Origin of the sequence: Burkholderia anthina, from assembly GCF_902498995.1 — a bacterium.
GTDB classification, from domain to species: Bacteria; Pseudomonadota; Gammaproteobacteria; order Burkholderiales; family Burkholderiaceae; genus Burkholderia; species Burkholderia anthina.
Window position 1 is genome coordinate 1 of sequence record NZ_CABVLY010000037.1, and the last position, 57,671, is coordinate 57,671.

Below are 57,671 nucleotides of genomic sequence, written 5' to 3' on the forward strand. Positions count from 1 at the left end.
GGCCGCGCCGCCAAGCGCTGCCGCATCGGCCGACGTGCGCGGGGCAGCCGCGCCGCGATGCGATGCCGCGCCGCTCCAGAGCGCCGCGCCGGCAATCGCCGCGAGCCCCACCGCCCCGTAGAGCGCAACGCGCCGCGCGAGCGGCGCGCGTCCTTCACGTGCCGTCATCGATCACACGCCCGCGAGCTTCAGCCGGTTCGCATGCGTGCGGATCACCGCGACCGGATCCTCCGCGTACGCGCCGCGCACGCCGAGCAACTGGTTGATCTCGTCGAGGTGGTTCCACTTGTAGTTCGTGCTGAGCACCTTCCCGTACAGCGCGCTGCACTTCGACACCAGCCCGTCGTTCTGGCCCGAGCCGCGATTGATCATCACCGTGCCGGTGCCGAGCAGTGCGAGCGTCGACAAGTCGAGCGCGTTGGCCGGGTCGATCAACGGAATCGTGCTCGTATCCGTCGCACCCGTGACGCCGAACGCGGAGATCGTCGGCTGGACCGCCGTGCCGGCCCACGAATACAGCAGATGCGTGTTGCCGCCGACCGTCTCCGTCGGCGCGCCCGTCTGGCAACTGCCCGGCGCGCCGAGGCCGGCGCTCGGATAATTCTGGTTGTACGTTGCGGCCTGGGCGGTCGTCAGCGTCTTCAACGCGGCGAGCGCATCCTGGTCGGTGTTGTGGCTGCTGCTCGTCAGGACCCCGAACACATTGACGAACGCGGCGATCACCGACGACGACAGGCCGGTCGGATCGTTCGCGAGCACGCCCTGCACGAAGTCGGCGAACTCGGAGCCGCGATGCGGCGTGCCGATCGTCGTCACCGACGCGACGAGATCGGGCGCGACCGCGGCGACATAGCGCGACGTCAGGCCGCCCTGGCTGTGGCCGATCAGGTTCACCTTGGTCGCGCCCGTCGCGGCGAGCACCGTCTTCACGTACGCGAGCAGCTGTTCGCCGCGCCCGTTCGGGCCGTCGTCGCTCTGGAAGCCCGACAGGTTCGCGACATAGACGTTCGCGCCGTGCTGCTGCAGGTCCTCCTGGATACCGTACCAGTACTCGAGCACGCCTGCGTACTTGTCGGTGCCGGTGAGCCCGTGCACGAGGATGATCGGATAGCGCGTCGCCGCGTAGTTGTCCACCGGCGCGATTGCCGCCATCGCCGAGTGCGTCGTCGCGAGCGTCACCGCCGCGGTCGTCCCGACGAACGGCGCGACGCTCATCGCGCATGCCACTGCCCCTGCCACCACCCTGGAACGCATCGATCTGGCCATGCATGTTCTCCTGATTATTGTGCTGCCGGTACGAATGAGATCGGATCGACGTGCACGATGCGTCGCCGGCACCGTGTGCGTCGAATGCGGGAGTGAATCACGAGTCGCGAACGTTTGCGCCCCGACTAGATACGGTTCTCTAATCGGTTGACGCGCCCCGCCCGTTCAGGCGGGGCCGCGTTCGTACGCGCGCATGCTGCATCGCACATGCGCGATGGGCGTTACAGCTTCGCGCTCACGCGCACCCATGCGGTACGCCCCGGCTCCATCACCGGCGCGTTCGCCGGATAGCCGAAGCCCGCGTTGCCGGCCAGGTTCAGATGCTCGGCATAGGCTTTGTTCAGCACGTTGTCGACGCCGATCGAGACCTGCACCTTCTTGCTGACGTTGTACTGCGCGTGCAGCGACAGCACGCCGAACCCGGCGCCCGGGCCGAAGTCCTTGCCGACCACGTTGCCCTCATTCAGTGCATAGCGATGCTGCGGCGCAACGACTCGCCACAGGCCGCCGGCCGACCATGCGCCGCGCGTGTATTCAAGCCCGACGCGCGCCTCGAGCGGCGGCATCTGCGGCAAGGGCTCGCCGCTCGTCGCGTTGCGCCCCCACGCGTAGGCGAGCGACGTCTCGACGCGCAGCGGCGCGACCGGCCGCCACGACACGCCGGCTTCGCCGCCCATGATCTGCGCGTTGACGTTGGTTGCCTGCGTGGTCGAGCCCATCATCCCGGCTGCGTAGTTGAACAGGATGAAGTCCTGCACATAGCCGGCATAGGCCGACACCCATGCGTCGAAGCGGTCGCTCTTGACCTGCGCACCGATGTCGAGCTGCGTGGTCTTCTCCGGCCGCACCGCGGAGAACGCGTTGATCGAGCCGGCCGGCCCGCGCTGCGCGGAGAACAGCTCCCAGTAGTCGGGATAGCGTTCCGCGTGACCGATCCCCGCGTACCAGGTAACAGGCAGCGACGCGAGATCGCGCTCGTAGCGCACGAAGCCGCTCGGCAGCACGCGCGCGCGATCGTCGTCGAAGGTCGGATTCGGCTTGCTCGTCATCATCCCGCTCGTCGTCGCGCGCTTGTCGCGCGCGCTCGCGTAGTCGACCCGCGCGCCGCCGATCACGCGCGACGCGTCGCTCGCGTACCACGTCAGCTCGCCGAAGGCACCCGCGTTCCACATCGTCGCCTGCGCATTCCACGGCTGGTCGCCGTAGTTCTGCCACCCCATCGCCGAGCGCGCGTCGAGCCGGTTCGATTGCGCATCGACGCCGGTCACGAGCTTGAAGTCGTCGCCGAAGCGGAACGTCGCCGCTGCGCGCGCGCCGAGCGTGCGGCGCCGCACTTCGGACGCCATGCGCATCGGCATGCTGCTGGTCGGATCGGGCTGCCGCAGCGTGGTGTTGTCCATCACGTGGTCGGCTTCGTTGTAGTACACGCGCGCCTCGATCCGGTCGAGCACGTCGCCGAGATGGCGCTTGTCGAACGACAGGCCGAACGTCTCGCGACGGAAATGCGCGCCGTCCATCCCGCGTCCCGCATAACGCGCGTAGCCGTCGCCGGTGCCGGCCGTCAGTTCGACGCGCGTGTGATCGTCGGGCGTCCAGCCGAGCGCCGCGTCCGCGTTCCACTTGTCCCACTGCGACGGCACGGTATTGCCGTTGCCGTCCTTGTAGTCCTGCGCGTGCGCATGGTTCGCGCTCACGCGGCCATATCCATCCGGCGTGCCGGCCGTCACGTCGACGTTCTGGTCGTTGCGGCCGAACGAGCCGCCGACCACGCTGCCCTCGAAGCGCATGCCGGGCCGCTCGAAGCGCGGCGTCACGCGCTCGAACAGCACGGTGCCGGCCGATGCGCCGGGACCGTACAGCACGGTCTGCGGCCCCTTCACGACCGTGACCTTGTCATAGCTTTCGGGCGCGATATACGAAGTTGGCGCGTCCATCCGGTTCGGGCACGCGCCGAGCGTCGGCAGCCCGTTCGCGAGAATGTTCAGCCGCGAACCGAACATCCCGCGCAGCACCGGGTCGCCGTTGGTTCCGCCGCTGCGGATCGACGTGAAGCCGGGGATCGTCTTCAGATAATCCGCTCCGTCGCTCGCCGGCAGCGGCTGGCGCGGCGTCTTCGGATCGGTGACGACGACGAGCGGCGTCGTCAGCGGCGACGCGACGACCTCGACGGGCGGCAGCAGCGCGGTCGCGTCGTCGGTCGGCGTACCGGCCGCGCTCGCGGGTTCGGCGGCAGCCGCCGCGGTCATGGCGCTGACGGCCAGCGCGGGAACGGTGAGTTGCAGCATCCGCGGCACGCGCCGCGTACGGGAATGGCGCGACGCCGTCGGCGCGCGCAAGAAGAAAGTGTTCATGGATCGAATGCCCGAGTGACGCCCTCCACGCGGTCTCGGCGGACCGCACGGATATCGGCGATGAAAAAACGGAAGACAGCGCGTCAGGCGCGCTCGGGCGGTGCGCGTGGATACGCGCGCGGATAGCGATCGTCGCGCGCCGCGACGGCATGCGGTGCGGCGGCGGAAACGGTCGTGGCGGGGACGAACGCGAATGGTGCGGCAGCCGGGCCGCCGATCGCGGGACTATGCGCGAAGAATGCGCAGTATCCGCATGCATCGAGATGCGACGCATGATCGTGCGCGCTGGCCGCACCGGCCGACCGGTGCGCGCCATGCTCTGCACTGCAGACGATTGCATCGGGCGTCGCCGCCTGTGCGATGCGCCACTGCGACACCAGCGGCGCCGCGATCGCGATCCAGATCGCGAACACGCCGAGCCAGGCGGTCAAGTGACGATGTCGATGCAACATGCGCGGCGGTGCGTAAGCGGAATGTAAAAACAGCCGAGATGTTACAGAATGTTCGGCGCGATAGCCAGCCGTGCAGACCGGTAAACGGCCCGGGAGCGCATGGTTGTCAATACAACCATGCGCCCCCGGGGCTGCTGCGCGGCGTCAGCGCGCGGCGATCACACCATGCGTCGCAGCACGTCGTCGCGTCGAATGAAATGGTGATAGAGCGCGGCCAGCGCATGCAGGCCGATCACGAAGTAGAACGCATTGCCGATCAGTTCGTGCGCCTCCTTGATCGTCGGCCGCAGCGCCTTGTCCGGGCCGAACAGCGTAAACGACACGCCGATCCAGTCGAGCGACACGGGCTTGCCGCCCATGTTGACCATCATGATGCCGAGCAGCGGCTGCGCGATGATGAACACGTACAGCGCGAAATGCGCGAGCTTCGACAGCCACTTCAGCAGCGTCGCCTGCGGGATCGCTTCCGGCACGCGGCTGACCGCCCGCCACAGCACGCGCAACACCGACAGCACCAGCACGAACGTACCGGCCAGAAGGTGCACGTTCATCCAGAACACGCGACTGTCGCTGCCTTTCGGCCCGCGAATCTCGATGGCCAGGTAGGCCAGCGCCACCAGCAGAAAGATGGCCCAGTGAAAGAAGATCGCAGGCGAGCTGTAGCGCGTCTGTTTCGCAAGGATGTTTCTCATGCTCGGTCTCGTGTTTCTCGTGTTGTATTCGGGGAAAGCGCGCCGCGGCTGGCCTGGGCCGGGCGGCTGCCCCGATTGTAGCCGTCCGCGCGTCCGCTGTTGCGCGACCGGATCAAATAACCGAGGAATCGATGCTGTCCCGCCGCGTGCCGGCATATGGAAAATCCGCATCGCGTGCGCAAACGGCTGTGGCACGATGGAGCTTTGGTGCGACGTTACGCGGCCATCATGAGCAAGGCGTTCTTCGTTGCGGCCTATCGGCTGATCGCCGCGTTGCTCGCGGTGTCCACTACGCTGCACAGCATCGCGAACGACTGGGCCATGCCGAGCTTTCATCTCGGCAACTATCTCAGCTACTTCACGCAACTCAGCAGCCTCTACGCGGCCGCCATGCTGGCCGCGGGGCTGCGGCGCATCGCGCGCCCGGGCTCGGCCCGCTACGAATCGATGCGCGGCGCCGCCGTGCTGTACGTGCTGATCACCGCGATCGTCTACGAACTGCTGCTCGCGCGGCTCGATGCGCTGCGCCACATCACGCCGGCCCTCAACAACTGGGTACTGCACCGGATCGTGCCGCTCGTGATGCTGTGCGACTGGCTGTACGTGGAGCCGCGCTCGCCGATCGCGCGGCGCAGCGCGTTCGCGTGGCTCGGCTTTCCGGTCGTCTATCTCGGCTATACGCTGGTGCGCGGCGCGCTGGAGAACTGGTATCCGTACCCGTTCGTCGATCCGCGGCCGCACGGCTACCTGCCGGTGGCGATCCAGTGCTCGTTGATCGCGCTCGGCGCGGCGGGACTTGCGCTCGGCATCCGCTGGATCGGCAATCACGCAAGACCGTCCGGCGCCGCGACGCTCAAGGAAGGATGAAGGCGGGAGCGTGTGCACCGCACGGCGCACACGTCGTGACGCGGCCGGTCAGCCGCCGTTGCGCGGCAGGAAGTTCATCGGATCGACGACCTTGCCGTTCTGCCGGACTTCGAACTCGAACGTCGCGCGGCCGCTCGCGTCGGTGTCCATCTCGGCGACCGGCTGGCCGGCACGTACTGCGTCGCCTTCGCTGACGAGCAGCTTGCCGTTGTGCCCGTAGGCCGTGATGAGCCCGTTATCGTGTTTCAGGATCACGAGCGGCCCGTAAGCCTTCACACCCGACCCGGCATACACCACGCGCCCGTTCGCCGCCGCGCGCACCGAATGATCGGGCCCCGATGCGGCAATCACGACGCCGCGCGTCTTGCCGGCCGTAAACGGCGTCACGACGCTGCCCGTGGCCGGCCATGCGAGCGAGCCGGGTTGTGCAACGGCTGCGGACGGCTGCCCGAGCGACGTCGCGGCAGGCGGCGGCGCGACGCGCAGCACCTGGCCCGGCGACACGGCGTCGGTGGGCGCCATGTGGTTCCAGCTGGCGACGTCCTGCACGCGCTGCCCGTAGGCGGCCGCGATGCCCGCGAGCGTGTCGCCCGGATTCACGCGGTAATAGCCGGCGATCACGCCCGGCGTGGCGGCCGACGTCGGCGTCGACGGGCGCACCGGCTGCCAGTTGTCGGTCCACGGCGTCATCGTACAGCCCGTCAGCGCGGCGGCCGCGGCGACGAGTGCCGCCTGCGGCAGCCAGCGCGCCAGGGAATCGTGGATCGGAATATTTTTTTTCAAGGGTCCTCCCGGAGTTGCGTCGTCGCGCCGCCCACCGCCCCCCGGCGCGCGACGCACGATGTCCGGCCAAAAAGCCGGACCGACCAGTATCCGACCGCTCTCGCGGCCGTCAGTTTCCACAGCGGAACGTCGACGCGAACGGACTCACCGGCCCCTTTTTCGCGTCGCTCCGATCGGCAAAGATACCATTTGTCGCGGTCAGGGCCGCGACAAGCACGCGTTCCGGCAACATTCTTGCGGCGCCGCACACGGGTGCCGGCGGCCCGCAAGCCGCGCCCGGCGGGCCATCCGGCGGGCTTGCGCCGCGCCGCGAGGCCGCGGCAGTCGGCGTCGAACTACCCGCCGTCACCCGGCCGGACGCCTCCTATACTGCGGAATGCAGCACGATCCAGCGACAACGAGGAGATCACAATGAACAACGCGACGTTTCTATCCGTGCAGCTCAACGCCGAGGATTTCACTGGTTCCAGCGGCCTCGTCGAATTGCTCAACCGGCACCTGCTGTTCGCCACCGACGTCGCCGAAGCGGCCGACGCGCTCGTCCAGCTCGCAAGCGTCACGCACCTGACGGGCGCCACCCGCCACAGCGTCGAGCTGCCGGTACTCGCGATCGAGCGACTGCGCGAAGCACTCGACTCGCTCAGCGGCTACGACGAAACGTGGCTGCAGGCGCTGGAGCCGGCCGGCGGCCCCTTTGCGGCAATCGGACGCGGTCCGCGGCCGCTGCACTGATCCGCGCGGCATGCCAATGAAAACAGCCCGCCGTTCCGTGATACGGAACGGCGGGCTGCTTGTACTTCGGGGTTCGATCAGGCCGCCAGGGCGGCCGTTCGATTAACGACCCTTGTAGACCGGTGCGCCATCCGACACGCGCTTGACTTGCCAGCCGGCCTTCGCAACGGCCGGAGCGCCCGACTCTTGCTGGGCGACCGGTTGTGCACCGTAGCCGGTCGTATCGGCGGCGGCGACGTTCTGTTGCGGGTTCAGACGGGCTTCAGCGGCCTGGATGCCTGCCGGGTAGTCCGTGCGGTCGCTGCCCAGCTTGTAGCCGGCTTGTTGCAGGGCCGACAGTTCGGCCTTCACCTGCGCACGGGTGACGGGCGCGTTTTGTTGGGCGAACGACACGGCGGGAACGGCGAGGACGGCAGCTGCAGCGAACGTTGCGATCAGCGATTTCATGATTACCTCCGGAATTTTTTTGCTCCGCCGCACACACCATGTCTGCAGCGATGGAACAGAGTTTAGTCCTGGCGTCCCTTAGGGAAAACCATGAAAGAACGAAAACACTGTTTCCTTGGAACCAACAATTCCGGGATCCGGGAATCAAAAACCCTACTCAAAGAATAGAATTTCGCAACAATGCCGCCCTCGCGGGCCGGTTACGACCAGTTCGCGTGGAAGCTGCCCGGCTTGTCGGTACGCTCGAACGTGTGCGCGCCGAAGAAATCTCGCTGCGCCTGCACAAGGTTCGCCGGCAGCCGTTCGGAACGGTAGCTGTCGAAGTACGCGACCGCCGACGCGAACGCCGGCACCGGCACGCCGGCCTTCACCGCGGCGACCACGACGTCGCGCAGCGACGCCTGGTAGTGCGCGGCGATGTCCTTGAAGTATGGATCGAGCAGCAGGTTCGCGAGCGCCGGATCCTTCGCGTACGCGTCCGTGATCTTCTGCAGGAAGCGCGCGCGGATGATGCAGCCCGCGCGGAAGATCTTCGCGATCGTCCCGAGATCGAGGCTCCAGCCGTACTCTTCGGATGCCGTGCGCAGTTGCGCGAAGCCCTGCGCGTACGAGATCACCTTGCTCAGGTACAGCGCGCGGCGCACCGCTTCGATGAACGCGGCACGATCGCCGTCGAACGGCGCGGCGGCCGGGCCCGACAGGATCTTGCTGGCCGCGACGCGCTCCGTCTTCAGCGACGACAGCACGCGTGCGAACACCGATTCGGTGATGAGCGGCAGCGGCACGCCCAGATCCAGCGCGTTCTGGCTCGTCCACTTGCCGGTGCCCTTCTGCGCGGCGCGATCGAGGATCACGTCGACGAGGTGCTTGCCGGTTTCGTCGTCCTTCTTGCCGAAGATCTTCGACGTGATCTCGATCAGGTAGCTGTCGAGCTCGCCCTGGTTCCACTCGGTGTACACCGCGCCGAGTTCTTCGTTGGTCAGGCCCGCGACGTCCTTCAGCACCGCGTAGCTCTCGGCGATCAGCTGCATGTCGCCGTATTCGATCCCGTTGTGGACCATCTTCACATAGTGGCCCGCACCGTCCGGCCCCATGTACGCGACGCACGGCTCGCCGTCCGACGGCGCCTTCGCGGCAATCTGCTTGAGGATCGGCTCGACCAGATCGTACGCGTCGCGCTGGCCGCCGGGCATGATCGACGGGCCGCGCAGCGCGCCCTCTTCGCCGCCCGACACGCCGGTGCCGATGAAATGCAGGCCCGATTGCGCGAGTTCCTGGTTGCGGCGGATCGTGTCGGTGAAATGCGTGTTGCCGCCGTCGATCAGCACGTCGCCCTTCTCGAGCAGCGGCTTGAGCGACGCGATCGTCGCGTCGGTCGCTTCGCCGGCCTTCACCATCATCAGGATTCGGCGCGGCGTTTCGAGCGACGCGACGAATTCTTCGAGCGTATAGGTCGGCACGAGATTGCGGCCGGGGAATTCGGCGATCAGTTCGTCGGTTTTCTCGCGGCTGCGGTTGTACACCGACACCGCGTAACCGCGGCTCTCGATATTGAGTGCGAGATTGCGGCCCATCACCGCGAGCCCGATCACACCGATTGCTTGTTTGCCCATTATTCGATTCTCCGGAAAAAACAGGGCGCGACCCGACCCGGGCCGCGCGCACAGGCGAAAGGATAGTGGAAACCCGGCCGCGATGCGCGCATGCTCGTCACTGCTCGGCGTGCGGCAGGCGCCGGAATACGACGCTCAGGTTGTTGGCCGGCATCTCGACGACCTCGATGCAATCGAGCCCGCGGTCGAGGCCGAGCGCAACGACGGTCTCGAGATCGCGCACGCCCCACGACGGGTCGCGGCTGCGCAACTGCAGGTCGAATGCTTCGTTCGACGGCGCCGTGTGCCGGCCCTCGCGGCGATACGGGCCGTACAGGAACAGCACGCCGCCCGGGCGCAGCACGCGCGATGCGCCGGCGAACAGCGCGTCGGTGCACGCCCACGGCGAGATGTGGATCATGTTGATGCAGACGATCGCATCGAGCGCCGCGGCCGGCCACGCTGCGTCGCGCACGTCGAACGCGAGCGGCTCGGCCAGGTTCGCGAGGCCGGCATGCGCGACCCACGCGGCGATCGAGAGGCGCGCGTGCGCGTCGGGGTCGCTCGGCTGCCAGCGCAGCGCCGGCAATGCCTGCGCGAAATGGACCGCATGCTGCCCCGTGCCGCTCGCGATCTCGAGCACGCTGCCGCTCGCCGGCAGCACGCGGCGCAGCACGTCGAGGATCGGTTCGCGGTTGCGCTCGGCCGCCGGCGCCGACAACCTCACGGACGGATCGGGTGCATCCGGCGGCAACGTCGGCCCGCTCACGATGCACGCTCCGGTGCGGTATCGCCGACGCCCATCCGCGCCGTCAGCGCATCGAGCGCGGGCGCGCAGCGCGCCTCGACCTTCAGCGTCAGCATCGGATCGGCGCGCGTGTGGCCGAGATTCAGCGCGGCGACGGGCTTGTCCTGCGCCTGCGCCCACACGCAGAAGCGGTAGCCCGAATACACCATCAGCGACGAACCGACGACGAGCAGCGCATCGGCCGCGTCGAGCGCCTGCGACGCCAGCGCCACGCGTTCGCGCGGCACGTTCTCGCCGAAGAACACGACCGCCGGCTTCAGCAGCCCGCCGCATGTGGGACAGGCCGGAATGCGGAACGTGTCGAGCGCGCCCCATTCGAGGTGCGCGTCGCCGTCGGCGGCCGGCTCCGCCTGCGCGCCCAGCAATTCGGGGTTATCCGTTTCGAGTACGGTCTGGATCATCGCGCGCGCATGATGCGCGCCGCAATCGAGGCATGTCACGCCGTTGATCCCGCCGTGCAGTTCGATCACGCCACCGCTGCCCGCGCGCTGATGCAACCCGTCGACGTTCTGCGTCACGAGCCGCTCGATCCGGCCGGCACCGCCGAGCCGCGCGAGCGCGACGTGCGAGCGGTTCGGCTGCGCGCGGCCGACCACCGGCCAGCCGATCATGCTGCGCGCCCAGTAGCGTCGGCGCGCCGCATCGGAGCCGAGGAATTCGTGGAGCTGAATCGGCGGCGAGCGCATCCATTGACCGTTGCGGTCGCGATAGCCGGGAATGCCGGAATCCGTGCTGATGCCGGCGCCGGTCAACACGAGCAGCCGCGGATGGCGCTCGACGAACGTGTGCAGTGCATCGAGCGCAGCCGGCTCGATGCCGGCGGATGAAGGGTCGTGCAAGGCGGTATCGTTCATGTCGACGGTGCGTGATCGGGGTGCCGGCAGGCCGTGCGCCCGCACGGGCGGCCAGCGCGCCAGCACATGATACAGAACGCCGTGCGATCCGGCCGGCGGCCGGCACATCAAAAAAGACGCCCATCGACCTCATGGCGATGGGCGCTTCAACAATTGATCCATCGGGGTAGTGGATCAACTGACAGCACAATGTCGTCGCATCCGCCGCGATGCGGCCGGCGGACCTTTCCCCTGAATGACGTGTTCGGTTCTATGTTTTCGGTTGCCCGATGTCGCGCGGATCGCCGCCATGCGGCGCGTGCGACGCATGGATGCATGCGGCGCGCTCGCGTCTTGCGCGTCGAAGTATCGATCGGAGGTCATGCTCGCCCATCAGCGTGCACCAGCGGTTCATCCCCGACGGCCGACTGGCACCTGTCGGCCTCGTGCCTCACGCCTGCACGTCGTCGTCCAGAACGAACCTGATTCGATCAGATGGAACGGAAAGCCGTGTGCTCATGTCGCCACAATCAGCGGCGAAGCGAATCCACGGGCAGGTCGGCGATTCATGTTTGCAACACGATGCGTTGCGATTCGGTGTGTTTTCATTCTCTTGTCCCCGTCTTCTATGCGTCCGACCCACTGAAGCGATTGCCGGACCGACTCCGCCGGCGATCGCGCTCACGGCTCATACGGATATGCAAGGAGCGCACCATGCTTCGCGGCACAAGGCCGCGCGGGCAGGTGAAATGGCCCCACCGGCAATCGGGCCGCGATGAATACACGCGAACGTTTCGAAAGTGAAACGATGGGGAAAAGGCCCGCACGATCGACCTTGGCACGCAACGTTTGCCGCGGCGGCGGTGTTACAGGAATGGGACGGGATGCGGCGTCGAGAGGATCCGTGCAACGCTGACGATCTTCTTACAGTCGATCGTGTAACGGCAGTCGATCGCGTGACCAGGACGCCCGATCACCGATAGGCTTCGAGCGCCTTCACGCGGCGTTCGGTTTCGTCGACGACGCAACTGTCGTGCTCGACGAGCCCGAGCGTGCCGCCTGCATCGGGCTGCCGCGACTCCGCGCAGCGGGCATCGCGTGCCTTGAGCCAGCGGCGCTCGTCGTTGCGCAACCTCAGCTTGCCCGCCTCGTCGAGACTCGCCATCTTCGTCTTGTAGACGGCGTTCAGCCGCTTGTCGGCCGCGTCGTATTTCAGTCCGAGGCAATTGCGGATGTCGGCCGTGACGCCCGACTCTTCGGCGGTCTTGCAGATATCGGCGCGCGGCGCTTCGTCCGCGACAGCGCCGCATGCCGCCACGGACAGCACCGCGCTCGCCGCGAGGCCGGCCATCGTCTGCTGAAGTGCGTTCATTCTGATCATTGCCTGATGACGGAACGCGCCGATTATGCCGGAACCGCCGATGCGTTCGATTGCCGGCCGGCGCGCGCCGCAAGCCGCGCGCAAACACGTTAGCATGCGGGCACGGCACGACTCGCGTGGCGAGCCTACCTCCCCGACTTCAAGGATTGGACATGCCCTTGCCCGCCCCCGACCGCGCCGGCGTCGCGCACCGCGTCTTCTCGGCCGAGCGGCTGTCGATCGGCCTGACGCTGCCGCTGCTTCGCGGCGGCAACACCATCGCGGATTTCAACGAGCAGCTCGAACTCGCCGCGCTTGCCGATACGCTCGGCTTTCGCGCACTGTGGATTCGCGACGTGCCGCTGAACAGCGCCGACTATCCCGATCCGGTCGGACATCTCGATCCATGGGTGCTGCTCGGTGCGCTCGCGTCGCGCACGCGCCGGATCGTGCTCGCCAGCGGCGCGATCGTGCTGCCGCTGCGTCATCCGCTGCATGTCGCGAAAGGCGCGCTGTCGGTCGCGACGCTGTCCGGTTCGCGCTTCATCCTCGGGCTCGGCTCCGGCGACCGGCCGCCTGAATACGCGGCGTTCGGCGTGGATGCGCAAACGCGACGCGACCGGTATCGCCGGCACTGGGACATCATCGCGGCCGCGCTCGGCGTGCCGTCGCGCGTGCTGCCCGACGACGCGCCGCCCGACGCACCGGAATTCACGCTGCTGCCGCGCGGCGACGACGCGGTGCCGATGCTCGCGGTCGGCTCCGGCGGACAGAGCGTCGACTGGATCGCGCGCAACTCGATCGGCTGGATGACGTATCACCGCGATCCGGACACGCAGCGCGCCCGCCATTCGATGTGGCGCGCGGCCGTCGACCGGCTCCCGCAACCGGCATTTCGCGCATTCGGCGTATCGATGCGGCTCGACCTCGCGGCGCACCGCGATACGCCGGCCACCGCGCTGCCGCTCGGTTATGCGACCGGACGGCATGCGTTGATCGACATCCTGCGCGACATGCGCGCGGCCGGCACGCATCACGTCACGCTGAACCCCGGTTCGGACCGGCCCGTCCGCGAGATCATCGAGGAAGTCGCCGAGCACGTGTTGCCGATCTTCCATGACGATCGCGGATAATTCATCAGGAATTCGAATCAGTTTCATGCTGACGAAGCTACCGGCGGCACGCCAGCCATCGACGGCGAGCACATTTCGTTCCCGTCTCAAGCGCCATCGAGACCATCGTGTCATGTGCCGCGATCGCGCACGAACGCGATTTCCGAATCGCGGGCCGCAAGCATTCGCGGCCAGACAATTTCCCGCACGATGCACATCTTCCGGCAAGCCACACACGCCCACCGTGCCTGTCGCATGCCCGATTCAAGTATTCATCGACGGAACTATTCGGTTCCGATCGCGATCATGTTAACTTCCGCCCATCGTCCAGACCGGCGGGCCGCGTGTCAAAGCGCGCCCGCATGCCTACTCATGCGACATTTCCTGCTCGGCTGGCTGCTCGCCGCCGTCGTATCGGCCGCTCATGCGGCCGCCCCCGCTCCGGCCGCCGCATCGGCCGCCTCCGGCGCCACGCCCGCGCTGACGCCGCAACAGGCGCAGCAAGCGCTTTCCGTGCTGCAAAACCCGCGCGAACGCGAACAGGTCGAGACGACCTTGCGTGCGATCGCGGCCGTCGGCGTGTTGAGCGCGCCGGCGGTTCCCGCGAGCAGCGCGGCCGCGGCCAGCGCCGCGTCGACGGCGGCAGCGCCCACCACGCTCACGACGAACGGGCTCGCGTCGATGGTCGTCCGGCAGGGATCGCACTGGGCAGCGGAAATCGGCGGCGCGCTGAACGAATCGCTGCACTCGCTGCTCGATGTCGGCTCGGTCGGAAGCTGGTGGCACGAACGGCTGGTCCGCGCCGACGAGCGTGCGGACCTCACGCACGCGATCTTGATCATCCTCGCCGTGCTCATGCCCGCGCTCGTCGTCGAATGGTTCGCGAAGCGGCTGCTGCGGCGCGCGCTGGCCGCACTGAGCGCGCGTCGCGCGGAAGCGTCGCGACGGACCGAGGCCGGGCCATCCGGGGCCGAGCCGCCCGGGCCCGACGACGACACGGTGTCGGCGGCGGCCTCGGCCGACTCCGCCGCGAAGACCGACGACACCGATACACCCGATGCGTCGTCGCAAGGCCGCGGCCACGCGCGCCGCCACACGACCCTGCTGCGCCGGATGCCGCGCGCGCTGGTCAGCCTCGCGTTGCGGGTCGTGCCGCTGCTGGTGTTCGTCGGCGCTGCGAGCCTGACGATGTCGGCCCTCGACGCCGCCGGCACGCCGATCGAAAGCGCACTCGAATCGCTGATCGACATCTACGTGATCTGCCGCCTCGTGACGATCGTCAGCCGGCTGTTCTTCCAGCCCGATGCGCGGCAGCTGCGACTGCTGCACATCAGCGACGCGTGGGCCGCGTTCGCGCAACGCTCGATCGCGCGGATCGCGATCGTCGTCGGCGCCTGCACGGCCGCGGTCGAGATCGCCGCGAACTTCGGCCTCAGCGATGCCGGCCACGTCGCGCTGCTGAAGGCCATCGCACTCGTCGGCCACCTGATGGTCTCGGCGCTGATCCTGCAGTGCCGCCAGCCGGTCGCCGCGCGCATTCGCGCGGCCTGCGAGGACCGCCCGACCTTCGCGATGATCGGCAATGCGCTCGCCGACGCCTGGGCGCCCGCCTCGGTATTCGTCGTGATGGCGCTGTGGTTCGTGTGGGCGCTCGACGTCCACAACGGCTATCGCGTGCTGATCACGCTCGGCGGCCGCTCGATCGCCGTGATGATCGGCATGCGGATCGTGTCGATCGTCGTGTTCGGCGCGCTCGCGCGGCTGTTCCAGCACCGCGACGACGATCGCACGCTCGTCCATCTTCACGCCTATCGCTACTACCCGCTGCTGCGCCAGATCGTGTCGGCGGTGATCGCGGTCGTGACCGTCGTGCTGCTACTGCAGATCTGGGGCGTGCCGATCTTCCACGCATTCGAAAGCGGCACGATCGGCCATCGGCTCGCGTCGGCGCTGATAACGATCGCGATCGCGGCCGTCGTCGCGCTGATCGTGTGGGAAGCCGCGAACATCGCGATCGAGCGGCGCCTGCAGCAGTGGACCCGCGAAGGCAATCTCGTGCGGGCCGCGCGGCTGCGCACGCTGCTGCCGATGCTGCGTTCGCTGCTGTTCATCATGATCGCGCTCGTCGTCGTGCTGACGGGCCTCAGCGAAATCGGCGTGAACATCGGTCCGCTGCTCGCCGGCGCGAGCATCTTCGGCGTCGCGCTCGGCTTCGGCTCGCAGAAGCTCGTGCAGGATTTCATCACCGGAATCTTCCTGCTGATGGAAAACGCGATGCAGGTGGGCGACTGGGTCACGCTCGCGGGCGTGTCCGGCACGGTCGAATACCTGTCGATCCGCACGGTGCGGCTGCGCGCGGGCGACGGGTCGCTGTACACGATCCCGTTCAGCTCGGTGACGACCGTCAACAACACGAATCGCGGGCTCGGCAACGCCGCCGTGAAGGTCAGCATCGCGTACGGCCAGGACATCGATCGCGCGATCGCGACGTTGAAGGAAATCGGCGCCGCGCTGCGCGAGGACCCGAATTACAAGGACGGCATCCTGTCGGACTTCAGCTACTGGGGCATCGACCAGGTCGACGGCGCGACGATCGCGCTGGCGGGGCAAGTGCAGTGCAAGGACTCGGCGCGCTGGGGCGTGCAGCGCGAATTCAACCGGCGGATCGCGGTGATGTTCGCCGAGCGCGGGATCCGGATCGCGAATCCGCAACGTAGTCTCGTCGCGTATGAGCAGGGTTCGCGGCCTGCCGCGCCCGGGAACGACGATGGCCATGAACACGGCGACCACGCCACCGGCACGCCGGCCGCCGAACCGCCGCCGCCCGCGGCACCGGCGCGCAAGCCGGACTGATCGTGCCGATGCCGGCGGCGTTGTCGCCTGCCGACGACTGACCGCCGCGCTCAGCGCCCGGCGGTTTTCTTCGCGCGCGGGGCGCGCTTCGATGCGATTGCCGGCACGGCCGGCTTCGCGCCGACGGCCTGTTCGCCGCCCTCTACGCCGCGCTGTGCATGCCAGTGTTCGAGCAGCACACGCGTCTGATCGGCAATGGTCGCCATCAGCAGCGCGCCGCCTTCCCCGTCGAAACTGTCCCAGTCGAGCAGTTGCAGCGTCGAGCGCGGCACGAGATGGAATACCGTCAACTGCCCGAACAGGCTCATCGCACGCAGCCGCGTGACGGGGTCGTCGGCCGCCCGCCCGGAGATCCGGCCGATCAGCTCGGCGCTCACGTCGTTGAGCGGCTTGCGCACGCGCTTCATCAGGATTTCCGTCGCGCTCGCCGGCTCCTGCCCGACCTGCTCGCGCGCGAAGAACATCCGCTGCCCCAGCGTCTTCGGCACCGTGAACATCCGGTCGGCCAGCATGCGAAGGATGCCGATGAACGCGTCGATCAGCGCGTCGACGTCCGCATCCGCGTCCAGCACCGCCCGCGCATGTTCGACCGCCGGGCCCAGCACGCTCCAGCCGAGTTCGGCCATCGCGTCGACACACGCGCGGTAGACGCCTTCCTTGTTCTCGAAGTAGTACTGCAGCGCTGGTGCATTGACGCCAGCCTTCGCAGCGATGTCGCGCGTCGATGCACCGGCGAACCCGTATTCGCCGAACAGCTCGATCGCCGCCTCGATGATCCGCTGGCGCGTCTCGTCGCCGCGCGCGTAGCCGGCCGCCGACGTGCGCCGCAGCTTCTTCGCTTCGTTCATGCCTTCCTCGTCATTCGATCGACCGACATTCTACTTGACACAATTCTAGCAACTGGAATAATTCTTCCGATCGGAATAAATTGGATGTCCCGCATGTCGACGCCGCAAGACCCGTCATCGAAAGCAAATCGTCAGGAACCCGCATCATCGCCGCGCAACGGCGGCTCGAAGCGGCGCATCCTGATCGCCGTCGTCGTGCTCGCGGCGATCGGCGGCGCCGTGTGGCTCGGCCGCTGGTGGATAGTCGGCCGCTTCATCGAAAGCACCGACGACGCGTATCTGCAGGCCGACAACATGACGGCCGCACCGAAGGTCGCGGGCTACGTGACCGACGTCTACGTGCGCGACAACCAGACGGTCAAGGCTGGCGATCCGCTCGTACGGCTCGACGTCCGCCAGTACCAGGTCGCGCTCGCGCAATCGACCGCGACCGTCGACGCACGCCGCGCCGACATCGCGCGCGCGGAAGCCGACATCAGCCAGCAGCGCGCGAACCTCGAACAGGCCGAAGCGCAGGCAAAGGTGTCGCAGATCAACGCCGGGCATGCGCGCGACGAATACGCGCGCTATGCGCCGCTCGCGGCGACCGGCGCCGAAACGCACGAACGCGTCGCCGATCTGAAGAGCACGCGCGACCAGGCCGCCGCGACGCTTGCCGCGAACCACGCGTCCATCGCCGCCGCCCGCACGCAGATCGCGTCGTTTACCGCGCAGCTGCAACAGGCGCGCGCGCAGCTCGAAGCCGCGCAGGCCAGCGCCGCGCAGGCGCAACTCGATCTCGACAACACGATCGTGCGCAGCACGCTCGACGGCCGCGTCGGCGACCGCACGGTGCGCGTCGGCCAGTACGTGCAGCCCGGCACGCGCCTCCTGACCGTCGTGCCGGTGGACGCGCTCTACCTCGTCGCGAACTTCAAGGAAACGCAGATCGGCCGGATGCGCATCGGCCAGCCCGTCGAGCTGCACGTCGACGCGCTGCCGGACGACACGCTCAGCGGCACCGTCGACAGCTTCGCGCCGGGCACGGGCGCGCAGTTCGCGCTGCTGCCGCCCGAGAACGCGACCGGCAACTTCACGAAGATCGTGCAGCGCGTGCCGGTGCGCATCCGCCTCGCCGCGAATGCGCGCGCGCAACGCCTGCTGCTGCCGGGGCTGTCCGTGACCGTCGACGTCGACACGCATTCGGCCGACAACGAGAAGCATCATGGCTGACACCGCCGCCACCCCGCCCGCGCCGCCGCACGAAGGCCGCGCGAGCGCGACCGACTGGATCGCGGTTGCCGCCGGCGCACTCGGCGCGCTGATGGCGACGCTCGACATCTCGATCACGAACTCCGCGCTGCCGCAGATCCAGGGCGAAATCGGCGCGACCGGCACCGAGGGCACGTGGATCTCGACCGGCTACCTGATGTCGGAAATCGTGATGATCCCGCTCGCCGCGTGGCTCACGCGCGTTTTCGGACTCCGCAATTTCCTGCTGACGAACGCCGCGCTGTTCATCGCGTTCTCGATGATGTGCGGCTGGTCGCATTCGCTCGCGATGATGATCGCCGGGCGCATCGGCCAGGGCTTCACGGGTGGCGCGCTGATCCCGACCGCACAAACGATCATCCGCACGCGGCTGCCACTGTCGCAGTTGCCGGTCGGAATGACGCTGTTCGGCCTGATCGTGCTGCTCGGCCCGCTGTTCGGCCCCGTGCTGGGCGGCTGGCTCGCGGAGAACGTGAGCTGGAGCTGGTGCTTCTTCCTGAACCTGCCGGTGTGCCTGCTGCTGATGGCGCTGCTGGTGTTCGGGCTGCCGTCGGACAAGCCGCAATGGAACACGTTCTTCAATGCCGACTGGCTCGGGATCGCGGGCCTCGCGATCGGGCTGAGCTCGCTGACCGTCGTGCTCGAGGAAGGCCAGCGCGAACGCTGGTTCGAGTCGCAGATGATCGTGACGCTGAGCTACGTGTCGCTCGCCGGGATGATCCTGATCGCGCTGTCGCAGCGCTTCGCGAAGCGGCCGATCATGCGCCTGTCGCTGATGCGCAACCCGCGCTATGCAAGCGTGATCGTGATCGTGTCCGCGGTGGGCGCCGGGCTGTACGGCGTGTCGTACCTGCTGCCGCAGTTCCTCGCGATCGTCGCGGGCTACAACGCGGAACAGGCCGGCTCGATCATGCTGCTGTCGGGCCTGCCCGCGTTTCTGGTGATGCCGATCCTGCCGCGCCTGCTCGGCAAGGTCGACTTCCGCATCCTCGTGATTTCCGGCCTGCTGCTGTTCTGCCTGAGCTGCATGCTCGACATCAGCCTGACCGCGCAGAGCGTCGGCCACGATTTCGTGTGGTCGCAACTGATTCGCGGCGTCGCGCAGATGCTCGCGATGATGCCGTTGAACCAGGCATCGATGGCCGCCGTCGCGCGCGAGGATTCGGGTGACGCGGCCGGGCTCTACAACATGGCGCGCAACCTCGGCGGCTCGATCGGGCTCGCGATCATCGGCACCGTGATCGACCGGCGCACGACCTTCCATGCCGCCGCGCTGCGCGAATCGGTGACGGCCAATTCGCTGATCGGGCAGGCGCGGCTGTCGGACTATGCGGCGAACTGGTTCGCACACACGGGCGACCTCGCGTATTCGAACATGCGCGCGCTCGGCCAGCTCGCGCAGCAGATTCAGGTCCAGGCCGTCGTGATGACCTACTCCGAAACCTTCTACCTGCTGGGCCTCGCGCTGCTTGCGTGCGTGCCGCTCGCGCTGCTGCTGAAAACGCCGCGCGGCCCGCAACCGGTGTCATCCGGCCATTGAACCGTCTTACGCGATGAAGCCCTTCTCCCTGCCCCGCCGCCCCGCGCTCACGCTGTGCGCGGCCGCATGCCTGCTCGCCGGCTGTACCGTCGGCCCCGACTACCACGGCGCGCCCGCTGCGCCCGACGCACCGACCTTCGTGCGCGCGCCAGCATCGGGCGTCGACACCGCCGCGCCCGCGCCGAGCGCGTGGTGGCATGCGCTGCACGATCGCCAGCTCGACGACCTGATTGCCGCCGCGCTCGCGCACAACCCCGATCTGCACGCCGCGCAGGCGCGCTTGCGGGCATCCCGCGCGCAGCTCTCGCAACAGCGCGCGGCCCAGTTGCCGAAGTCGTCGGCCACCGTCGCCGCGATCCGCATGCGCGAGCCGGACGTCAGCGCGCTCGGCTCGCTGCTGCCGTCGGACGGCTCGAATCAGTCGGGCGGCTCGTCCCCGTCGCTTGGCGGCTCCGGTCCGCTGCAACTGTATTCGGCGGGCTTCGACGCGACCTGGGAAATCGACCTGTTCGGCGGCACGCGTCGCGCGGTCGAAGCCGCCTCCACGCAGGCGGAAGCGGTCGACGCCGATCTCGCCGACGCGCAGGTGTCGATCGCGGCCGAAGTGGCGACCGCGTATGTCGACCTGCGCGATCAGCAGCAACGGCTCGCGCTGTCGCAGCGCACGGCCGAGCTGCAACAGAAGATGCTCGAACTCACCGAGCAGCGCCGCGCGCGCGGCGTCGCCGCCGATGCGGACATCGAGCGCCTGACGACGCAGGTCGAGAACACGCGCGCGTCGCTGATCCCGCTCGACGCGCAGGTGACGGAGTCGCTCGACCGGCTGGCCATCCTGACCGGCCGTGCGCCCGGCGCACTCGATGCCGCGCTGTCGGCGCCGGACACGCCGCTGCCGGCGCTACCCGCGAGCGTGCCGGTCGGCGATCCGGCCGCGCTGCTGAAGCAGCGGCCGGACATCCGCGCGGCCGAGCGCCGGCTCGCATCGAGCAATGCGCAGATCGGCGAACACATCGCCGACTATTTCCCGAAAGTGACGCTGCTCGGCGATCTCGGTTTCAGCGCGACGGATCCCGGCCATCTGTTCCGCAAGCAAAACTTCACGTGGATCGGCGCGCCGTACCTGCAATGGAACCTCCTCGACTTCGGACGCACGCGCGGCGCGGTGCGCGCAGCCGAAGCGTCGCGTGACGAAGCGGAAGCGAACTACCAGAAAGCGGTGCTCGGCGCGTTGCAGGACGCGAACACGTCGCTGCAGCGCTACGGACACCAGCGCGAACACGTGGTCGCGCTGACGAAGGTGCAGACGTCGGCCACGCATTCGGCCACGCTGATGGACGAACGCTATCGCGCGGGCGTCGCATCGATGATCGATCTGCTCGATACGCAACGCGAAGCGCTCGCCGCTCAACAGAACGTGATCGCCGGGCAAGCCGAACTGATCAAGGATTACGTGTCGCTGCAGAAGAGCCTCGGGCTCGGATGGCAGACGAACGCCGGTTGACGCGCGGCAAACCGCCAGCGGCATGCAGCCGCATCGATCCGGCCAATCGAGCCGATTCGAATGATTCCTCGACAACCGCTCGCGCATTACGAATCGATTCGTCAATGATCGAGCGGATCGATCCGCTATTGCATCCGATACCGGATTTGAAAATTACAAATCTCCGCCAATCTTTTCAAAATCATTTCGCTTTATTCCATTTAATTTTGTTTCATATAATCAGAAAAAGTTTGACACCCGACTTTCATTCTTGATACCGTCCGATGCAAGCAATCTGACGAATTGCAAGACACGCAATCGCTTCCGCTCCACGCATTTCGCTTCCGCCGCACCGAAGTTCTCGTCGCCGACCCCATCCTCTTTGCGTCGGTGCATGCAACATCCGATGCATTTCATTGGGCACCTGCCGTCCGGCAGCGAGCCGAAGGATCGAACCAAATGAGCAGGACACCGAAGCTGTTGCTCTAGCCATCCCGCCTGCGTCAAATCCGGCTGCTTCGCCTCGCGGCGCAGCCCTCCCGTTACCGAGCATTCCAGCATTTCGCCCCCGGAGAACGACCGTCTTTCCGGATCGGGCGAAAGGCCCCGTTGCGTCCGCACCATCCGTGCGGGCGCGGCGGATATCGGCGGCGCACGATCGGCGCCGCTGTCGACCGTTGTTGTTCGTGCCGTTCGATGTTCAACCGGAGGGGTAATTCAAATGAATCAGGTTGCAGACAAGAAACAAAAGCACATCCGCATCGTCAAGCTCGCCTTCGCCGCCGCAGCAGCCGCTACGTTCGGCATGACGGCCGTCCATGCCGCACCGGCCGCCGGCTGGACCGAGACGCGCACCAAGGGATTTCTGCCGCTCGTCCAGCAAGGCGAAAGCAGCAGTACCGCCGGCGCGCCGGCGGCAAGCACCGCGGCAGCCGCGGCAGCCGCGACCGAAATGGCGCCCGGTGAAACGGTCGACGTCGTGCTCGGCCTGAACCTGCGCAACGAGGCGCAACTCGACCAGTACCTGCGCGACCTGCATACGCCCGGCTCGCCGCACTACAGGCAGTTCCTCACGCCTGCGCAGTTCGCGGCGCAATACGCGCCGACCGACCAGCAGGTCGCGGCCGTCGTCGCGCACCTGCGCAAGGCCGGCTTCGTCGACATCGTGGTCGCGCCGAACCGCCTGCTCGTCTCCGCGTCCGGCACCGCGGCCACGATCAAGTCCGGGTTCCGCACCACGCTCAAGCGCTTCACGCGCAACGGCCGCAGCGTCTATGCGAACACCGATGCCGCGCAGGTGCCGAACGCGATCGGCGGCGTCGTCGGCGCGGTGCTCGGGCTGCAGAACGTCGAACTGATGCATACCGGCGCGGGCAGCAAGCCGCAAGGCAACACCAGTAACCTGACGATCCCCGCGGGCGCATCCGCGGTGCCGCACAACCCGACCGAGTTCTCGTCGCTCTACGGCGGCGACGGCACGCCGACGGCGTCGCAGACCACGGTCGGCATCATCTCCGAAGGCGATCTGTCGCAAACGGTCAGCGACCTCGATACGTTCGCCGCGAACAACGGTCTCGGCACGATCAGCAGCAGCATCGTGAAGACGGGCCCGTCCGGCAGTTCGTACACCGACACCGACGGCACCGTCGAATGGAATCTCGACAGCCAGTCGATCGTCGGCGCCGCCGGCGGCAGCGTGAAGCAGGTCGTGTTCTACGTGGCGCCGTCGATGACGCTCACGGCCATCACCGCCGCATACAACAAGGCGGTGAGCGACAACGTCGCGAAGGTCATCAACGTGTCGCTCGGCGTGTGCGAATCGTCGGCGAACAGCACCGGCTCGCAGGCGACCGACGACACCATCTTCAAGCAGGCCGTCGCGCAGGGGCAGACCTTCTCCGTATCGGCCGGCGACCACGGCGCATACGAATGCGCGAGCGGCACGCCGTCGCGCTCGACCTACACGGTGAGCGAGCCGGCGACGTCGCCGTACGTGATCGCGGTAGGCGGCACGACGCTGTTCACCAACACGTCGACCAACGCGTACAACAGCGAAGTCGTGTGGAACGATCCGAGCTGGCAGCCGGGCACCGTGTGGTCGACGGGCGGCGGCTACAGCAAGTACGAAGCCGCGCCGTCGTGGCAATCGTCGAGCCTCACCGGATCGACCAAGCGTGCATTGCCGGACGTCGGCTTCGACGCCGACCTGCGCACCGGCGCGATCCTCGTGGTGAACGGCCAGACGTCCAACACGCTGTGGGGGTCCGGCTACCTGAACAACGAAGGCGGCACGAGTCTCGCCGCACCGATCTTCACGGGCATCTGGGCGCGTCTGCAATCGGCGAACAACAACGCGCTCGGCTTCCCGGCGTCGAGCATCTACAAGTACTTCCCGAGCAACGCGGCGCTGCTGCACGACGTCACGTCCGGCAACAACGGCAGCGGTAGCTACGGTTACAACGCGAAAGCCGGCTGGGACGCGACGACGGGCTTCGGCAGCGTGAACATCTCGAAGCTGAACGCATTCATCAAGAGTACGTCGGATTTCGCGCGATGACGGCACGATGACCGGTGTTCCGGCCCACGGCCGGAACCGCCCCGCCGATACAGAAAACCCGCGACGGCCTCGCGGGTTTTTTTATTTCAGGCCGGTTCGTTGCTCCTTCATGCTTTCAGACCGCAAGGCACTCACATACTGTTACACAACATGGCGACACCTTCCGCACCCGTCGCGCGTTTATCTGAATATGAATCGATCGCGGAACAACAACCATGCGGACCCGATCTTCCCGTCCGCCTCTTTCTCAGGCCGATGCCCCGGCCCATGCACGGACGGTGCCGACACCGTGCTCGAGCCGGTCGCGTGCCTCGCATCCCCGCTTACGCCTCCACTGCATCGAACGAACGCCATGACCGCTGCCTCCGCACCTCGCCATCCCGTCAGGACGCTGATTGCGTCGTCCCTCATCGTGTCGCTGCTCGGGCTGTCGGCCTGTAACAGGAACGACAGCACGTCCACGCCGTCCGCACCGGCGAGCGATGCCGGCGCCGCGTCCGCGCCGCAGCCCGCGTCGGCACCGGTTGCGTACAAGCCGCCGAGCGCCGACCAGCTCTACCAGATGGTCGCGCCGATCGCGCTCTTTCCGGACAAGCTCGTCGCACTCGTGCTCGCGGGCGCCACGTACCCGGACCAGATCGCGGCCGCCAACACCTGGGTCGGGCAGAATCCGTCGTTGAAGGGGCAGGCACTCGCGACCGCCGCCGATACGCAGCCGTGGGATCCGTCCGTCAAGGCGCTGACCGCCTTCCCCGCGGTGCTCGCGCAAATGGCGTCGAACCCGGCATGGACGACCGCGCTCGGCCAGGCGTACTACAACGACCCGACCGACGTGATGAATGCGATCCAGGGGATGCGCCAGCGTGCGCAGGCATCGGGCCATCTGCGCTCGGGCAGCCAGTTGCACGTCACGCAGGTCGCACCGGCCGCGCCGGCCAACTACGCGCCGTCCGCCGACGCACCAGCGGTCTACAGCGGCCCGGCCGTCATCCCGCCGCCGGAGCAGGCCATCGAGATCGAGCCCGCGCAGCCGGACGTCGTCTACGTGCCGTCGTACAACCCGACCGTCGTCTATGGCGAACCCGTGTCGTCCTATCCCGGCTACGTGTACCAGCCGCCCGCCTACACCACCGGCGAAGCCGTGGCGGCCGGCGTGGTCACGTTCGGTATCGGCATTGCCGTGGGCGCCGCGATCTTCGGGCACCACGACTGGGGCTGGCACGCGTGGGGCATGAACTGGGGCGCGCCGCACCGGGGCGGCCCGGACCGGAACGAAGGCTGGCAGCGTCCGGCTGTGGTGTACAACCACACCACGTACGTGACGAAGTCGACCACGGTGGTCAACAACATCACCAACATCCGCAACACGCGCATCACGAACAACGACGGCGGCAACGTCACCAACAACAATACGTTCGAGCGCAACGGCATGCGGCCGGGCGCGGAGCCGCCGCGCGAACAGGCGATGCGGCCGTCTCCCGGCGCCGCGCCGATGACGATGCCGCACTTCGGTGCAAATGACGCACGCCCGGGTGCGCGGCCGGCGCCGAATGCGTTCGAGCAGAACCGCGCGAATGCGCCGCATGCCGATGCATCGGGTCCGCAGGCGCCCGGTGGCCCGATGCATGCTCAACAGGCGATGCAGCAGGAACGGGAGCAGGCGCAGCAGCGGAACGAAGCGCAGCAACAGCAGCAACAACGCAATGCGATGCAGCAGCACAACGACGCACGGCAGCAGCAGCAACGCGAGGAGATGCAGCAACACAACGAAGCTCAGCAGCAACAACGCAAGCAAATGCAGCAGCACAACGCGGCTCAACAGCAGCAACAACGCGCGGAGATGCAGCAGCACAACGAGGCTCAGCAACAGCAACAACGGGCCGAGATGCAGCAACGCAACGAGGCTCAACAGCAACAGCAGCGCAGGGAGATGCAGCCGCATGCCCAGCCGCAACCGCAGGAACACGCAGCACCGCAGCCACGACAACCCGAGCCTGCTCAGCATCACTCCGAGCAACCGCAACAGCAACACGACCCGCACGAACACCGTCCCGAGTGAACGGTAGCGGCCGCTACATGCGCGCGTGCAGTGTCGTCAGCGCATGTGGCGACGTCTCGTACATCAAGCACGAGACCGGCTCGTTCGGTAGCGCCCGACCGCGGGCATCCGGCAACGAAAGCACGCATCGCCGGATGCCCGCATCATCGCTCATAGCTGCGACTCGATCGGGAACAAGCCGAGAAACCACACTTCCATCCGCCGCGCCGCGGACACTTCCGGCTCGTGATCGAGCTCGGTCACCTCCCCGTCCGCGTCGGTCTGCATCCACTTGAGCCGCCCTTTCCCCGCCGGGTCAGTCCTCAACTCGACGCGCCACGCGATGCGATCGAGCCGCGGCTCCAGGTCCGTCGCAACTTCGGATGCGATCGCCGGACTCTCGCAATAAACACCGATCTCGGTGTTGAGGTTCAGCGAGCGCGGGTCGAGATTCATCGATCCGATGAAGATGCTCTTGCGGTCGAACACATACGTCTTCGCATGCAACGACGCGCGCGATGAACCGATGATGACCTGCTTCGAGATGCTCTTGTCGCCGGACGGCCGGCGCTCGTAAAGCCGCACGCCGGCCTCCACCAGATCGCGCCGATAACGCCGATAACCGGCATGCACGGCCGCGACGTCGGTCGATGCGAGCGAGTTCGTCAGGATCGTCACGCGTACGCCGCGCGCGGTGAGCGCATGCAGCCGTTCGACCATGTCCTTGCCCGGCACGAAATACGGCGACACGATCAGCAACTCGTGCTCGGGCCGCAACGCAAGCGCACGCAGCTGCGGCATCAGGTGCCCTTCGCTGTCCTTCGGCGCCCGCGCGATCTTCGCGGGATCGTCGTACAGCAGCGTTGCATGCCCCCATGAGAGCTCCGTGCCCTCGCCATGCACGATCTGGTCGAGCCGGTGCCGCGCCTCGAGCACGTACGGATTGTCTTCCATCGCCCGCAGGTAATCGCGCAATCGTTCGCGCTCCTGATCGAGTCCGCCCGGCGGCGCGTCATGCCCGACCAGCGCATTGACCGGATACGCATACGGCGAATTCCAGAACGCGTCGAATTCGTTCGAGATGTCGTTCACGACCGGGCCGTGCACGACGACGTCGAGATCGCCGAACTCCAGCATCGACGACGCGCCGAAGTACTCGTCGCCGATATTGCGCCCGCCGATGATCGCCGCCTGGTTGTCCGCGATCATCGCCTTGTTGTGCATGCGCCGATTGACGCGCGCGAATTCAAACACCGTGCCGATCTTCTTGAAGTGGCGTGTCGCCACCGGATTGAAGAGCCGGATCTCGATGTTCGGATGCGAACTGATCTCGAGCAGTTTTCGGTCGTCCGCGTTCGTCCCGAGATCGTCGAGCAGCACGCGCACGCGTACGCCGCGATCGGCCGCGCGCATGATCGCGTCCGCGAGTTCATGCCCGGTCAGGTCGTCGTGCCAGATGTAGTACTGGAGGTCCAGCGAACGGTCCGCGCGATCGGCGAGCAGCACGCGCGCATCGAGCGCATCGACCGGGTCGCGCAGCAGATGAAACGCGTCCTGCCCCGGATGCGCGGCGGCCTGCTGACGAAATGCCACGCCGAGGCGCGTGTTGCCGGTATCGGCGAATGCATGCGTCGGCGCACGGTCGGCCTGCGGCGGCAGGCTCGCGCACGCGGCAAGCATCAGCAACGACAGAATCGCACCCCACGAACGCAGCATGATCATGTTGGCCGCCCCTCACTGTCGGGCGAAGTCGGATTGTGTTTGTTCTGGCTGCCGGACGGAGCGCGGCGCTGGTCCACGATGCGCGCGCTGAACGGATCAGCGTGCGACCGGATCGCGCTACAGCATACTTCGATTGATATCGGGGCGGCACGCTTTCAGTGTTTCCCCGGTGGCAAAGATGCGACATGCGGCGCCGGCGCGAACGCATTCAATACGTTCGACACATTCGGGCGGCGCACACGAGAAAAAACCCGCGACGCCGTGCGGCATCGCGGGTTTCGCGGCTTCCCCGGACAACCATGGAAGCGAATCTGGTGGGCCCCCCGGGAGTCGAACCCGGCACCAACGAATTATGAGTTCGCTGCTCTAACCAAGCATGAGCTAGGGGCCCAGACGAGAAGCAAAGCGTGCTACACGCTGCCCCGGCAACGAGGCCGGGCCGGCATTGTAACAACAAAGACGACGAAAGGGACAAACGCCGCCGGTATCACACGGATACCGGCGGCGCTCGCAACCGAGACGCTGGAAATCAGTTCCCTTCGAGGAACGACTTCAGCTTGTCGGAACGGCTCGGGTGACGCAGCTTGCGCAGCGCCTTGGCCTCGATCTGACGGATCCGCTCGCGGGTGACGTCGAACTGCTTGCCGACTTCCTCGAGCGTGTGATCGGTGCTCATCTCGATACCGAAGCGCATCCGCAGCACCTTCGCCTCGCGCGGCGTCAGCGAATCGAGCACGTCCTTCACGACGTCGCGCATGCTTGCATGTAGCGCGGCATCCGCCGGCGCGACCGTGTTGTTGTCCTCGATGAAGTCGCCGAGATGGGAATCGTCGTCGTCACCGATCGGCGTTTCCATCGAGATCGGCTCCTTCGCGATCTTCATGATCTTGCGGATCTTGTCTTCCGGCATTTCCATCTTCTCGGCGAGCGTTGCCGGATCCGGTTCGAGACCGGTTTCCTGCAGGATCTGCCGCGAGATGCGGTTCATCTTGTTGATCGTTTCGATCATGTGAACCGGAATACGGATCGTACGCGCCTGGTCCGCGATCGAACGCGTGATGGCCTGACGGATCCACCACGTCGCATAGGTCGAGAACTTGTAGCCGCGACGGTATTCGAACTTGTCCACCGCCTTCATCAGGCCGATGTTGCCTTCCTGGATCAGGTCGAGGAACTGCAGGCCGCGGTTCGTGTACTTCTTCGCGATCGAGATCACGAGACGCAGGTTCGCCTCGGTCATTTCACGCTTCGCCTGACGCGCCTTCAGTTCGCCGGCCGCCATCTGGCGGTTGGTTTCCTTCAGGTCCTTCAGCGGCAGCACGACGCGCGCCTGCAGGTCGAGCAGGCGCTGCTGCTGTTCGCGGATCGCCGGAACGTTACGCGACAGCACCGCGCTGTACGAATGACCTTCGGCCGTGACCTTCTCGGCCCAGTCGAGATCCGTCTCGCTGCCGGGGAAGCGCGCGATGAATTCCGAACGCGGCATGCCGCACTTGTCGACGACGATGTGCAGGATCTGACGTTCGACCTGACGCACTTCGTCCACTTGCGCACGCAGCGTGTCGCACAGACGTTCGACGGTACGCGCGGTGAAGCGGATCGTCATCAGTTCGGTCTGGATCGTTTCCTGCGCCTTCAGGTAGGACTTCGACTTGTAGCCTTCCTTCTCGAACGCGCGGCGCATCTTGTCGAACCACTCGCTGATCTGCGAGAACTTGTCGAGCGACGCACGCTTGAGGGCTTCGAGTTGAGCGGCGTTGGCCGATGCCTGCGCGGCACCGTCGTCCTCCTCCTCTTCCTCTTCTTCCTCCTCCTCTTCGGCTTCCTCGTCCTCGTTCTCGATCGCTTCCGCTTCCTTCGCGGAGAAACCGTCCGTATCGGCGGAGTCCGAAGCATTCGGATCGAGCAGGCCGTCGACGAGCTCGTCGACGCGGATCTCTTCGTTCGCGACGCGCTCGGCCATCGCGAGGATGTCGGCGATCGTCGTCGGGCACGCGGAGATGGCCATCACCATGTGGCGCAGGCCGTCCTCGATCCGCTTCGCGATCTCGATTTCGCCTTCGCGCGTGAGCAGCTCGACCGTGCCCATTTCACGCATGTACATCCGGACCGGATCGGTCGTGCGACCGAATTCCGAATCGACGGTGGACAGCGCGACTTCCGCTTCCTCTTCGACTTCGTCGTCCGACGACGCGGCCGGCGCGTTGTCGTTCAGGAGCAGCGTTTCCGCGTCCGGTGCCTGCTCGTAAACCGCCACGCCCATGTCGTTGAACGTGCCGATGATGCCTTCGAGGGCTTCCGTCTCGGTGAAGTTGTCCGGCAGGTGGTCGTTGATTTCGGCATACGTGAGGAAGCCGCGCTCCTTGCCGAGCTTGATCAGCGCGCGCAGCTTCACGCGGCGCTCTTCGAGCTCCTCGGCCGTGCCGGGCGTGCTCGTCGCGAACGCTTCCTTCAGCAGCGCCTTTTCCTTGGCGCGACGATCGCGCACCTTGGATTTGCCCGGAGCAGCCACGGCTGCGGGCTGCTCGTCGCTCTGATTTGCGTCGTCATCGACGGATACTTCGTTCAGCTTTTTGGTCATGGAGTTCGCCGTACCGGCTATATCGACTCGCGGCTGCTGGACGACAGCCGGTTGAACCGTTGGTGCATGAGTAGTACGTACTGCCGTTTCGTCCGCAGCGGCAGTCGTGTCCCTTGCGCTTTTCGCACTTGCCCGCTTCGCCGCCGGCTGGGCCGGCCCGGAGTCGGGTCTGGCGGCAGCCCGTGTTCTGGCTGCCGGCGCCGGCGCAGCCTGAGCAGTGCCGGCCGCGGTTTTTTTTCCTGCAGGGGCTGACGTGGCTGAAGACGTTGTCCTGATGGAAGAAGCAGACTTGGCCGCTGTGACCTTCGTGGTCGGCTCCGTCGAGCCCTTGCCTGTTGCTTTCTTTCCGCCTGTCGTCTTTGCCATCGCGAATTTCGCCTCTGCTTAGAAAACAAACCGCTGGAAACCTTATATTATAGCACGCTGGGGAGCCCTCTCCTGGCGCCCCGGCCGCCTACAGCCCGAGCCGACGCTTCATGTCGGTTCGCTGCTGGTTCAATTCCGTCAATTCAGCCAGTTCCTCGGGTGTGAAAGTGGATTGCCGCGCCAGCCTGTCGAGCCGGTCGCAGCAAGCGTCATAGCGCATCTTGAGCACCGCTGCCTGCAGTTCCTCCCCCGCGATCCGTTCCTGTTCGCGCTGCCGCTCGGGCACCGTCTCGTCTTCCGGATTCTGTAACAGCAAGTCGCGGACGTTTTCATCATAGTCCAGAATTTCGCGGAAGATTTCCTCGTAAGTCGCCCCATTCGAGGATGTCCGCAGGACATCCGACAGCAGCCGGAACTCGGCGCCGTCGCCCAGCGCGCGCGCGTGATCGACGACCTCCGCGAACAGCTCGCCGATGCGGGGCAGCGCCCGCAGGGTCGCAATCTGCTCGTCGTCGAGTTGCGACGCGATGCGCGGATGCATGACGAGCGTGCGCAATGCCCGCTTTTCGCTGTCGGTCACGCGCCGCCGTTCGCTGCGCGCGGGCGCCTGGCGCGGCGGCGCAGCGATCCGCGAATCGACGTCGGACAGCCCGGCCACTTCCTCGAACGGGATATCGAGCCGGTCGGCGAACATGTGCATGATCTGCGCGCGCAACGCGTTCGCCGGCAGCGCCTGCAGCATCGGCTTCGCATCGAACAGCGCCTTCGCACGGCCTTCCGGCTGATCGAGCGCCTTGCCGGCAATTGCTTCGTTCAACAGAAATTGCGACAACGGCATCGCGCGCTCGACCTGCTCGGAGAACGCATCCGCGCCGAATTCGCGTACATAGCTGTCCGGATCATGCTCGGACGGCAGGAAAAGGAATCGGATCGTCCGGTTATCCGCCGCATGCGGCAGGCATGCCTCGAGCGCGCGACGCGCCGCACGCCGCCCGGCCGAGTCGCCGTCGAAGCTGAAGATGACCGTATCGGTCTGGCGCAGCAGCTTCTGTACGTGAATCGGCGTACACGCCGTGCCGAGCGTCGCGACCGCGTTCGGGAAGCCGAGCTGCGCGAGCGCGACGACGTCCATGTAGCCTTCGACGACCAGCACGTACTTGCGCTCGCGAATCGCGAGACGCGCCTCGAACAGCCCGTACAGTTCGCTGCCCTTGTTGAACAGCGGCGTTTCCGGCGAGTTCAGATACTTCGGCTCGCCGCTGCCGAGCACGCGGCCGCCGAACCCGATCACCTGCCCCTTCACGTTGCGGATCGGGAACATGATTCGCTCGCGAAACCGGTCATAGCGTCGCGCGACACCTTGCCCGTCGGTCTTCTCGCTGACGATCACGAGCCCCGATTCGACGAGCGAATCGTCACGGTAGTCCGGGAACGCGGTTTCGAGGTTCTGCCAGCCGTCTGGCGCATAACCGAGCCCGAAGCGCGCGGCGATCTCGCCGGTCAGGCCCCGGTTCTTCAGATACTGGATCGCGACCGTCGCGCCGCGCAATTGCTTGCGGTAGTAGTCGCACGCGGCCGACATCACGTCGGACAACGCAGTCGCGACCGACTTCGATACGGGCGCCGGATAATCGCCGCCGCCACCGCCTGCGCCCCCACCGCGCATCGACGGCTCGTGCGGCACGGTCAACCCGACCGATTGCGCGAGTTCCTGAACCGCTTCCGGGAACGTGAGACCTGCGTGCTCCATCAGGAAGCCGATCGCCGTGCCGTGGGCGCCGCAGCCGAAGCAGTGATAGAACTGCTTGGTCGGACTGACGGTAAACGACGGACTCTTCTCGTTGTGGAACGGGCACAGCCCCATGAAGTTCGCGCCGCCCTTCTTGAGCTGCACGTACCGGCCCACCACGTCGACGATATCGACGCGGTTCAGCAAATCCTGCAGGAACGAATGCGGAATCACCGTGGGATCGAGCGAAAAATAGACAATACGACGCCCCGGCGCACACGCATGCGGCGCGCCGGAAAGCGGGATTTACTTCGAAAGCGCGGCCTTGACCTGCGCGGAAACGGCCGTCATGTCGGCACGGCCGGCGAGCTTGCCCTTCAGCACGCCCATCACCTTGCCCATGTCCTGCGGGCCCGCCGCGCCCGTTGCCGCGACCGCGGCCTGGACTTCGGCAGCCACTTCGGCGTCCGACAACTGCGCGGGCATGTACGCGCCCAGCACGGTCAGTTCGGCCTGCTCCTTCGCGACGAGATCGTCGCGGCCCGCGGCCTCGAACTGGCTGATCGAATCCTTCCGCTGCTTGATCATCTTGTCGATCACGGCCGTGATGCCCGCGTCGTCGAGGGTTACGCGATCGTCGACTTCACGTTGCTTGATCGCGGCCATCAGCAGGCGAATCGTCGCCAGACGCTCGCTTTCCTTCGCGCGCATCGCGGCCTTCATGTCTTCGCTGATCTGCTCTTTCAAACTCATCTTGCACCCGGGATGGAAATGTGAGTTCGACGCCCACAAAAGGGCGTCAACACAAAAACCCGCTTGGGACTATGTCTCAAGCGGGTTGCTCGAATCCGGCATCGGCGATTCGCCCCGCGATCGTGACCGACCGTGCAGAATCGCCGGTGCGCCGCTCGGTGAATCGCGCGGCGCTCAATCGTTCAGTACAGCTTCTTCGGCAACGTTTGGCTGCGGATACGCTTGTAATGACGCTTCACCGCGGCAGCCTTCTTGCGCTTGCGTTCGGCGGTCGGCTTCTCGTAAAACTCGCGCGCACGAAGCTCGGTCAGCAGACCGTTCTTCTCGATCGTGCGCTTGAAGCGACGCATGGCGACTTCGAACGGCTCGTTCTCTTTAACGCGAATGATCGTCATGATCCGACACGAATAAAGGTTTGCAGGGAAGATTTACGAGTATAGCAGAGCACCGCACAAAGACATAAGGGACGGGTCCCGTCATCCACGGGCCGGCCGCCGTCACGCGCCGCGCGCGAACTCCGCCGCCGCCTGCCCGGCTGCCGTGCCGGACGCCCATGCCCACTGGAAGTTGTAGCCGCCGAGCCAGCCCGTCACGTCCACGGCTTCGCCGATGAAGAACAGCCCCGGCACCCGCGCGCTCATCATCGTCGCCGACGACAGTTCGCGCGTATCGACACCGCCCTTCGTCACCTCGGCCTTCTTGTAGCCCTCGGTGCCGTTCGGCGTCAGCGTCCAGCCGGACAGCGCATCGCCGATCTGGCGCAGCGTCTTGTCGGGCAGGTCCGCGAGCCGCGCATCGGCCGCGACGCGATGCGTGTCGAGCCACACGTGCGCGAGACGCGACGGCACCCAGTCCGCGAGCAACGAGCCGATCTGGCGCTTTGACGCGCGCTTCGCGTCGAGCAGTTCGGCCACTGCGTCGCGCTGCGGCAGCAGGTCGATGCGGATCGGGTCGCCGGACTGCCAGTAGCTGGAGATCTGCAAAATGCCGGGCCCCGACAGGCCGCGATGGGTCAGCAGCAGATCCTCGACGAATTCGCCGCCGCGCTTCCTGTCGCCGGTCGACACGCGCACCTCGAGCGACACGCCGGACAGCGCCGCGAACGGCGCCCAGTCCTGCTGCGCGAACGTGAGCGGCACGAGCGCGGGCCGCGTATCGACGAGCTTGTGGCCGAACTGCTTCGCGAGCCGGTAACCGAAGTCCGTCGCGCCGATCTTCGGGATCGACAGGCCGCCCGTCGCGACGACCAGCGCGCGCGCGCGAATCGGCCCCGCCTGCTGCGTGTCGAGCGTGAAGCCATCCTCCGGCGCGTGGCGCACCGCGTCCACGACCACGGGCCGGCGCCACGCGATGCCGCCCGCATCGCATTCGTGCTTCAGTACGTCGATGATCGCGTCGCTGCCGTGGTCGCAAAAGAGCTGGCCTTTGTGCTTTTCGTGCCAGGTGACGTGATGGCGCTTGAGCAGCCCGAGGAAGTCGCGCGGCGTATAGCGCGCGAGCGCCGAGCGCGCGAAATGAGGATTCGACGACAGGTAGTTGTCGGGGCCAGCGTACAGATTCGTGAAGTTGCAGCGGCCGCCGCCCGAGATACGGATTTTCTCGGCGAGCCGCGGCGCGTGGTCGATCAGCACCACGCGGCGGCCGAGTTGCCCGGCAACCGCGGCGCTCATCATCCCGGCGGCGCCCGCGCCGATCACGGCGATGTCATAGGTTTCCATGGCGCGGATTGTACCTGCCCGGCTTCGGGACCGGGCTGCCCGCGGCGGCAGGCCAGCCCTCGCCTGCTATAATTTCAGGTTACGTTGACCTTCCTGCGGCACGCCCGATACGGCGCGCCCTGCCCGCACCCATGCTCGTTCTCGGCATCGAAAGCTCCTGCGACGAAACCGGCCTCGCGCTCTACGACACGCAGCGCGGCCTGCTCGCGCACGCGCTCCATTCGCAGATCGCGATGCATCGCGAATACGGCGGCGTCGTGCCCGAGCTCGCCTCGCGCGACCACATCCGCCGCGCGCTGCCGCTGCTCGAGGAGGTGATGGCGCAAAGCGGCACGCACCGCGACGACATCGACGCGATCGCCTTCACGCAGGGCCCCGGCCTCGCCGGCGCACTGCTGGTCGGCGCGAGCATCGCGAATGCGCTCGCGCTCGCGTGGAACAAGCCGACCGTCGGCATCCATCACCTCGAAGGCCACCTGCTGTCGCCGCTGCTCGTCGACGAGCCGCCGCCGTTCCCGTTCATCGCGCTGCTCGTGTCGGGCGGCCATACGCAGCTGATGCGCGTGACCGACGTCGGTGTGTACGAGACACTCGGCGAGACGCTCGACGACGCGGCCGGCGAAGCGTTCGACAAGACCGCGAAACTGATCGGCCTCGGCTACCCGGGCGGCCCGGAAGTCTCGAAGCTCGCGGAAACGGGCACGCCGGGCGCCGTCGTGCTGCCGCGCCCGATGCTGCATTCCGGCGATCTCGACTTCAGCTTCAGCGGCCTGAAGACGGCCGTGCTCACCCAGATGAAGAAATTCGAGGCCGCGAAGCTCGAAGGCGACACGCTGGAGCGCGCGAAGGCCGACCTCGCGCGCGGCTTCGTCGATGCGGCCGTCGACGTGCTGGTCGCGAAGTCGCTCGCCGCGCTCAAGAAGACGAAGCTCAAGCGGCTCGTGGTCGCCGGCGGCGTCGGTGCGAACCGCCAGTTGCGCGCGGCGCTGTCGGCCGCCGCGACCAAGCGCAGCTTCGACGCGCACTATCCCGACCTCGCGCTCTGCACCGACAACGGCGCGATGATCGCGCTCGCCGGCGCGCTGCGGCTCGGCCGCTGGCCCGAGCAGGCAAGTGCCGACTACGCGTTCACGGTGAAACCGCGCTGGGATCTCGCGTCGCTCGCGCGCTGAGCCGCACAACGCGATAACCCCGCACCGGCACGCGCCGAAAAGCAAAAGGCCGCTCGTTCTCGAGCGGCCTTGTTCATTGCAGCGGCAAATCGACGCAGCGTTACGCGGCGTGGCGCTTGTCGCGCTCGATCAGCGCATACGCGCTGTGATTGTGGATCGACTCGAAGTTCTCGGCTTCGAGCACGTACGCGATCACGCGCGCATCCGCATCGAGACGCTGCGCGACGTCGCGCACCAGATCCTCGACGAACTTCGGATTTTCGTACGCACGCTCCGTGACGAACTTCTCGTCCGGACGCTTCAGCAGGCCCCACAGCTCGCACGACGCCTCTTCTTCCGCGATGCGGATCAGCGCCTCGACCGGCAGGTCGGCCGCGAGCTCGGCGTCGATCGTCACGTGCGAGCGCTGGTTGTGCGCGCCGTACTGCGAGATCTTCTTCGAGCACGGGCACAGGCTCGTTACCGGCACGAGCACCTTCAGGAACAGGCGCGTCTCGCCGTTGCGGCTTTCGCCCGCGAGCGTCACTTCATAATCGAGCAGGCTCTGCACGCCCGACACCGGCGCCGTCTTGTTCACGAAATACGGGAACGTGACCTCGATGCGGCCGGCCTCGGCCTCGAGCTTCTCCAGCATCGATGCGAGCATCGCGCGGAAACGCTCGACCGTCAGCGGCGCGCGGTTGTCTTCGAGCAGCGCGACGAAGCGCGACATGTGCGTGCCCTTCTGATCGGCAGGCAGACGCACGTCGAGGTTCCAGACGCCGACGGTCGGCTGCACGTCGCCGCTTTCGGTGCGCACCGTCAACGGATGCCGGACCGCCTTCACGCCCACGCGCTGAATCGGAATCTGGCGGGTATCCACCGTGCTCTGCACGTCGGGCATCACGAAGGCGGGATTCATCTGGTTCATCTTGTTCAATCCTTGTAAGCCGCGCGTTCGACGACGCGCACGCCGCGTCATGCGGCAGCCGGAAAAGCAACATGGGCCCGCAGGCCCATGTTTTCCGAATCAATGAAGACCGGTTACGCCAGTCGCACCGACGCCGCCCGCGGGCGGCGCCAGCTTACGCGACGCGCTTCGCCTGACCGGCGACATCGGCCGCCGGGCTCAGGAAGCGTTCGCGAATCGATTTCGCGATGCCCGCGCCGTCGAGGCCGCATTGCGACAGCAGCTTCGCGGGGTCGCCGTGATCGATGAACTGGTCAGGGAGGCCCAATTGTATTACGGGTCGGATAACCCCACTCTCCATCAGGGCTTCGACGCAGGCCGAGCCCGCACCGCCCATCACGCAACCTTCCTCGACCGTGACGAGGTAGTCGTGCGTCTCGGCGAGCTCACGCACGAGCGCCGCATCGACCGGCTTCACGAAGCGCATGTTCGCCACCGTTGCGTCGAGCGCTTCGCCCGCCACGAGCGACGGCGCGACCATCGTGCCGAACGCGAGGATCGCGACGCGCTTGCCTTCCGGCTGCGACGTACGGCGACGCACCTCGCCCTTGCCGAGCGGGATTCCGGTGAGTTCCTTCACCGTCGCCACGCCCGTGCCCGCGCCGCGCGGATAACGCACCGCGGTCGGGTTCGGCTGCTGAAGCGCCGTGTGCAGCATCTGGCGGCACTCGTTCTCGTCGGACGCAGCCATGATCGTCATGTTCGGGATGCAGCGCATGAACGCGAGATCGTACGCGCCCGCGTGCGTCGCACCGTCGGCACCGACGAGGCCCGCACGGTCGATCGCGAACACGACCGGCAGGTTCTGCAGCGCGACGTCGTGGATCAGCTGATCGTAGGCACGCTGCAGGAACGTCGAGTAGATCGCGACGACGGGCTTCAGCCCTTCGGTCGCGAGGCCGCCCGCGAACGTCACCGCGTGCTGCTCGGCGATGCCGACGTCGTAGTAGCGATCCTTGAAGCGCTTCTCGAACTCGACCATGCCCGAGCCCTCGCGCATCGCGGGCGTGATGCCGACGACGCGCGAATCGCGCTCAGCTTCGTCGCACAGCCATTCGCCGAACACCTGCGTGTACGTCTTCTTCGCGGGCGTGGTCGACGGCTTGATGCCTTCTGCCGGGTTGAACTTGCCGGGGCCGTGATAGAGCACGGGATCGGCTTCGGCCAGCTTGTAGCCCTGGCCTTTCTTCGTAACCACGTGCAGGAACTGCGGACCGCGCAGTTCGCGGATGTTCTGCAGCGTCGGGATCAGCGAATCGAGATCGTGACCGTCGATCGGGCCGATGTAGTTGAAGCCGAACTCTTCGAACAGCGTGGCCGGCACGACCATGCCCTTCGCATGCTCCTCGAGCTTGCGCGCGAGTTCGAGCACCGGGGGCGCGACGCTCAGCACGCGCTCGACGCCTGCGCGCGCGGCCGCATAGAAGCGGCCCGACATCAGGCGGGCGAGATGGCGATTCAGCGCGCCGACCGGCGGCGAAATCGACATGTCGTTGTCGTTGAGGATCACGAGCAGCTTCGCGTCTTCCGACACGCCCGCGTTGTTCATCGCCTCGAACGCCATGCCGGCCGTCATCGCACCGTCGCCGATCACCGCGATCGAGAAGCGATCGTCGCCGTTCAGCTGACTGCCGATCGCCATGCCGAGCGCCGCCGAAATCGACGTGCTCGAGTGTGCGGTGCCGAACGTGTCGTATTGGGATTCGCTGCGACGCGGGAAACCCGAGATGCCGTCGTACTGGCGCAGCGAATGCATCTGGTCGCGGCGACCCGTCAGGATCTTGTGCGGGTAGGTCTGGTGACCCACGTCCCAGACGATCCGGTCGTTCGGCGTGTTGAACACGTAGTGCAACGCGATCGTCAGCTCGACCGTCCCGAGGTTGGACGACAGATGGCCGCCCGTCTTCGACACGCTGTCGAGCACGAACGCGCGCAGTTCATCCGCGAGCGGTTGGAGTTGGCGACGATCGAGGCGGCGCAAATCCGCCGGGTCGTCGATGGTTTTCAGCAAGTCGTACATCGTCGTTCCATTGTAGGAAATCAAACGCGCCCGCATTCTATTGCACGCACCGTAGCGTGTGCGCGGCGGCGGGCTTTCGCGTCAGCTGACCCGGTTCACCACCAGGTCGGCAAGTTCGGCGAGACGCTGTGCGCGTGCGCCGAACGGTTTCAGCGCGTCGTGCGCTTCGGCGCGCAGCTGGGCTGCGAGCTCGCGCGACGCGTCGAGGCCGAGGATCGATACGTAAGTCGGCTTGTCGTTCGCCGCATCCTTGCCGGCCGTCTTGCCGAGCGTCGCCGAATCGGTCGTGACGTCGAGAATATCGTCGACGACCTGGAAGGCCAGACCCACGGCCCCCGCGTATACATCGAGCGCAGCCATCGCTTCCGCCGACGGCGCCTCGCCGGCCAGTGCGCCCATCCGCACGGCCGCACGCAGCAGCGCGCCCGTCTTCATCCGGTGCATCGTCTCGAGCTGTTCGCGCGTCAGCTTGAGGCCGACGCTCGCCAGGTCGATCGCCTGACCGCCGGCCATGCCGATCGAGCCGCTCGCGAGCGCAAGCTCGCGCACGAGCGCGGCCTGCTGTACCGGCGACAGCGCAGCGGCGTCGGTCAGCGCAACGAATGCCTGCGACTGCAGCGCATCGCCGACCAGCAGCGCCGTCGGCTCGTCGTACTGCACGTGCACGGTCGGCTTGCCGCGTCGCAGCGCGTCGTCGTCCATGCACGGCATGTCGTCGTGCACGAGCGAGTAGACGTGGATCATCTCCAGCGCCGCCGCCGCCGCGTTGCGCGCCGCTTCCGTCGCGCCGGTCAGTTCGCCTGCCGCATGGCACAGCAGCGGGCGAACGCGCTTGCCGCCGCCGAGGACCGCGTAGCGCATCGCTTCGTGGAGTTGCGTGGGCACCACGTTTTCAGCCGGCAAATAGTGGCCGAGTGCGTCCTCGACGCGGCCGAGCACGGACCGCATCCATTGTTCGAATGTCATAGATCGTCGTCTTCGCCGTCCGTGGCGGCCGTTCCGGACGAAAGCGGCTTCAGCGTCGCGCCGTCGAGCACGCGGACCTGCTGCTCCACCTTCTCGAGTTGCTGTTGGCAAAATGCAACGAGGGTCGCACCGCGGCGATACGCCGCCAGTGAATCCTCGAGGCTCAGTGCGCCGCCTTCCATCCGGGCAACCAGCGTCTCGAGTTCCGCGAGCGCCGCTTCGTAATTGTCCGGCAACGGTTCGGTGCCTTCGGTGCCATTACCGGGCGGGGTAGCGCCTTGGGATGCGGTTTTCGCCATGGACGAGGGTGTCAAATTTCAAAACAAGTCGGACATTCTACGGCAAAAGAGAATTTTCCGACCTGACGACTTGGACACCCCGGCCCGGCTTCGGGCCCCTTCTGTTGCACACATTGTGCACCCGACGATCGTCGCCCGACAAAAAATTGACACAAATCAGGCACTTAATCCTAGCCTTGCGAGACGAACCGGGTATAATTCCCCGTTTCCCTAAATCGATTTTTCGATGGTTGGGTTGTTCACTGCTTTCACGCTAACACCGGGAGTGGGAATGTCCAATCTGAGCGATGCGCTTCAGTTGAAGTCGGCTCACAGCCAGCTTCCAGTCACTGCATATTTCGATGAGGCGCTACTCGAGCGCGAGATCGAAACCCTCTTCAAGAAAGGACCTCGTTACGTCGGGCACGCGTTGATGGTGCCGGAGGCGGGGGATTATTTTGCGCTGCCGTCCGAAAAGGAAGGCCGCGTGCTGGTCCGCAACCCGGCGAACCAGATCGAACTGCTGTCGAACGTGTGCCGCCACCGGCAGGCGATCATGCTCAACGGGCGCGGCCACGCGCAGAACATCGTGTGCCCGCTGCACCGCTGGACGTACGATCTGGAAGGCCAGTTGCTCGGCGCGCCGCACTTCCCCGACAAGCCGTGCCTGAACCTCGGCAAGAGCCCGCTGCAGAACTGGCAGGGGCTGCTGTTCGAGGCCGAAGGCCGCAACGTCGCGCGCGATCTGGCGAACCTCGGCACGAAGCATCACTTCGACTTCTCCGAGTACCAGTTCGATCACGTCGAAGTGCACGAGTGCGATTACAACTGGAAGACGTTCATCGAGGTCTACCTCGAGGATTACCACGTCGTTCCGTTCCACCCGGGCCTCGGCAGCTTCGTGTCGTGCGACGATCTCAACTGGGAGTTCGGCGACTGGTACAGCGTGCAGACGGTCGGCGTGCACAACGCACTCGCCAAGCCGGGCAGCGTAACCTACCAGAAGTGGCACGAGCAGGTGCTCAAGTTCCGCAACGGCGTGCCGCCGGAGTTCGGCGCGATCTGGATGGTCTATTACCCGGGCCTGATGATCGAGTGGTATCCGCACGTGCTCGTCGTGTCGTGGCTGATCCCGCGCGGCCCGCAGAAGACGACGAACATCGTCGAGTTCTATTACCCCGAGGAAATCGCGCTGTTCGAGCGCGAGTTCGTCGAGGCCGAGCGCGCCGCCTATATGGAGACGGCCGTCGAGGACGACGAAATCGCGATGCGGATGGACGCGGGCCGGCGTGCGCTGATGGCGCGCGGCGAGTCGCAGGTCGGTCCGTACCAGAGCCCGATGGAAGACGGCATGCAGCACTTCCACGAGTTCCTGCGCCGCCATCTCGGCGATCTCTGACGGCCCCAACGGCGCTCCGGCGCCGCACGGCATTCGGCATATGAAAAGACGGGTTTCGGCCCGTCTTTTTTTGTTTAGACTTGGAGTATCAGGCCGTTTGCACTCCAGGGAGCCGTCATGCCACACACCCACTACACCACGCTCATTTCCGCAGCCAATCTCGCCGAGCGCCTGGCCGCCGCGCCCGGCAGCGTCGCCGTGTTCGACTGCCGCTTCGATCTCGCCGATCCGGACGCAGGCGAAGCCGCCTATGCGGCCGGCCATATCGCGGGCGCCCGGTACCTTCATCTCGATCGCGACCTGTCCGGGCGCAAGACGGGCACCAACGGCCGCCATCCGCTGCCGACCCGGGACGCGCTCGCCACGCTGCTCGCGAGCCGCGGCGTCAAACAGGGCCAGCAGATCGTGGCCTATGACGCGCAAGGCAGCGCCTACGCGGCGCGCCTGTGGTGGCTGCTGCGCTGGCTCGGACACGATTCGGTCGCCGTGCTCGACGGCGGCCTGCAGGCATGGGAAGCGGCCGGCCAGCCGCTGACGACCGACGTGCCGCACCCTGCCGCCGGCGATTTCCGGACGGGGGCGCCGCTCGAATCGACGGTCGATGCGGCAGCCGTGCTCGCGAACGTGACGTCGCCCGCGCGCGTCGTGATCGACGCACGCGCACCGGACCGCTATCGCGGCGAAAACGAAACGATCGATCGTGTGGGCGGCCACATTCCGGGCGCACGCAACCGGTTCTTCAAGGACAACCTGAACGCCGACGGACGCTTCAAGACCGGCCACGAACTGCGCGAGACGTTCGCGACACTGCTGGCCGGCACCGAACCGAATCGCGCGATCCTGCAGTGCGGCTCGGGCGTTACCGCATGCCACAACGCGCTCGCGCTCGAGATCGCGGGGCTGCACGGCGCGTCGCTGTACCCGGGCTCGTGGAGCGAATGGAGCGCCGATCCGTCGCGGCCGGTCGCGACCGGCCCGACGCCGTAAGCACCGGCGCGGCGCGATGACGAAGCGGCGGCTCCGGCCGCCGCTTGCCGTTTACATCACGCCATACTTGTGGAACCACGCGATCGCGCGCTTCCAGCCGTCCTCGGCGTCGCCCTTCACGTAGCTCGGCCGATAGTCGGCGAAAAACGCGTGGCCGGCATCCGGATAGACGACGATCTCCGATTCGCGGGCGAGCTTCGAATCGCTCGTCTGGATCGCCTTGCGCATGTCCGCGAGCGACGCCTGCGTGATGTTCTGATCCTTCTCGCCGTACAGCCCGAGCACCGGCACCTTCAGCGACGACGCACGATCGACCGGATTGAACGGCGTCATCTCGTCGGTCTTGCCTTCGACGAACCCGTACCACGCCACCGCGGCGCGCACGTGCGGGTTGTGCTCCGCATACAGCCACGCCTGACGACCGCCCCAGCAGAACCCGGTCAGGCCGAGGCGCGACAGGTCGCCACCGTTCTTCCCGGCCCACGCGACGGTCGCATCGAGATCCTCGGTGACCTGTCGGTCCGGGACCTTGCTGATGATGTGGTCGTACAGTTCCTTCATCGTCGGATACTTCGCCGCGTTGCCCTGCCGTGCGAACAGGTCCGGCGCGATCGCGAGATAGCCGAGCTTCGCGAAGCGGCGGCAGACATCGGCGATATGCGCATGCACGCCGAAGATCTCGTGGATCACGATGACGACCGGCAGGTTCGTCTTGTCGACCGGTTGCGCGCGATACGCGGGGATGCTCGCATCGCCCGAGCGGATCTCGATGGTGTCGACGTCCAGCCCGGCGCTGTCGGTCGTGACCGTCTGCGCCGACACGGGCAGCACGGCCGCCGCGAAGGTGCCGCCCAGCGCGGCCTGCATGAACTTGCGGCGCGAGAACGGAACGTGGGGAACCAGGCTGTCGACTTCGGGTTTCAACATGAATGCACTCCTCGATTGGGCGCCGCCGTCATGGTCACGGATTCGATCTGACGGGGCATCGCGCCGGCGGACGGCGCGGATGTTGCGGCGGTTGGCACCCCGCCGCAAACGGAAACCCGGACAAGATGCCCAATAATCCGTTGTTGCGTCAACTGTCAGATGTGTAAGACTCGATTACGACGGCTCGATCGAGCGGTGTCGACGGGACCTGGAATCCACATGCGGCAGGCACGCGCAACACGCCGCTGCGCGATCGAATGCTTGCCGATCGATACGAAAAAGACGTTGCAACCAGCGGTGCGCGGCAAGCGGCGACGCTTTCCTCAGCCGCAGCAACGACGGGCAGGGAACCCGTTCCCTGCCCGCTCCATGCACGAAGCGTGCGCTCAGTGCAGCTTGACGCGCGGCAACGTCGTGCGCCGCAGCCAGTGCGCGAACGTGTCGAGCACCATGCGCGGATAGCCGTGCAGCGCCGCGATATGCAGCCGATACAGCGACATGTACATGAACCGCGCGAACAGCCCTTCGATCAGCATGTTGCCGCCGATCAGCCCGCCCATCAGGTTGCCGACCGCGCTGAAGTGACCGAGCGACACGAGCGAGCCGAAATCGCGATACGTGAACTCGGGCAGCGGACGCCCGTCGAGCCGGCAGCCGATCGCCTTCAGCAGGAAGCTCGCCTGCTGGTGCGCGGCCTGCGCGCGCGGCGGCACGTTGCGCTCGTTGCCGGGCCACACGCATGCGGCACAGTCGCCGAGCGCGAACACGTTGTCGTCGGTGAAGGTTTGCAGCGTGCGACGCACGTCGAGCTGGCCGAGCTTGTTGACCTGCAGGCCGTCGAGATGCGACAGCACCGACGGCGCCTTGATGCCGGCCGCCCAGACCGTGAGGTCCGCACGCACCGCCTTGCCGCTCGCGGTATGCACGACGCCCGGCGCGACCTCGGTCACGCGCTCGGCGAGCATCAGCCGCACGCCGAGCTTCTCGAGCAGTTCGGCCGTCGCCGCGGACACGCGTTCCTGCAGCGCCGGGAGAATCCGCGGCCCCGATTCGATCAGCACGATGCCGACGTCGTGCCGCGGATCGAGCTTGTGCAGACCGTACACGGACAGCACCTGCGCGGTGTTGCGCAACTCCGCGGACAACTCGACGCCCGTCGCACCGCCGCCGACGATCACGACCTGGATGCGCGGCTCGGACGCCGCACCCGGCACGGGCTCGGCAGGCACCTGATGTTCGGCGCGCATGCACGCAGCGATCAACCGCTTGCGGAAACGCTCGGCCTCGCCGACGGTATCCAGTGCGATCGCGTTTTCCGCCGCGCCCTGCACGCCGAAGAAGTGCGTCGTGCTGCCGATCGCGATCACGAGCGTGTCGTATTCGAGGTCACGCGCCGGCAGCAGCGCCTCGCCGTCGCTGTCGTTGACGGGCGACAGCGTGATGCGCTTCGCGGCGCGGTCGAGCGCGCTCAGTTCGCCCTGCTGGAACTCGAACCCGTGCCAGCGCGCCTGCGCCGCGTATTCGAGCTCCTGCGTGAACGGGTCCATGCTGCCGGCCGCGACCTCGTGCAGCAATGGTTTCCAGATGTGGGTCGGATTGCGGTCGACGAGCGTGACGAGCGCACGCGCGGGACGATTGCCGCGCGCGCCGTAACGGTCGCCGAGCCGCGTCGCCAGTTCCAGGCCGCCCGCGCCTCCGCCTACGATGATGATCCGATGCATCTGATTCCCCCTTTGCGATTCGAAACTTCTGCCGCCGGACGATACGGACGCGATGCGTTCGCATCGCCCGCTGGATTAACCAGTTCGGACATCATCGATGTGCAGTTCGAAGCACTTCGATGCGCCGACCCCGGAACGCGGGGCGCGCTGCCCCCGCGACAATGACCTGGCTGACATGCATTGTCCGGGAGCTTGCGCGTTGACCACAAGCAAACCATCTCGATATTCAGCATCCCTGCAACAATATGCCGCGGGAATGCGGGAATCAGGCAGCGATGCGTCAGTGTGCCTCTTCCCAGTTCGCACCGGCGCCGACTTCGGCGACGAGCGGGACCTTCAGCTTCGCGACACCGCACATCATTTCCGGCAACTTCTCGCGCACGAGCGACAGTTCGCCGTCGGGCACCTCGAGCACCAGTTCATCGTGCACCTGCATGATCATGCGCGACGCGAGCCCGTCGCGCGTGAGCCAGTCGTCCACCGCGATCATCGACAGCTTGATCAGGTCGGCCGCCGTGCCCTGCATCGGGGCATTGATGGCCGCGCGCTCGGCCGCCTGACGGCGCGGGCCGTTGCCGCCGTTGATTTCCGGCAGCCACAGGCGGCGGCCGAAAACGGTTTCGACGTAGCCCTTTTCCTTGGCCACCGCGCGCGTATTTTCCATGTACTGCGCCACACCCGGGTAACGCGCGAAGTAGCGGTCGATATAGAGCTTCGCCGCATCGCGCGTGATGCCGAGGTTCGACGCGAGGCCGAACGCGCTCATCCCGTAGATGAGCCCGAAGTTGATCACCTTCGCGATCCGGCGCTGGTCGGAATTGACCTCCAGCGGCGTCACGCCGAACACTTCGGCGGCGGTGGCACGGTGAATGTCCTCGCCCTGCGAGAACGCACGCAAGAGCGACGCGTCGCCCGAGATGTGCGCCATGATCCGCAGTTCGATCTGCGAATAATCGGCCGACACGATCCGGTGGCCCGGCGACGCGATGAATGCCTCGCGGATGCGCCGGCCTTCGGCCGTGCGCACCGGAATGTTCTGAAGATTGGGATCGTTCGACGCGAGGCGGCCCGTGACGGCGACGGCCTGCGCATAGTTCGTATGCACGCGGCCCGTTGCGGGGTTCACCATGCGCGGCAGCTTGTCGGTGTAGGTCGACTTCAGCTTCGACAGCCCGCGATGTTCGAGCAGCAGCTTCGGCAGCGGATAATCCTCGGCCAGCTTCTGCAGCACTTCCTCGTCGGTCGACGGCGCGCCGCTCGGCGTTTTCTTCACGACCGGCAACTGCAGCTTCTCGAAGAAGATCTGCCCGATCTGCTTCGGCGAGCCGAGATTGAATTCGCCGCCGGCCAGTTCGTACGCTTGGCCCTCGAGCTCGATGAGCCGCGTGGCGATCTCGCTGCTTTGCGCCTGCAACAGCGCATCGTCGATCAGCACGCCGGTGCGCTCCATCTTGCGCAACACGAGCGACACCGGCATCTCGATGTCGCGATACACGTGTTCGAGGCCCGGCTCGCGCGCGACCTGCGGATACAACGCCTGATGAAGCTGCAACGTGATGTCGGCATCTTCGGCCGCGTACGCAGCGGCCTGCTCGAGCGCGACTTCGTCGAAGCCGATCTGCTTCGCGCCCTTGCCGGCCACGTCTTCGTACTTGATCGTCTTGACGCCCAGATGACGCAGCGCGAGGCTGTCCATGTCGTGCGTGCGATGCGATTCGAGCACGTACGATTCGAGCAGCGTGTCGTGCTCGATGCCGTTCAGCGCGATGTCGTAATTCGCGAGCACCTGCGCGTCGTACTTCAGGTGCTGGCCGACCTTCTTGCGATCGGCCGATTCGAGCCACGGCTTCAGGCGCGCGAGCACATCGTCGAACGGAAGCTGCTCGGGCAGGTCGGGGCCGCGGTGCGCAACCGGCAGGTAGGCAGCCTTGCCCGGCTCGATCGAGAACGACAGCCCGACGAGTCGCGCCGCCATCGGATCGAGCGACGTGGTTTCGGTATCGAATGCGGTCAGTGCGGCCGCATCGATCTTCGCGAACCATGCATCGAACTGCTCCCACGTCTGGATCGTGTCGTATTCGCGGACAATGTCGGCCATCACCGCCGGCGCCGGCTCGCCTTCCGGCGCATCGGCGCCGCCGCCTTCCGCGGGCGCGCTCTCGACTTCGCGCAGCCACGTCTTGAAGCCGTAGCGCGCGAAGATGTCGCGCAGCAGGTCGCGCGCTTCGCCGTCGGATTTCAGCGACGCCTCGATCGATTCGAGATGCGGCGCGAGATCGCAGGCCGTATCGACGGTCACGAGCTTGCGGCCGAGCGGCAGGAAGTCGAGCGCGCGGCGCAGGTTGTCGCCGACCACGCCCTTGATCTCGCCCGCGTGTTCGATCACGCCGTCGAGGCTGTCGTATTGCGACAGCCATTTGACGGCCGTCTTCGGCCCGCACTTCTCGACGCCCGGCACGTTGTCGACGGTGTCGCCGATCAGCGACAGGTAGTCGATGATCCGCTCGGGCGGCACGCCGAACTTCGCGATCACGCCGTCGCGATCGAGCGTCTCGTCGGTCATCGTGTTGACGAGCGTGACGTGATCGGTGACGAGCTGCGCGAGATCCTTGTCGCCGGTCGACACGATCACGTTCATGCCGTGCCGCTCGGCTTCGCGCGCGAGCGTGCCGATCACGTCGTCGGCTTCGACGCCCTCGACCATCAACAGCGGCCAGCCGAGTGCGCGCACCGCGCCGTGAATCGGTTCGACCTGCAAGGCAAGATCGGGCGGCATCGACGGACGGTTTGCCTTATAGTCGGCATAAAGGTCATCGCGGAACGTCTTGCCCTTTGCATCGAACACGCAAGCGCTATACTCTGCACTGACTTCCTTGCGCATACGGCGCAGCATGTTGATGATTCCGTAGAGCGCTCCGGTCGGCTCCCCGCCAGGGCCACGCAAATCAGGCATCGCATGGTAAGCCCGATACAGATAGCTCGAACCGTCAACCAATAGCAGGGTCTTACCTTCCAGATTTCGTTCTTCAGGCATTATGAACAAGAGAAAAGTGATTCCGAGTCTGCGTTCGCTCGCAGACCAAGAACGCGCGACGGCCAAGAAGGCGCGCGCATCGTGGCAGATGTTCACGATTATGGCAGAGTTTATCGAGGCGACCGAGTACCTGTCGGAGATCCGCCCTGCCGTCAGCATCTACGGTTCTGCCCGTCTCAAACCCGACACGCCGCACTACAAGCTCGCCGTGCAGATCGCGCGCAAGCTCTCCGACGCCGGCTTCGCCGTGATCTCCGGCGGCGGCCCCGGCATCATGGAAGCCGCGAACAAGGGCGCGCACGCGGGCAAGGCACCGTCGGTCGGCCTGAACATCGAGCTGCCGCATGAGCAGGCCGGCAACCACTATCAGGACATCTCGCTGCGCTTCCGTCACTTCTTCACGCGCAAGGTCACGTTCGTGAAGAACTCCGACGCGGTGATCGTGATGCCGGGCGGCTTCGGCACGCTCGACGAACTGTCCGAAGTGCTCACGCTGATCCAGACGAAGAAGTCGCGCCTCGTGCCGATCATTCTCGTCGGCAGCGAGTTCTGGAAGGGTCTGCTGCAATGGTTCCGCGACCAGCTGATTCCGATGGGCCTCATCAATCCGGAAGACATGAACCTGATGCAGGTGATCGACGATCCCGACCAGGTGCTCGACGCCGTGCTCGCGTTCTACGAGGACAGCGGCGAAGAGGAAGGCTCGGACGATGGCGAAGGTCATCCGCCGCGGCCCGAAGAAGACCGCATGTTCTATCTGTAAATCCGTGATCGATCGATGTCGATGGCCGGCCTCATGGCCGGCGTATCGCTTCACGCGCGGCAGGCATGGCCATTCGGCCTCCTGCCGCGCATGACTTTGTAACGTCGCGTTAATCCGGTTTCACGGTCGCGTGCCGTCGAATGTCAAATCCCGGCCGCCCGCGCCGCGCGCTGCGCGGCAACGTCCCGCGCGGGCGGCTCGTCATTGTCAAATCACGCTGCGCGCGCACCATCCGGTCGCACCGCGTCACGCCAATCCGCGGTAACAAACACGTCTCGCCTTTTCGTCGCCGCGCCAGCACACTGCAGTCGTCGGCGTGGCGGCCCCCCGGTGGAACGATTCCCCCTCGCGTCCATCGCGTCGCGCCGACCTTTCAACAACGACATCACGGAAAAGAACATGCAACGCTCGCTGATCGCCCTCGCCTTCGCCGGCCTCGGCCTTTCGCTGTCCGGCCTCGCCCACGCCGTCAACGTCGACGTCAACATCGGCACGCCCGCGCCGGTCGTCGTCGCGCCTGCGCCCGTGGTGGTGGTTGGCTGGCACGGCGACCGCTACTGGGACGGCCATCGCTACTGGGAGCGCCGCGAATGGGAAGACCATCAGCGCTATCGTGGTCACGAAGGGCGCGGCTATCACTGCCCGCCGGGACACGCGAAGAAAGGCGAGTGCTGAACGCCACGACGCGAACCTAGACGGCAAGGCCGCCTGCGCACCACGGTGCCAGGCGGCCTTGCCGTTTCCGGGCCGCCGCCGGGATACGTCCCGTCAGGTCGTCACGCCGCCGCATCCGCCAGCGACAGCGGCGCCAGGTCCGGATGCGCGCCGAGCCGGTCGGCAAGGAAGTCCATCAGCAGCCGGTTTCGGCGCGGCAGATGGGTGCGCTGCGGCATGCACAGATAGAGACCGTAGCGGGATGTGACGTGCCGGGTCAGCAACGGCACGAGGCGCCCTTCGCGCACGTGCGCGTGGACGGAATAGCCGAAGAACTGGCCGATCGCGGCGCCGCTCAGTACGGTATCGAGTTCCGCATCGATATCGTTGGTCGCGATGAACGGACGCACCTGCCGGGTATGCACGCCGCCGTCGACGAGAAATTCCCACGGAAACGGCTTGCCCGTGCGCGGGTACAGGAACGCGGTGCAGCGATGCTCGGCCAATGCGTCGATCGTCTGCGGTTCGCCGTGCCGACGCAGGTACGCGGGCGCCGCGCACACGATCAGTTGCAGGTCGGCGACGCGACGCGCGACCAGTCCGCTGTCGGGCAGATTACCGGTCCGCAGCGCGATGTCGATCCGCTGCTCGACGATGTCGGCCATATCGTCGCTGACGATCAGCTCGGCGGTCACGCCCGGCTGACGGTCGCAAAACTCACCGAGCAACGGCGCAAGAAAGCGCCTCGCCAACGAATACGGCGCCGCGACACGGATCGTCCCGACCGGCTGCGCGCGATCGTCGTCCAGCATGCGCAGCGCACTCTCCAGTTCGCCGACCGCGCCACGACACTGGGCCAGCAAGCGCTCGCCCTCGGCCGTCAGCGCGATCCGGCGCGTTGAACGCTGAAACAGCCGAACGCTCAGCAGCGTCTCCAGCCCGGCGACCTGCTTGCTTGCCGCCTGCGGCGTCATGCCCAGTTCGCGGGCGCCCGCGCTGATGCTGCCCGCGACCGCGACGCGGACAAATACCGTCAACGCTTTCAAACGATCCATTCGGCACTCCGTCAAGCCCGATTCGCCCGGGCATTCATCCATGGCGTTGCAGCGCGTGCCGGTCGCGTTGAATCGGTTTCAACCGAACCGGCACTATTCGCACCGCGACCGGCTTCGCACAATGACGCTGTCTTCAACGCCCCGGCCCGGCGGGCCGCACGCCATGAACCAGCGCTCATTCTCCATCGTTTCCCGAACCGCCGTCGCGATCGCGATGATCGCCGCAGGCACATCGACCGTCGCCGCGCAGGAGGCTCGCGCGGACGAAACGGTCCTGCTGCGAACCACCCGCGCATGGGACGGCTCGCGCTACCGCGCCTACCCGCGGCAGCAACCGGAAATCACCGTCGTACGCTACACGATCCCGCCGCACGCCGTACTGCCATGGCACCAGCATCCGTCGATCAACGTCGGCTACGTGCTGTCCGGACACCTGAACGCGGTACGTCGAAGCGACGGCAAGCGGCTCGCGCTCGGTCCCGGCGACGTGGTGCCGGAAATGGTCGGCGGCGTTCATCGCGGCGAGACCGGCGACGAGCCGGCCGAGCTCATCGTGTTCTACGCGGGTGCCCCCGGGGCGCCGTTGACGGTATCCGCCGGCGAAGACTGAACGCCGGCCCGTCGACCGCCACGATTTCCCCTCATCCGGAGCCATCCATCATGTCCGACTCACGCATTCCGCGCCCCCCGCTTGCCGATACGCCGTCGCGCCTCGACGGCCGTGTCGCCCTCGTCACCGGCGGCGGCACCGGGATTGGCCGCGCCGCCGCGATCGCGTTCGCCCGGCACGGCGCCCGTGTCGTCGTCGCCGGCCGACGCCCGGCGCTGCTCGACGAAACCGTGCAGGCGATCGTCGGGGAAGGAGGCGACGCATTCGCCGTCCCTGTCGACATCACATCGTCCGACAGCGTCCGCGCCCTCGTTGCCGCAACGATCGAACGCTACGGTGCGCTGCACGCGGCATTCAACAATGCCGGCACCGAAGGCACGTTCGCGCCGATCGTCGACCAGACGGAAGCCGATTTCGACCACGTGATCGCCACCAATCTCAAGGGCACCTGGCTGTCGGTCAAGCTCGAGATGGAAGCCATGCTCGCGCACGGCGGCGGTGGCGCGATCGTCAATACGTCGTCGTGGCTCGCGCGCGGCGCGCTCGCCGGCTCGTCGGTCTATTCGGCGAGCAAGGGCGCGCTCGACGCGATGGTCCGCGCGGTCGCGCTCGAGGGCGGGCCGCACGGCATCCGCATCAACAACGTGAACCCCGGCGTCATCGACACGCCGATGGCGCGCCGCTTCGGCGACGACGAGATGCTGCGCCCGTTCGCCGCCTTCACGCCCGCGCGGCGGGTCGGCACGCCCGAGGACGTCGCGGATGCCGCCGTGTGGCTGTGCAGCGACGCCGCGCGCTTCATCACCGGCGAATCGATTCTGGTCGACGGCGGCTATACGATCGCCGGCATGCGTTGAACGACGCGGCATCGCGACCCACGACAGAGAGGAACCGATGGAATACGTGAGACTGGGCACGTCCGGGATGAAGGTATCGAGACTTTGCCTCGGCTGCATGACCTATGGCGACCCGGCATGGCGGCCGTGGGTCGCGACCGAACGCGACGCGCTGCCGTTCATCCGCGCCGCGCTCGATGCAGGCGTGACCTTCTTCGACACGGCGGACATCTATTCGCACGGCGAGAGTGAACGCATTCTCGGTCGCGCGCTGTGCGACTTCGCGACGCGCGACGACGTCGTGATCGCGACGAAGGCGTTTTTTCCGACGCGCGACGCGCCGAATGCGCGCGGACTGTCGCGCAAGCATCTGTTTTCGAGCATCGACGCATCGCTGCAGCGTCTCGGCACCGACTACATCGATCTGTACATCGTGCATCGCTTCGATCCGGACACACCGATCGAGGAAACGCTGGATGCGCTCGACGCGATCGTCAGGAGCGGCAAGGTCCGCTATCTCGGCGCATCGTCGATGCATGCGTGGCAGTTCATGAAGATGCTGGACTACCAGCGGCATCACCGTCTGGCGCCGTTCGTGTCGATGCAGAGCCAGTACAGCCTGATCTGCCGCGACGACGAGCGCGACATGCTGCCGCTGTGCATCGGCGAAGGCATCGCGTACACGCCGTGGTCGCCGCTCGGTCGCGGGCTGCTGGCCGGCTCGCGCAACGCCGCAACGACGCGCGCCGCCACCGATCAGCAGATCGCGTCGTGGTACGACGGTCGGGATGCGGTCGCGGCGACCGTGGAGACGGTCGGGCAGGTCGCGCAAGCGCGCGGCGTGCCGCCCGCGCAGATTGCACTCGCATGGGCGTTGCGCCGCCCGGGTGTCACGGCGCCGATCGTCGGGCTGTCGAAGCCGCATCACGTGACCGACGCGCTCGCGGCACTCGGTCTCACGCTCGACGATGACGAAACCGCGCTGGTCGAGGCGGCATTCGATCGCACGGTTGAACCGGTGCAATGGTGAGCCGGGCGCGCGGGCCCGGCTGAAGGCGCGCTCCGGCAGCGCCATGGTGACACTGCGGGACAACGCGCTGTCTTATTGAAACGCCACTTCCGCAAAGCTCCGCAGTTTGCGGCTATGCAGCTTGTCGAGCCCGTTCGTGCGCAGGATCTCCATCGCCTTCACGCCGATCTGCAGATGCTGGTCGACCTGCCCGCGATAGAACGTGTCGGCCATGCCCGGCAGTTTCAGCTCGCCGTGCAGCGGCTTGTCCGATACGCACAGCAGCGTGCCGTACGGCACGCGGAAGCGGAACCCGTTCGCGGCGATCGTCGCGCTTTCCATGTCGAGCGCGATCGCCCGGCTCTGCGACAGGCGCTGCACGGGCTCGCGGTGATCGCGCAGTTCCCAGTTGCGGTTGTCGACGCTCGCGACCGTCCCCGTGCGCATCACGCGCTTCAGCTCGACGCCTTCGAGCTGCGTGACTTCGGCCACGCCGCGCTCGAGTGCGAGCTGCACTTCGGCGAGCGCCGGGATCGGCACCCACAGCGGCAGGTCGGCGTCGAGCACGTGATCCTCGCGCACGTAACCGTGTGCGAGCACGTAGTCGCCGAGACGCTGCGTGTTGCGCAGGCCCGCGCAGTGACCGAGCATCACCCATGCATGCGGACGCAGCACCGCGATGTGGTCGGTGATCGTCTTCGCATTCGACGGGCCGACGCCGATGTTGACCATCGTGATCCCGCTGCCGTCCGCGCGCTTCAGGTGATACGCGGGCATCTGCGGCAGCCGCGGCGGCGCGGCGCCTTCGGCCGCCTCGCTGCCGAGATTCGCGTTGTACGTGATGACGTCGCCCGGCTCGACGAACGCGCTGTACTGGCTGCGGTACGCACGCACCTCCGGATCGCTGCTTTCGGTCATCAGCATGCGGCCCAGCTTCACGAACTCGTCGATATAGAACTGATAGTTCGTATAGAGCACGTAATTCTGGAAATGCGTGGGCGACGTGGCCGTGTAGTGACGCAGCCGGTGCAGCGAGAAGTCGACGCGCGCGGCGGTAAACAGCGCGAGCGGATGCGGCTCGCCATGCTCGGGCTCGAACGTGCCGTTGACGATGCGGTCGTCGAGATACGACAGATCGGGCGTATCGAAGATGTCGCGCATCGCGAGCAGGCGGTCGCGGTCGAGTTCGCCTTCGAGGTGGATCCCTTCGGGGAACGCAAAGTGGATCGGAATCGGCTGCGACGACACGCCGATCTCGATCTTTACATGGTGGTTCTTCGACAGCAGACGCAGTTGCTCGCGATAGTAGTTCGCGAAGAGATCGGGACGCGTGACGGTGGTCTCGAACACGCCCGGGCCCGCGACGAAACCGTACGAGCGGCGCGAATCGACGTGCGTATTGACTTCGGTGCGGATGCGTACGAACGGATAGCACGCGCGCACGTGCTCGGTGATCGGTTCGTGGCGGCGGTAGCGCGCGAATGCATCGCGCAGGAAACCGGTATTGGTATCGTAGATGGCCGACAGCCGCGCGACGGCGGTGATCGGATCGTCGAATGCTTCGACGGGCGGGCTCTCGGGCGTCAGCACCCGGTGCCGGCGGCTCAAATCGTTCTTCATTTTCATCACCTCGTCTGATCCAACGACATTACCACGGAACCCGGTCGCGCTCATGGCCGCCCGCTTGCACGCAGCTTGCAAACGAAGGCCGGGCGGCGCGCAGTATTTGCTAAAATCGGAAGGTTCACTGGAGACTCATCATGAAGCCGCTCATTCTCGTCGCCGCTGCCGCCGCGTTCGCTGGCACGTTCGCCACCGCCGGCGCCGCCTATGCCGCCGGCAGCACGCCGGCCGCCGACGCGCAGGCCCAGGCCGAGGCCAACGAAGCCGCCGGCCTGCCCGATCTCCGCAAGATCAACCGGCCGGGCGCCGAAGTCACGTCGAAAGTCGATTTCGCCGACATCCGCCGCACGCCGAGCTTCCATGAAAAGAGCAAGAACGGCACCGAGGTCACCGAGTATCGCGATCGCGGCAAGCCGGTCGAGATCGACGTGAAGTCGAACTTCGGCACGCGCTACCAGATGAGCTCGACGCTCGACACGTCGCCGAAGCCGCACGACGCGGGCGTCCCGATCACGCGCCTGCCGTCGGTCAACCTGCGCTACTGATTTCCTGCCGCGCCGCATCGATCCCGATGCGGCGCGGCGGCTCCCCCTTCACCTCCTGTCGCGCTGCACGCCCCGCGCGGGCCGACAACTGACCAGACGCATCTCGCATGGCCGTTTTCACCGCTGTTTCCGACTCCGATCTCGCGCAATGGATGCGCCACTATGAACTGGGCGACGTGCTGGCGTTCCGCGGCATTCCGTCCGGCATCGAAAACAGCAATTTCTTCCTGACGACGACGCGCGGCGAGTACGTCCTCACGATCTTCGAAAAGCTGACGGCGGAACAACTGCCGTTCTACCTGGACCTGATGCGCCATCTGGCCGGCCACGGCGTGCCGGTGCCGGATCCGGTCCCCCGCGACGACGGCGCGCTGTTCGGCGAGTTGCACGGCAAGCCGGCGGCGATCGTCACGAAGCTCGACGGGGCCGCCGAACTCGCACCGGGGGTCGAACACTGCATCGAGGTCGGGCAGATGCTCGCGCGCCTGCACCTGGCCGGCCGCGACTATCCTCGCTACCAGCCGAACCTGCGCAGCCTGCCGTGGTGGCAGGAGAACGTGCCGGCGATCGTCCCGTTCGTCTCGGACGCGCAGCGCACGCTGCTCGAGGGCGAGCTGGCGCATCAGGCCGCATTCTTCGCGTCGGACGATTACGCGGCGCTGCCGAGCGGCCCGTGCCACTGCGACCTGTTCCGCGACAACGTGCTGTTTGCGCACGCGGCGCCCGATACCGGCCATGACGTCCGGCTCGGCGGGTTCTTCGACTTCTATTTCGCCGGCTGCGACAAATGGCTGTTCGACGTCGCGGTCACCGTCAACGACTGGTGCGTCGACCTCGCCACCGGCGTGCTCGACGTCGCGCGCGCGGACGCGCTGGTGCGCGCGTACCAGACGGTGCGCCCGTTCACGGCCGAGGAACGCCGCCACTGGCGCGACATGCTGCGCGCCGGCGCGTACCGCTTCTGGGTATCGCGCCTGTACGACTTCTACCTGCCGCGTGCGGCCGAAATGCTCAAACCGCACGACCCCGGCCATTTCGAACGCATCCTGCGTGAGCGTATTGCCCATACGCCCGCGCTTCCCGAGATCCACACCGCATGCAACTGATCGAAGTGCCCGCGAAAGCGGGCTATGTCTGGTTCCGTCAAGGCATCTGGCTGTTCCGCCGGAACCCGCTCGCGTTCATCACGCTGTTCTTCACGTACCTGCTGGCGATCACGCTGGTGTCGATGGTGCCGGTGGTCGGCGCGGCGCTGCCGCTGCTGTTCATCCCCGGCATCGCGGTCGGCTTCATGGCCGCGTGCCGCGACACGGTGGCCGGCAAACCGGTGATGCCGACGATCCTCATCGACGGCTTCCGCTCGTACGGCCCGGCCACGACGCAGCGGCTGCTCGTGCTCGGCGTCGTCTATGTCGCGCTGATGGTGCTGGTGTTCGCCGGTTCGTCGATCGTGGACGGCGGCGCCCTGCTCCACATGATGCTGGGCACGACGGGCGACCCGAGCACCACGCCGGAAGCGCTCGCCGCGCAAGGCACGCTCGGCGCACTGCTCCTCGCGACGCTGCTCTACGCGCCGGTCGCGATGCTGTTCTGGTTCGCACCCGTGCTCACCGCGTGGCATGACATTCCGCCCGCCAAGGCGCTGTTCTTCAGCATCGTCAGCTGCTGGCGCAATCGCGGCGCATTCGTCGTGTACGGCCTGCTGTGGTTCGGCGTCGCGCTCGGCACGTCGTTCGGCCTGTCGCTGCTGCTGCAGGCGCTCGGCGCCGGCGCCTACGGGCTGACGATCATGATGCCGGTGACGATCATCATCGTCACGATGATGTACTGCTCCTTTTACGCGACCTATCGCGGCTGCTTCGGCGTGCAGGAACCGGGCGGCCCGACGCCCGCGTCGGGCCGCTGAGCCCGGCATCGGCCGGCGCGCGTCGCCGGCCGCCCTTCCCCGCCCGGGCCGGGCGTTGCCGGCGGCCCGTCCAGCCCGCCACCGTTTGCCCGTCTCCCCTGTTCAACCGAATCATTTGCGCGCAAAATAATTTGTGTGCAAATCGTTAGCGCGTCCGACGCGCCGCCCGAATCATGGACCGTCTGCCCCCATTACCCCAGACGCTCGACGAGCAACTCTGCTTCGCGCTGTATGCCACGTCGCATGCGATGACGAAGGCGTACAAGCCGTTGCTCGACAAGCTGTCGCTGACCTACCCCCAATATCTGGCGATGCTCGTGCTGTGGGAACGCGACGACATCGCGGTGAAGGACATCGCGGGCCGGCTCGACCTCGACCCGGCCACCGTCACGCCGCTGCTGAAACGGCTCGAGGCGCTCGGCTATGTCGAGCGCGTGCGCAGCGCGACCGACGAGCGCGTCGTGAACGTGCGCGTGACGGCGGAAG

General features: G+C 66.6%; 47 protein-coding genes, 1 tRNA gene and 1 pseudogene (1 of these 49 running past the window's edge). 21 read left to right on the forward strand and 28 right to left on the reverse strand.

What is annotated here, in order from left to right; translation table 11 throughout:
- The 5 genes and pseudogenes from BME24068_RS35605 to BME24068_RS31840 all read right to left on the reverse strand — a co-directional run.
- Positions 1–168 (reverse strand): annotated as a pseudogene (locus tag BME24068_RS35605) (lipase secretion chaperone); the annotation flags it as partial.
- Between the two features lie 3 nt (positions 169–171).
- Entirely contained in the window at positions 172–1,266 is a 1,095-nt protein-coding gene (locus BME24068_RS31825; RefSeq protein WP_174928462.1) for a triacylglycerol lipase, read from the reverse strand.
- A gap of 221 nt (positions 1,267–1,487) precedes the next feature.
- Entirely contained in the window at positions 1,488–3,617 is a 2,130-nt protein-coding gene (locus BME24068_RS31830; RefSeq protein ID WP_096504027.1) for a TonB-dependent copper receptor, read from the reverse strand.
- A gap of 83 nt (positions 3,618–3,700) precedes the next feature.
- Positions 3,701–4,069: a DUF2946 domain-containing protein gene (locus BME24068_RS31835; RefSeq protein ID WP_096504029.1), complete on the reverse strand. Its 369-nt coding sequence runs from the start codon at positions 4,067–4,069 to the stop codon at positions 3,701–3,703.
- Between the two features lie 158 nt (positions 4,070–4,227).
- The gene (locus tag BME24068_RS31840) at positions 4,228–4,761 is read right to left on the reverse strand and encodes a cytochrome b (protein ID WP_096504031.1); all 534 of its coding nucleotides are present in this window, start codon (positions 4,759–4,761) and stop codon (positions 4,228–4,230) included.
- 228 nt (positions 4,762–4,989) lie between these two features.
- Here BME24068_RS31840 and BME24068_RS31845 point away from each other — a divergent pair, with 228 nt between their 5' ends.
- Positions 4,990–5,628 (forward strand): Pr6Pr family membrane protein, encoded by a 639-nt coding sequence (locus tag BME24068_RS31845; RefSeq protein ID WP_096504147.1) that lies wholly within the window; start codon positions 4,990–4,992, stop codon positions 5,626–5,628.
- A gap of 48 nt (positions 5,629–5,676) precedes the next feature.
- On the opposite strand, the gene BME24068_RS31850 is transcribed toward BME24068_RS31845, so the two are convergent.
- The gene (locus tag BME24068_RS31850) at positions 5,677–6,411 is read right to left on the reverse strand and encodes a peptidoglycan DD-metalloendopeptidase family protein (RefSeq protein ID WP_096504033.1); all 735 of its coding nucleotides are present in this window, start codon (positions 6,409–6,411) and stop codon (positions 5,677–5,679) included.
- 411 nt (positions 6,412–6,822) lie between these two features.
- On the opposite strand from BME24068_RS31850, the gene BME24068_RS31855 reads away from it, so the two are divergent.
- Positions 6,823–7,143: a hypothetical protein gene (locus tag BME24068_RS31855; RefSeq protein WP_096504035.1), complete on the forward strand. Its 321-nt coding sequence runs from the start codon at positions 6,823–6,825 to the stop codon at positions 7,141–7,143.
- A 102-nt stretch (positions 7,144–7,245) separates the two neighbouring features.
- Here BME24068_RS31855 and BME24068_RS31860 read toward each other — a convergent pair whose 3' ends face one another.
- From BME24068_RS31860 to BME24068_RS31880, 5 genes are all read right to left on the reverse strand, one after another.
- Complete coding sequence (locus tag BME24068_RS31860) at positions 7,246–7,590, reverse strand: DUF4148 domain-containing protein (RefSeq protein ID WP_096504037.1); 345 nt, start codon at positions 7,588–7,590, stop codon at positions 7,246–7,248.
- Positions 7,591–7,790: 200 nt separating this feature from the next.
- A complete protein-coding gene (gene gndA / locus BME24068_RS31865; protein WP_096504039.1) occupies positions 7,791–9,203 on the reverse strand; it encodes an NADP-dependent phosphogluconate dehydrogenase in 1,413 nt (470 codons plus the stop codon).
- Between the two features lie 97 nt (positions 9,204–9,300).
- Complete coding sequence (locus BME24068_RS31870) at positions 9,301–9,951, reverse strand: DUF938 domain-containing protein (RefSeq protein WP_174928463.1); 651 nt, start codon at positions 9,949–9,951, stop codon at positions 9,301–9,303.
- A complete protein-coding gene (locus BME24068_RS31875; RefSeq protein ID WP_174928464.1) occupies positions 9,948–10,844 on the reverse strand; it encodes an NAD-dependent protein deacetylase in 897 nt (298 codons plus the stop codon). The genes BME24068_RS31870 and BME24068_RS31875 overlap by 4 nt, the downstream gene beginning before the upstream one ends.
- A 952-nt stretch (positions 10,845–11,796) precedes the next feature.
- Positions 11,797–12,195: a lysozyme inhibitor LprI family protein gene (locus BME24068_RS31880; RefSeq protein ID WP_162826171.1), complete on the reverse strand. Its 399-nt coding sequence runs from the start codon at positions 12,193–12,195 to the stop codon at positions 11,797–11,799.
- Between the two features lie 161 nt (positions 12,196–12,356).
- Here BME24068_RS31880 and BME24068_RS31885 point away from each other — a divergent pair, with 161 nt between their 5' ends.
- Positions 12,357–13,316 (forward strand): LLM class oxidoreductase, encoded by a 960-nt coding sequence (locus BME24068_RS31885; RefSeq protein WP_174928465.1) that lies wholly within the window; start codon positions 12,357–12,359, stop codon positions 13,314–13,316.
- Positions 13,317–13,667: 351 nt separating this feature from the next.
- Entirely contained in the window at positions 13,668–16,148 is a 2,481-nt protein-coding gene (locus BME24068_RS31890) for a mechanosensitive ion channel family protein (protein ID WP_174928489.1), read from the forward strand.
- A 50-nt stretch (positions 16,149–16,198) separates the two neighbouring features.
- Here BME24068_RS31890 and BME24068_RS31895 read toward each other — a convergent pair whose 3' ends face one another.
- Entirely contained in the window at positions 16,199–16,996 is a 798-nt protein-coding gene (locus tag BME24068_RS31895; protein ID WP_174928466.1) for a CerR family C-terminal domain-containing protein, read from the reverse strand.
- Between the two features lie 93 nt (positions 16,997–17,089).
- On the opposite strand from BME24068_RS31895, the gene BME24068_RS31900 reads away from it, so the two are divergent.
- The 5 genes from BME24068_RS31900 to BME24068_RS31920 all read left to right on the forward strand — a co-directional run bounded on the left by BME24068_RS31900 (position 17,090) and on the right by BME24068_RS31920 (position 25,883).
- Entirely contained in the window at positions 17,090–18,208 is a 1,119-nt protein-coding gene (locus BME24068_RS31900) for an HlyD family secretion protein (RefSeq protein WP_174928467.1), read from the forward strand.
- A complete protein-coding gene (locus BME24068_RS31905; protein ID WP_174928468.1) occupies positions 18,201–19,787 on the forward strand; it encodes an MDR family MFS transporter in 1,587 nt (528 codons plus the stop codon). Before BME24068_RS31900 ends, BME24068_RS31905 begins: the two co-directional genes overlap by 8 nt.
- A gap of 13 nt (positions 19,788–19,800) precedes the next feature.
- Positions 19,801–21,288, forward strand: a complete 1,488-nt coding sequence (locus BME24068_RS31910) for an efflux transporter outer membrane subunit (RefSeq protein WP_174928469.1) — start codon at positions 19,801–19,803, stop codon at positions 21,286–21,288.
- Between the two features lie 700 nt (positions 21,289–21,988).
- Positions 21,989–23,824, forward strand: a complete 1,836-nt coding sequence (locus BME24068_RS31915) for a S53 family peptidase (RefSeq protein WP_096504059.1) — start codon at positions 21,989–21,991, stop codon at positions 23,822–23,824.
- A 352-nt stretch (positions 23,825–24,176) separates the two neighbouring features.
- Positions 24,177–25,883, forward strand: coding sequence for a DUF3300 domain-containing protein (locus tag BME24068_RS31920; protein ID WP_174928470.1), 1,707 nt, complete (start codon positions 24,177–24,179; stop codon positions 25,881–25,883).
- A 150-nt stretch (positions 25,884–26,033) separates the two neighbouring features.
- Here BME24068_RS31920 and BME24068_RS31925 read toward each other — a convergent pair whose 3' ends face one another.
- The 7 genes from BME24068_RS31925 to BME24068_RS31955 form a co-directional block, all read right to left on the reverse strand.
- Positions 26,034–27,584: a phospholipase D family protein gene (locus tag BME24068_RS31925; RefSeq protein WP_174928471.1), complete on the reverse strand. Its 1,551-nt coding sequence runs from the start codon at positions 27,582–27,584 to the stop codon at positions 26,034–26,036.
- A gap of 312 nt (positions 27,585–27,896) precedes the next feature.
- Positions 27,897–27,975: transfer RNA gene (locus BME24068_RS31930), tRNA-Ile, on the reverse strand.
- A gap of 138 nt (positions 27,976–28,113) precedes the next feature.
- Positions 28,114–30,531 carry an RNA polymerase sigma factor RpoD gene (gene rpoD, locus BME24068_RS31935; protein WP_096504065.1) on the reverse strand — a complete coding sequence of 806 codons (2,418 nt, stop codon included), beginning with the start codon at positions 30,529–30,531 and terminating at the stop codon, positions 28,114–28,116.
- A gap of 88 nt (positions 30,532–30,619) precedes the next feature.
- Positions 30,620–32,494: a DNA primase gene (gene dnaG, locus BME24068_RS31940; protein ID WP_096504067.1), complete on the reverse strand. Its 1,875-nt coding sequence runs from the start codon at positions 32,492–32,494 to the stop codon at positions 30,620–30,622.
- A 72-nt stretch (positions 32,495–32,566) separates the two neighbouring features.
- Positions 32,567–33,013: a GatB/YqeY domain-containing protein gene (locus BME24068_RS31945; RefSeq protein WP_059524656.1), complete on the reverse strand. Its 447-nt coding sequence runs from the start codon at positions 33,011–33,013 to the stop codon at positions 32,567–32,569.
- 182 nt (positions 33,014–33,195) lie between these two features.
- Positions 33,196–33,408, reverse strand: a complete 213-nt coding sequence (rpsU, locus tag BME24068_RS31950; RefSeq protein WP_006479415.1) for a 30S ribosomal protein S21 — start codon at positions 33,406–33,408, stop codon at positions 33,196–33,198.
- Positions 33,409–33,510: 102 nt separating this feature from the next.
- Positions 33,511–34,740 carry a BaiN/RdsA family NAD(P)/FAD-dependent oxidoreductase gene (locus BME24068_RS31955; protein ID WP_279574104.1) on the reverse strand — a complete coding sequence of 410 codons (1,230 nt, stop codon included), beginning with the start codon at positions 34,738–34,740 and terminating at the stop codon, positions 33,511–33,513.
- Positions 34,741–34,862: 122 nt separating this feature from the next.
- On the opposite strand from BME24068_RS31955, the gene tsaD reads away from it, so the two are divergent.
- Positions 34,863–35,903, forward strand: coding sequence for a tRNA (adenosine(37)-N6)-threonylcarbamoyltransferase complex transferase subunit TsaD (tsaD, locus tag BME24068_RS31960; protein ID WP_174928473.1), 1,041 nt, complete (start codon positions 34,863–34,865; stop codon positions 35,901–35,903).
- 100 nt (positions 35,904–36,003) lie between these two features.
- Here tsaD and folE2 read toward each other — a convergent pair whose 3' ends face one another.
- The 4 genes from folE2 to BME24068_RS31980 all read right to left on the reverse strand — a co-directional run bounded on the left by folE2 (position 36,004) and on the right by BME24068_RS31980 (position 40,137).
- Positions 36,004–36,813 (reverse strand): GTP cyclohydrolase FolE2, encoded by an 810-nt coding sequence (folE2, locus tag BME24068_RS31965; RefSeq protein WP_174928474.1) that lies wholly within the window; start codon positions 36,811–36,813, stop codon positions 36,004–36,006.
- A gap of 154 nt (positions 36,814–36,967) precedes the next feature.
- On the reverse strand, positions 36,968–38,872 hold the full coding sequence (gene dxs, locus BME24068_RS31970; protein ID WP_096504075.1) for a 1-deoxy-D-xylulose-5-phosphate synthase: 1,905 nt from the start codon (positions 38,870–38,872) through the stop codon (positions 36,968–36,970).
- A gap of 81 nt (positions 38,873–38,953) precedes the next feature.
- The gene (locus BME24068_RS31975) at positions 38,954–39,838 is read right to left on the reverse strand and encodes a polyprenyl synthetase family protein (RefSeq protein WP_096504077.1); all 885 of its coding nucleotides are present in this window, start codon (positions 39,836–39,838) and stop codon (positions 38,954–38,956) included.
- A complete protein-coding gene (locus BME24068_RS31980; RefSeq protein ID WP_096504079.1) occupies positions 39,835–40,137 on the reverse strand; it encodes an exodeoxyribonuclease VII small subunit in 303 nt (100 codons plus the stop codon). Before BME24068_RS31980 ends, BME24068_RS31975 begins: the two co-directional genes overlap by 4 nt.
- 271 nt (positions 40,138–40,408) lie before the next feature.
- Between BME24068_RS31980 and BME24068_RS31985 the strand changes: the two genes are divergently transcribed.
- Together BME24068_RS31985 and BME24068_RS31990 are read left to right on the forward strand one after the other, a co-directional pair.
- Positions 40,409–41,515: an aromatic ring-hydroxylating oxygenase subunit alpha gene (locus BME24068_RS31985; protein ID WP_096504081.1), complete on the forward strand. Its 1,107-nt coding sequence runs from the start codon at positions 40,409–40,411 to the stop codon at positions 41,513–41,515.
- 117 nt (positions 41,516–41,632) lie between these two features.
- Entirely contained in the window at positions 41,633–42,502 is an 870-nt protein-coding gene (locus tag BME24068_RS31990) for a sulfurtransferase (RefSeq protein WP_174928475.1), read from the forward strand.
- A 51-nt stretch (positions 42,503–42,553) separates the two neighbouring features.
- Here BME24068_RS31990 and BME24068_RS31995 read toward each other — a convergent pair whose 3' ends face one another.
- The 3 genes from BME24068_RS31995 to polA form a co-directional block, all read right to left on the reverse strand.
- A complete protein-coding gene (locus BME24068_RS31995) occupies positions 42,554–43,429 on the reverse strand; it encodes a dienelactone hydrolase family protein (RefSeq protein ID WP_174928476.1) in 876 nt (291 codons plus the stop codon).
- Positions 43,430–43,815: 386 nt separating this feature from the next.
- Complete coding sequence (locus tag BME24068_RS32000) at positions 43,816–45,150, reverse strand: NAD(P)/FAD-dependent oxidoreductase (RefSeq protein WP_174928477.1); 1,335 nt, start codon at positions 45,148–45,150, stop codon at positions 43,816–43,818.
- Positions 45,151–45,430: 280 nt separating this feature from the next.
- Positions 45,431–48,184, reverse strand: a complete 2,754-nt coding sequence (gene polA, locus BME24068_RS32005; protein ID WP_096504089.1) for a DNA polymerase I — start codon at positions 48,182–48,184, stop codon at positions 45,431–45,433.
- A gap of 1 nt (position 48,185) precedes the next feature.
- Here polA and BME24068_RS32010 point away from each other — a divergent pair, with 1 nt between their 5' ends.
- Both BME24068_RS32010 and BME24068_RS32015 read left to right on the forward strand, forming a co-directional pair.
- The gene (locus BME24068_RS32010) at positions 48,186–48,947 is read left to right on the forward strand and encodes an LOG family protein (RefSeq protein WP_096504091.1); all 762 of its coding nucleotides are present in this window, start codon (positions 48,186–48,188) and stop codon (positions 48,945–48,947) included.
- Positions 48,948–49,346: 399 nt separating this feature from the next.
- Positions 49,347–49,622, forward strand: a complete 276-nt coding sequence (locus tag BME24068_RS32015) for a hypothetical protein (protein ID WP_096504149.1) — start codon at positions 49,347–49,349, stop codon at positions 49,620–49,622.
- 101 nt (positions 49,623–49,723) lie between these two features.
- Here the strand turns inward: BME24068_RS32015 and BME24068_RS32020 are convergent, their stop codons facing one another.
- Entirely contained in the window at positions 49,724–50,656 is a 933-nt protein-coding gene (locus BME24068_RS32020; RefSeq protein WP_174928478.1) for a LysR family transcriptional regulator, read from the reverse strand.
- Between the two features lie 40 nt (positions 50,657–50,696).
- Between BME24068_RS32020 and BME24068_RS32025 the strand changes: the two genes are divergently transcribed.
- The 3 genes from BME24068_RS32025 to BME24068_RS32035 are packed head-to-tail and all read left to right on the forward strand — an operon-like array spanning position 50,697 to position 53,132.
- A complete protein-coding gene (locus BME24068_RS32025; protein WP_239007968.1) occupies positions 50,697–51,266 on the forward strand; it encodes a cupin domain-containing protein in 570 nt (189 codons plus the stop codon).
- A 50-nt stretch (positions 51,267–51,316) separates the two neighbouring features.
- Positions 51,317–52,123 (forward strand): SDR family NAD(P)-dependent oxidoreductase, encoded by an 807-nt coding sequence (locus tag BME24068_RS32030; protein ID WP_174928479.1) that lies wholly within the window; start codon positions 51,317–51,319, stop codon positions 52,121–52,123.
- Between the two features lie 37 nt (positions 52,124–52,160).
- Positions 52,161–53,132, forward strand: a complete 972-nt coding sequence (locus BME24068_RS32035; protein ID WP_174928480.1) for an aldo/keto reductase — start codon at positions 52,161–52,163, stop codon at positions 53,130–53,132.
- 72 nt (positions 53,133–53,204) lie between these two features.
- On the opposite strand, the gene BME24068_RS32040 is transcribed toward BME24068_RS32035, so the two are convergent.
- Complete coding sequence (locus tag BME24068_RS32040; RefSeq protein ID WP_096504153.1) at positions 53,205–54,731, reverse strand: AMP nucleosidase; 1,527 nt, start codon at positions 54,729–54,731, stop codon at positions 53,205–53,207.
- Between the two features lie 140 nt (positions 54,732–54,871).
- On the opposite strand from BME24068_RS32040, the gene BME24068_RS32045 reads away from it, so the two are divergent.
- The 4 genes from BME24068_RS32045 to BME24068_RS32060 form a co-directional block, all read left to right on the forward strand.
- Positions 54,872–55,279: a hypothetical protein gene (locus tag BME24068_RS32045; protein WP_096504099.1), complete on the forward strand. Its 408-nt coding sequence runs from the start codon at positions 54,872–54,874 to the stop codon at positions 55,277–55,279.
- Positions 55,280–55,386: 107 nt separating this feature from the next.
- Positions 55,387–56,385 carry a homoserine kinase gene (locus BME24068_RS32050; RefSeq protein WP_096504101.1) on the forward strand — a complete coding sequence of 333 codons (999 nt, stop codon included), beginning with the start codon at positions 55,387–55,389 and terminating at the stop codon, positions 56,383–56,385.
- Positions 56,376–57,185 (forward strand): BPSS1780 family membrane protein, encoded by an 810-nt coding sequence (locus tag BME24068_RS32055; protein ID WP_174928481.1) that lies wholly within the window; start codon positions 56,376–56,378, stop codon positions 57,183–57,185. Before BME24068_RS32050 ends, BME24068_RS32055 begins: the two co-directional genes overlap by 10 nt.
- Positions 57,186–57,358: 173 nt before the next feature.
- A protein-coding gene (locus BME24068_RS32060; RefSeq protein WP_096504105.1) for a MarR family winged helix-turn-helix transcriptional regulator crosses the window boundary here: on the forward strand, positions 57,359–57,671 show its 5' portion. 140 nt of this gene lie beyond the right edge of the window; 313 of the gene's 453 nt are visible here — the first part of the coding sequence; its start codon is at positions 57,359–57,361; its stop codon lies off the right edge, out of view.

What these genes read in the sequence shown, in the direction of transcription:
- BME24068_RS31825 (WP_174928462.1), bottom strand. Translation starts at nt 1,266, where the DNA reads ATGGCCAGATCGATGCGTTCCAGGGTGGTGGCAGGGGCAGTGGCATGC.
- BME24068_RS31830 (WP_096504027.1), bottom strand. Translation starts at nt 3,617, where the DNA reads ATGAACACTTTCTTCTTGCGCGCGCCGACGGCGTCGCGCCATTCCCGT.
- BME24068_RS31835 (WP_096504029.1), bottom strand. Translation starts at nt 4,069, where the DNA reads ATGTTGCATCGACATCGTCACTTGACCGCCTGGCTCGGCGTGTTCGCG.
- BME24068_RS31840 (WP_096504031.1), bottom strand. Translation starts at nt 4,761, where the DNA reads ATGAGAAACATCCTTGCGAAACAGACGCGCTACAGCTCGCCTGCGATC.
- BME24068_RS31845 (WP_096504147.1), top strand. Translation starts at nt 4,990, where the DNA reads ATGAGCAAGGCGTTCTTCGTTGCGGCCTATCGGCTGATCGCCGCGTTG.
- BME24068_RS31855 (WP_096504035.1), top strand. Translation starts at nt 6,823, where the DNA reads ATGAACAACGCGACGTTTCTATCCGTGCAGCTCAACGCCGAGGATTTC.
- BME24068_RS31860 (WP_096504037.1), bottom strand. Translation starts at nt 7,590, where the DNA reads ATGAAATCGCTGATCGCAACGTTCGCTGCAGCTGCCGTCCTCGCCGTT.
- gndA (WP_096504039.1), bottom strand. Translation starts at nt 9,203, where the DNA reads ATGGGCAAACAAGCAATCGGTGTGATCGGGCTCGCGGTGATGGGCCGC.
- BME24068_RS31875 (WP_174928464.1), bottom strand. Translation starts at nt 10,844, where the DNA reads ATGAACGATACCGCCTTGCACGACCCTTCATCCGCCGGCATCGAGCCG.
- BME24068_RS31880 (WP_162826171.1), bottom strand. Translation starts at nt 12,195, where the DNA reads ATGAACGCACTTCAGCAGACGATGGCCGGCCTCGCGGCGAGCGCGGTG.
- BME24068_RS31885 (WP_174928465.1), top strand. Translation starts at nt 12,357, where the DNA reads ATGCCCTTGCCCGCCCCCGACCGCGCCGGCGTCGCGCACCGCGTCTTC.
- BME24068_RS31890 (WP_174928489.1), top strand. Translation starts at nt 13,668, where the DNA reads ATGCGACATTTCCTGCTCGGCTGGCTGCTCGCCGCCGTCGTATCGGCC.
- BME24068_RS31895 (WP_174928466.1), bottom strand. Translation starts at nt 16,996, where the DNA reads ATGAACGAAGCGAAGAAGCTGCGGCGCACGTCGGCGGCCGGCTACGCG.
- BME24068_RS31900 (WP_174928467.1), top strand. Translation starts at nt 17,090, where the DNA reads ATGTCGACGCCGCAAGACCCGTCATCGAAAGCAAATCGTCAGGAACCC.
- BME24068_RS31905 (WP_174928468.1), top strand. Translation starts at nt 18,201, where the DNA reads ATGGCTGACACCGCCGCCACCCCGCCCGCGCCGCCGCACGAAGGCCGC.
- BME24068_RS31910 (WP_174928469.1), top strand. Translation starts at nt 19,801, where the DNA reads ATGAAGCCCTTCTCCCTGCCCCGCCGCCCCGCGCTCACGCTGTGCGCG.
- BME24068_RS31915 (WP_096504059.1), top strand. Translation starts at nt 21,989, where the DNA reads ATGAATCAGGTTGCAGACAAGAAACAAAAGCACATCCGCATCGTCAAG.
- BME24068_RS31920 (WP_174928470.1), top strand. Translation starts at nt 24,177, where the DNA reads ATGACCGCTGCCTCCGCACCTCGCCATCCCGTCAGGACGCTGATTGCG.
- BME24068_RS31925 (WP_174928471.1), bottom strand. Translation starts at nt 27,584, where the DNA reads ATGATCATGCTGCGTTCGTGGGGTGCGATTCTGTCGTTGCTGATGCTT.
- rpoD (WP_096504065.1), bottom strand. Translation starts at nt 30,531, where the DNA reads ATGGCAAAGACGACAGGCGGAAAGAAAGCAACAGGCAAGGGCTCGACG.
- BME24068_RS31945 (WP_059524656.1), bottom strand. Translation starts at nt 33,013, where the DNA reads ATGAGTTTGAAAGAGCAGATCAGCGAAGACATGAAGGCCGCGATGCGC.
- rpsU (WP_006479415.1), bottom strand. Translation starts at nt 33,408, where the DNA reads ATGACGATCATTCGCGTTAAAGAGAACGAGCCGTTCGAAGTCGCCATG.
- tsaD (WP_174928473.1), top strand. Translation starts at nt 34,863, where the DNA reads ATGCTCGTTCTCGGCATCGAAAGCTCCTGCGACGAAACCGGCCTCGCG.
- folE2 (WP_174928474.1), bottom strand. Translation starts at nt 36,813, where the DNA reads ATGAACCAGATGAATCCCGCCTTCGTGATGCCCGACGTGCAGAGCACG.
- dxs (WP_096504075.1), bottom strand. Translation starts at nt 38,872, where the DNA reads ATGTACGACTTGCTGAAAACCATCGACGACCCGGCGGATTTGCGCCGC.
- BME24068_RS31975 (WP_096504077.1), bottom strand. Translation starts at nt 39,838, where the DNA reads ATGACATTCGAACAATGGATGCGGTCCGTGCTCGGCCGCGTCGAGGAC.
- BME24068_RS31980 (WP_096504079.1), bottom strand. Translation starts at nt 40,137, where the DNA reads ATGGCGAAAACCGCATCCCAAGGCGCTACCCCGCCCGGTAATGGCACC.
- BME24068_RS31985 (WP_096504081.1), top strand. Translation starts at nt 40,409, where the DNA reads ATGTCCAATCTGAGCGATGCGCTTCAGTTGAAGTCGGCTCACAGCCAG.
- BME24068_RS31990 (WP_174928475.1), top strand. Translation starts at nt 41,633, where the DNA reads ATGCCACACACCCACTACACCACGCTCATTTCCGCAGCCAATCTCGCC.
- BME24068_RS31995 (WP_174928476.1), bottom strand. Translation starts at nt 43,429, where the DNA reads ATGTTGAAACCCGAAGTCGACAGCCTGGTTCCCCACGTTCCGTTCTCG.
- BME24068_RS32000 (WP_174928477.1), bottom strand. Translation starts at nt 45,150, where the DNA reads ATGCATCGGATCATCATCGTAGGCGGAGGCGCGGGCGGCCTGGAACTG.
- polA (WP_096504089.1), bottom strand. Translation starts at nt 48,184, where the DNA reads ATGCCTGAAGAACGAAATCTGGAAGGTAAGACCCTGCTATTGGTTGAC.
- BME24068_RS32010 (WP_096504091.1), top strand. Translation starts at nt 48,186, where the DNA reads ATGAACAAGAGAAAAGTGATTCCGAGTCTGCGTTCGCTCGCAGACCAA.
- BME24068_RS32015 (WP_096504149.1), top strand. Translation starts at nt 49,347, where the DNA reads ATGCAACGCTCGCTGATCGCCCTCGCCTTCGCCGGCCTCGGCCTTTCG.
- BME24068_RS32020 (WP_174928478.1), bottom strand. Translation starts at nt 50,656, where the DNA reads ATGGATCGTTTGAAAGCGTTGACGGTATTTGTCCGCGTCGCGGTCGCG.
- BME24068_RS32025 (WP_239007968.1), top strand. Translation starts at nt 50,697, where the DNA reads ATGGCGTTGCAGCGCGTGCCGGTCGCGTTGAATCGGTTTCAACCGAAC.
- BME24068_RS32030 (WP_174928479.1), top strand. Translation starts at nt 51,317, where the DNA reads ATGTCCGACTCACGCATTCCGCGCCCCCCGCTTGCCGATACGCCGTCG.
- BME24068_RS32035 (WP_174928480.1), top strand. Translation starts at nt 52,161, where the DNA reads ATGGAATACGTGAGACTGGGCACGTCCGGGATGAAGGTATCGAGACTT.
- BME24068_RS32040 (WP_096504153.1), bottom strand. Translation starts at nt 54,731, where the DNA reads ATGAAGAACGATTTGAGCCGCCGGCACCGGGTGCTGACGCCCGAGAGC.
- BME24068_RS32045 (WP_096504099.1), top strand. Translation starts at nt 54,872, where the DNA reads ATGAAGCCGCTCATTCTCGTCGCCGCTGCCGCCGCGTTCGCTGGCACG.
- BME24068_RS32050 (WP_096504101.1), top strand. Translation starts at nt 55,387, where the DNA reads ATGGCCGTTTTCACCGCTGTTTCCGACTCCGATCTCGCGCAATGGATG.
- BME24068_RS32055 (WP_174928481.1), top strand. Translation starts at nt 56,376, where the DNA reads ATGCAACTGATCGAAGTGCCCGCGAAAGCGGGCTATGTCTGGTTCCGT.